42 protein-coding genes (1 of these 42 only partly in view) are annotated in these 42,010 nt (G+C 65.2%); 23 read left to right on the top strand and 19 right to left on the bottom strand.

The window, feature by feature from the left end; genetic code table 11:
• Positions 1-273: 273 nt before the first annotated feature.
• From CK219_RS26740 to CK219_RS26715, 6 genes are all read right to left on the bottom strand, one after another.
• On the bottom strand, positions 274-2,328 hold the full coding sequence (locus CK219_RS26740) for a M3 family metallopeptidase (RefSeq protein WP_095769621.1): 2,055 nt from the start codon (positions 2,326-2,328) through the stop codon (positions 274-276).
• Between the two features lie 424 nt (positions 2,329-2,752).
• Complete coding sequence (locus CK219_RS26735) at positions 2,753-3,124, bottom strand: nuclear transport factor 2 family protein (protein ID WP_245340628.1); 372 nt, start codon at positions 3,122-3,124, stop codon at positions 2,753-2,755.
• 55 nt (positions 3,125-3,179) lie between these two features.
• Positions 3,180-3,821: a carbonic anhydrase gene (locus CK219_RS26730; RefSeq protein ID WP_095769607.1), complete on the bottom strand. Its 642-nt coding sequence runs from the start codon at positions 3,819-3,821 to the stop codon at positions 3,180-3,182.
• Between the two features lie 164 nt (positions 3,822-3,985).
• Positions 3,986-4,738, bottom strand: coding sequence for a DUF429 domain-containing protein (locus CK219_RS26725; protein WP_095769606.1), 753 nt, complete (start codon positions 4,736-4,738; stop codon positions 3,986-3,988).
• Entirely contained in the window at positions 4,735-5,619 is an 885-nt protein-coding gene (gene pdxY / locus CK219_RS26720; RefSeq protein WP_095769605.1) for a pyridoxal kinase PdxY, read from the bottom strand. Before pdxY ends, CK219_RS26725 begins: the two co-directional genes overlap by 4 nt.
• 12 nt (positions 5,620-5,631) lie before the next feature.
• Positions 5,632-5,883 carry a hypothetical protein gene (locus CK219_RS26715; RefSeq protein WP_095769604.1) on the bottom strand — a complete coding sequence of 84 codons (252 nt, stop codon included), beginning with the start codon at positions 5,881-5,883 and terminating at the stop codon, positions 5,632-5,634.
• Between the two features lie 242 nt (positions 5,884-6,125).
• Between CK219_RS26715 and CK219_RS26710 the strand changes: the two genes are divergently transcribed.
• The 5 genes from CK219_RS26710 (at position 6,126) to ppa (ending at position 10,032) form a co-directional block, all read left to right on the top strand.
• The gene (locus CK219_RS26710) at positions 6,126-6,770 is read left to right on the top strand and encodes a LemA family protein (protein WP_095769603.1); all 645 of its coding nucleotides are present in this window, start codon (positions 6,126-6,128) and stop codon (positions 6,768-6,770) included.
• A gap of 162 nt (positions 6,771-6,932) precedes the next feature.
• On the top strand, positions 6,933-7,796 hold the full coding sequence (locus CK219_RS26700) for a YgcG family protein (RefSeq protein ID WP_095769602.1): 864 nt from the start codon (positions 6,933-6,935) through the stop codon (positions 7,794-7,796).
• Positions 7,797-7,802: 6 nt separating this feature from the next.
• Positions 7,803-8,441, top strand: coding sequence for a TPM domain-containing protein (locus tag CK219_RS26695; RefSeq protein ID WP_095769601.1), 639 nt, complete (start codon positions 7,803-7,805; stop codon positions 8,439-8,441).
• 425 nt (positions 8,442-8,866) lie between these two features.
• A complete protein-coding gene (locus tag CK219_RS26690; RefSeq protein WP_040991512.1) occupies positions 8,867-9,376 on the top strand; it encodes a GNAT family N-acetyltransferase in 510 nt (169 codons plus the stop codon).
• A gap of 122 nt (positions 9,377-9,498) precedes the next feature.
• Complete coding sequence (gene ppa, locus CK219_RS26685) at positions 9,499-10,032, top strand: inorganic diphosphatase (protein WP_095769600.1); 534 nt, start codon at positions 9,499-9,501, stop codon at positions 10,030-10,032.
• 2 nt (positions 10,033-10,034) lie between these two features.
• Here ppa and CK219_RS26680 read toward each other — a convergent pair whose 3' ends face one another.
• From CK219_RS26680 to CK219_RS26665, 4 genes are read right to left on the bottom strand one after another with little or no spacing between them, the layout of a single operon-like run.
• On the bottom strand, positions 10,035-10,982 hold the full coding sequence (locus tag CK219_RS26680; protein WP_095769599.1) for an ABC transporter permease: 948 nt from the start codon (positions 10,980-10,982) through the stop codon (positions 10,035-10,037).
• A gap of 3 nt (positions 10,983-10,985) precedes the next feature.
• Positions 10,986-11,963, bottom strand: a complete 978-nt coding sequence (locus CK219_RS26675; RefSeq protein ID WP_176477162.1) for an ABC transporter permease — start codon at positions 11,961-11,963, stop codon at positions 10,986-10,988.
• 1 nt (position 11,964) lies between these two features.
• The gene (locus tag CK219_RS26670) at positions 11,965-13,428 is read right to left on the bottom strand and encodes a sugar ABC transporter ATP-binding protein (RefSeq protein WP_095769597.1); all 1,464 of its coding nucleotides are present in this window, start codon (positions 13,426-13,428) and stop codon (positions 11,965-11,967) included.
• Positions 13,429-13,474: 46 nt separating this feature from the next.
• Positions 13,475-14,491: an ABC transporter substrate-binding protein gene (locus CK219_RS26665; protein WP_095769596.1), complete on the bottom strand. Its 1,017-nt coding sequence runs from the start codon at positions 14,489-14,491 to the stop codon at positions 13,475-13,477.
• A 182-nt stretch (positions 14,492-14,673) separates the two neighbouring features.
• Between CK219_RS26665 and CK219_RS26660 the strand changes: the two genes are divergently transcribed.
• From CK219_RS26660 to CK219_RS26630, 7 genes are all read left to right on the top strand, one after another.
• The gene (locus CK219_RS26660) at positions 14,674-17,085 is read left to right on the top strand and encodes a glucan 1,4-alpha-glucosidase (RefSeq protein WP_095769595.1); all 2,412 of its coding nucleotides are present in this window, start codon (positions 14,674-14,676) and stop codon (positions 17,083-17,085) included.
• A gap of 50 nt (positions 17,086-17,135) precedes the next feature.
• Positions 17,136-18,149 (top strand): phosphogluconate dehydrogenase (NAD(+)-dependent, decarboxylating), encoded by a 1,014-nt coding sequence (gnd, locus tag CK219_RS26655; protein WP_095769594.1) that lies wholly within the window; start codon positions 17,136-17,138, stop codon positions 18,147-18,149.
• A gap of 13 nt (positions 18,150-18,162) precedes the next feature.
• Positions 18,163-19,539, top strand: coding sequence for a glucose-6-phosphate dehydrogenase (zwf, locus tag CK219_RS26650; protein WP_095769593.1), 1,377 nt, complete (start codon positions 18,163-18,165; stop codon positions 19,537-19,539).
• Positions 19,540-19,556: 17 nt separating this feature from the next.
• The gene (locus CK219_RS26645) at positions 19,557-20,261 is read left to right on the top strand and encodes an ROK family protein (protein WP_095769592.1); all 705 of its coding nucleotides are present in this window, start codon (positions 19,557-19,559) and stop codon (positions 20,259-20,261) included.
• 205 nt (positions 20,262-20,466) lie between these two features.
• Positions 20,467-20,928, top strand: a complete 462-nt coding sequence (locus tag CK219_RS26640; RefSeq protein WP_095769591.1) for a MucR family transcriptional regulator — start codon at positions 20,467-20,469, stop codon at positions 20,926-20,928.
• A 178-nt stretch (positions 20,929-21,106) separates the two neighbouring features.
• Positions 21,107-22,207: a pyridoxal phosphate-dependent aminotransferase gene (locus CK219_RS26635; protein ID WP_095769620.1), complete on the top strand. Its 1,101-nt coding sequence runs from the start codon at positions 21,107-21,109 to the stop codon at positions 22,205-22,207.
• 152 nt (positions 22,208-22,359) lie between these two features.
• Positions 22,360-23,601, top strand: a complete 1,242-nt coding sequence (locus CK219_RS26630; RefSeq protein WP_176477165.1) for an MFS transporter — start codon at positions 22,360-22,362, stop codon at positions 23,599-23,601.
• An 85-nt stretch (positions 23,602-23,686) separates the two neighbouring features.
• Here the strand turns inward: CK219_RS26630 and CK219_RS26625 are convergent, their stop codons facing one another.
• Positions 23,687-23,917 (bottom strand): hypothetical protein, encoded by a 231-nt coding sequence (locus CK219_RS26625; protein WP_095769619.1) that lies wholly within the window; start codon positions 23,915-23,917, stop codon positions 23,687-23,689.
• Between the two features lie 141 nt (positions 23,918-24,058).
• Between CK219_RS26625 and CK219_RS31440 the strand changes: the two genes are divergently transcribed.
• The 3 genes from CK219_RS31440 (at position 24,059) to CK219_RS26610 (ending at position 28,913) form a co-directional block, all read left to right on the top strand.
• A complete protein-coding gene (locus tag CK219_RS31440; protein WP_141245407.1) occupies positions 24,059-24,298 on the top strand; it encodes a hypothetical protein in 240 nt (79 codons plus the stop codon).
• A gap of 308 nt (positions 24,299-24,606) precedes the next feature.
• Positions 24,607-25,713 carry an efflux RND transporter periplasmic adaptor subunit gene (locus CK219_RS26615; protein ID WP_176477164.1) on the top strand — a complete coding sequence of 369 codons (1,107 nt, stop codon included), beginning with the start codon at positions 24,607-24,609 and terminating at the stop codon, positions 25,711-25,713.
• A complete protein-coding gene (locus CK219_RS26610; protein WP_095769588.1) occupies positions 25,710-28,913 on the top strand; it encodes a multidrug efflux RND transporter permease subunit in 3,204 nt (1,067 codons plus the stop codon). The genes CK219_RS26615 and CK219_RS26610 overlap by 4 nt, the downstream gene beginning before the upstream one ends.
• A 125-nt stretch (positions 28,914-29,038) precedes the next feature.
• On the opposite strand, the gene CK219_RS26605 is transcribed toward CK219_RS26610, so the two are convergent.
• The 6 genes from CK219_RS26605 to hemC all read right to left on the bottom strand — a co-directional run bounded on the left by CK219_RS26605 (position 29,039) and on the right by hemC (position 35,088).
• Positions 29,039-29,755, bottom strand: coding sequence for a glutamine amidotransferase (locus tag CK219_RS26605; RefSeq protein ID WP_095769587.1), 717 nt, complete (start codon positions 29,753-29,755; stop codon positions 29,039-29,041).
• Between the two features lie 18 nt (positions 29,756-29,773).
• Complete coding sequence (locus tag CK219_RS26600) at positions 29,774-30,253, bottom strand: TerB family tellurite resistance protein (protein WP_095769586.1); 480 nt, start codon at positions 30,251-30,253, stop codon at positions 29,774-29,776.
• A 45-nt stretch (positions 30,254-30,298) separates the two neighbouring features.
• Complete coding sequence (locus tag CK219_RS26595; protein ID WP_095769585.1) at positions 30,299-31,876, bottom strand: heme biosynthesis protein HemY; 1,578 nt, start codon at positions 31,874-31,876, stop codon at positions 30,299-30,301.
• A gap of 9 nt (positions 31,877-31,885) precedes the next feature.
• A complete protein-coding gene (locus CK219_RS26590; RefSeq protein ID WP_095769584.1) occupies positions 31,886-33,349 on the bottom strand; it encodes a mitofilin family membrane protein in 1,464 nt (487 codons plus the stop codon).
• 100 nt (positions 33,350-33,449) lie between these two features.
• Positions 33,450-34,163: a uroporphyrinogen-III synthase gene (locus tag CK219_RS26585; protein WP_095769583.1), complete on the bottom strand. Its 714-nt coding sequence runs from the start codon at positions 34,161-34,163 to the stop codon at positions 33,450-33,452.
• A 1-nt stretch (position 34,164) separates the two neighbouring features.
• Positions 34,165-35,088 carry a hydroxymethylbilane synthase gene (gene hemC, locus CK219_RS26580; RefSeq protein WP_095769582.1) on the bottom strand — a complete coding sequence of 308 codons (924 nt, stop codon included), beginning with the start codon at positions 35,086-35,088 and terminating at the stop codon, positions 34,165-34,167.
• A gap of 103 nt (positions 35,089-35,191) precedes the next feature.
• On the opposite strand from hemC, the gene tsaD reads away from it, so the two are divergent.
• From tsaD to CK219_RS26550, 6 genes are all read left to right on the top strand, one after another.
• Positions 35,192-36,277, top strand: a complete 1,086-nt coding sequence (gene tsaD / locus CK219_RS26575; protein ID WP_176477163.1) for a tRNA (adenosine(37)-N6)-threonylcarbamoyltransferase complex transferase subunit TsaD — start codon at positions 35,192-35,194, stop codon at positions 36,275-36,277.
• Positions 36,274-37,275: an NAD(P)H-dependent glycerol-3-phosphate dehydrogenase gene (locus tag CK219_RS26570; RefSeq protein ID WP_095769581.1), complete on the top strand. Its 1,002-nt coding sequence runs from the start codon at positions 36,274-36,276 to the stop codon at positions 37,273-37,275. Before tsaD ends, CK219_RS26570 begins: the two co-directional genes overlap by 4 nt.
• Positions 37,276-37,290: 15 nt before the next feature.
• Positions 37,291-37,587: a YciI-like protein gene (locus CK219_RS26565; RefSeq protein WP_095769580.1), complete on the top strand. Its 297-nt coding sequence runs from the start codon at positions 37,291-37,293 to the stop codon at positions 37,585-37,587.
• An 88-nt stretch (positions 37,588-37,675) separates the two neighbouring features.
• Entirely contained in the window at positions 37,676-38,101 is a 426-nt protein-coding gene (locus CK219_RS26560) for an EVE domain-containing protein (RefSeq protein WP_095769579.1), read from the top strand.
• On the top strand, positions 38,056-38,754 hold the full coding sequence (locus CK219_RS26555; protein ID WP_176477161.1) for a methyltransferase: 699 nt from the start codon (positions 38,056-38,058) through the stop codon (positions 38,752-38,754). The genes CK219_RS26560 and CK219_RS26555 overlap by 46 nt, the downstream gene beginning before the upstream one ends.
• 51 nt (positions 38,755-38,805) lie before the next feature.
• Complete coding sequence (locus CK219_RS26550; protein ID WP_095769577.1) at positions 38,806-39,231, top strand: DUF1761 domain-containing protein; 426 nt, start codon at positions 38,806-38,808, stop codon at positions 39,229-39,231.
• A 90-nt stretch (positions 39,232-39,321) separates the two neighbouring features.
• Here CK219_RS26550 and gcvA read toward each other — a convergent pair whose 3' ends face one another.
• Positions 39,322-40,242, bottom strand: coding sequence for a transcriptional regulator GcvA (gene gcvA, locus CK219_RS26545; RefSeq protein WP_095769576.1), 921 nt, complete (start codon positions 40,240-40,242; stop codon positions 39,322-39,324).
• A 130-nt stretch (positions 40,243-40,372) separates the two neighbouring features.
• Between gcvA and CK219_RS26540 the strand changes: the two genes are divergently transcribed.
• Positions 40,373-40,633 (top strand): hypothetical protein, encoded by a 261-nt coding sequence (locus CK219_RS26540; protein WP_095769575.1) that lies wholly within the window; start codon positions 40,373-40,375, stop codon positions 40,631-40,633.
• Positions 40,634-40,744: 111 nt separating this feature from the next.
• Here CK219_RS26540 and CK219_RS26535 read toward each other — a convergent pair whose 3' ends face one another.
• Positions 40,745-41,302 (bottom strand): L,D-transpeptidase, encoded by a 558-nt coding sequence (locus CK219_RS26535; protein ID WP_245340627.1) that lies wholly within the window; start codon positions 41,300-41,302, stop codon positions 40,745-40,747.
• Positions 41,303-41,425: 123 nt separating this feature from the next.
• Here CK219_RS26535 and CK219_RS26530 point away from each other — a divergent pair, with 123 nt between their 5' ends.
• Positions 41,426-42,010 carry the 5' portion of a response regulator transcription factor gene (locus CK219_RS26530; RefSeq protein ID WP_095769573.1) on the top strand. It continues 99 nt past the right edge of the window, so only the first 585 of its 684 coding nucleotides appear in the window; it begins with the start codon at positions 41,426-41,428; its stop codon lies off the right edge, out of view.

Raw genomic sequence — 42,010 nt, 5'->3', positions numbered from 1 at the left:
CGCCCGCAAGCTTGTCGCCTAGAAACGCCTCCGCCAGGCTCAACTGTCCCGTCTGCTTCACAGCCATCGCGATTCCCTCCGAGCTTCCTCTCAGAGAATCACAACCAGCCAATTACGCAACAGGCCCCTTGTGGGAGAAGGTGGCCGCGAAGCGGCCGGATGAGGGGTGTTCCAGCGGAGTGAGGCGCTGGCGTTCCCTGGAACACCCCTCATCCGTCTTGGCGCTTGCGCGCCGATCCACCTTCTCCCACAGGGGGAGAAGGAAAAAAGGCGCTACACCAGCCCTCGCTTCGCCATCATCGCCTCAGGCGACGGCATTTTCCCCCGGAATGCCGTGTAAAGCTCCTCCGGATCCTTCGACCCGCCCGCGGCATAGATGTTCTTCCGCAGCCGCTCGGCGAGTTCCGGATTGAAGGCATCGCCCGTCTCCTCGAAAGCCGAGAAGGCGTCGGCGTCGAGCACTTCCGACCACATGTAGGAATAATAGCCGGCTGAATATCCGTCGCCGGCGAAGACATGGCCGAAATGCGGGGTGCGGTGGCGCATCGCGATCGTGTCGGGCATATGCAGCTTTTCCAGCGTTTCAGCCTCGTATCGAAGCGGCTCCGCCGGCGCGTCGGGTCGCGCATGATAGGCCATGTCGATCAGCGCCGAAGCGGTGAACTCGACCGTGGCGAAACCGGCGCCGAAGGTGCGAGCGGCGAGCATCTTGTCGAGCAACGCCTTCGGCATCGGCTTGCCGGTCTTGACGTGCAGCGCATGCTTTTCCAGCACCGCCGGCACGGTCAGCCAGTGCTCATAGAGCTGCGAGGGCAGTTCGACGAAGTCGCGGCTGACCGAAGTGCCGGAGACCGACGGCCAGGTGACGTCGGTCAGCATCCCGTGCAGCGCATGGCCGAACTCGTGGAACAGCGTCTTGGCCTCGTCGACCGACAGCAGCGCCGCCTCGCCGGCCGGCGGCTTGGCGAAATTCATGATGTTGTAGATCACCGGCTTGGCGCCGTCGCCGAGCTTGTAGCCGGACCGAAGCGCGCTCATCCAGGCGCCGGAGCGTTTTGACGGCCGCGCGAAATAATCGGCGAGGAACAGGCCGCGTTCGCTGCCGTCGGCATTCTTCACCACGAAAACACGCGTATCGGGATGCCAGGCTGTTATGCCCTTCTTCTCTTCGAAGGTAATGCCGAACAGGCGTGTCGCGACATCGAAGCAGGCTTCGATGACACGTTCGAGCTGCAGGTAAGGCTTCAGCTCCGCCTCATCAAAGGCGAATTTCTCGGCACGCAGCTTCTCCTGGTAGAAGCGCCAGTCCCAGGCCGCGAATTTCTCGTTGCTGCCGGCTTCCGCCGCCAGCCGCTCCAGCTCCTTCTGGTCGGCGGCCGCTTTTTCCAGGGCTTTCTCCCACACCGGATCGAGCAGCTCGTGCACGGCCCTCGGCGTCTTCGCCATCGTGTCGTCGAGCTTCAGCGCCGCGAAAGAATCGTAGCCCAGCAGCTTCGCCTTCTCGGCGCGCAGCTTCAGCATGTCGCGCACCACATCGGCGTTGTCGGAGGCGCCGCCATTCTGGCCGCGCATGATGAAGGCTTTGAACGCGATCTCGCGCAGGTCGCGGCGCTCCGAGAAGGTCGAGAACGGCTCGTAGATCGATCGCGACAGCGTCACCGCATAGCGGCCCTTCTGGCCGCGCATCTCGGCCGCTTCCGCCATCGCGCTCTTCAAAAAGTCCGGCAGGCCGGCAAGGTCGGCCTCGTCGAGGAACAGCGCCCAGTCGCGCTCGTCGGCGAGCACGTTCTGGCCGAATTTGGTGCCGAGCGAGGAGAGTTCCTCATTGATCGCCGCGAGCCGCTTCTTGCCGTCGCCATCGAGCTTCGCGCCCGAGCGGACAAAGCCCTTCCAGGTCTTCTCGAGGACACGCAGTGTTTCGGCATCAAGCTTGAGGCTGTCGCGCCGCTGGTAGAGATCGTCGATGCGGGCAAACAGTTTTTCGTTCATCGAGATCGCCGAGAAATGCCGCGACATCTTTGGCGAAACTTCGCGCTCCATCGCCTGGATCGTGTCGTTAGTGTGAGCGCCGGCGCGGCACCAGAAGATCGACGAGACATGGTCGAGCGCCTCGCCGGCGAGTTCCAACGCGGCCAGCGTGTTCTCGATCGTCGGCGTCTCGCTGTTGCCGGCGATCGCGTCGATCTCGGCCTGATGCGCCGCCAGCGCCGCATCGAAGACCGGCCCGAAATCATTGTCGCCGATTCGCGAGAAATCCGGCAGGCCTAGCGGCCCTTGCCAGACGGTCAGCGGATGGGCGGCGAGATCGACGGTTTTTGACATGGGCAAATCCAACTGGGGAGTTCGGTGAATTGGGAGCGGCAGGCTGCCCCGGATGTAGGACGATGCTACGCAGCGCGCAACAAGGGTCGCTCCAGGCTTCGCCTTAGACCATTCAAGGGATAAGGCGGCTCGCCGTTTTCCGTGGAACAGTGAAATGCGCTGGTCCATCGCAAACGCTGGAGATTGGCTGAAGGCTCTCAACCTCGTCATCCACGGGCGGAGCGACGCGAAGCGGAGCGCAGACCCGAGGATTCCGTGATCTTGGCCGAGGAACGCAGCGGAGCAGAATTCTGCACCGTGGCAACGCTCGGAAATCACGGAATGGATTCTAGGGTCTGCGCACGTCGCTTCGCTCCTTGCTCCGCCCTAGAATGACGACCTGACAAGCGCGTCAGCCAATCTTCAAGAATGCCCCCTACAAACGCAAACACTAATAGCCGCTGCAATCCTGCGCCACCGCCGTCTGCGTGCTGACGACGATGCGCCCGTCAGCGATGGTAAAAGTCTCGCGCATCAGCATGTCGTTGCTGGGGAAGTCGTAGCAGGCGAGCACCGTGGTCTCGCCATTCTCGCTCTTTTCAATGCGATGACGGATCGCGGCGCCCGTCACCGCGCCCTGCCATTCGTCGATCGAGGCGATGAAATCCTGCTTGGTCTGCACGACGCCGATGTCGTCCAGCTTCATGCGCACGTCGTCGGCAAGCAATTCGGACAATTCGGTCCTGTCGGCGGCCAGCAGCGCCGAATACCAGCGATCGATGATGGCGCCGTCATCGGCGCTGGCGCGGGCGACCGTGGACATGAACAGCGCCGCCGCGAGAAAGAACCTCCACCGGCTCCGGTGCATTATCCCTCCGTCACAACTCAGGCCGCTCGAAATCGCCGGTTTCCTTGTTCATCACCCACAGCTCCCCGGTCGAGATGTCGAACCATGCGCCGTAGAGCGAGAGCTTGCCCTTGCCTTCGAGGATCGAGACGCAGGGAAAGGTCCTGAGATTGGCGATCGAATAGCGGACTGAAATACGCTCCAGCGCCGTCTGACGCTCGGTCGCCGTCATCATGGTACTGGAGGCCACGGTCTCGGCGGCCGGCGCGATCAGGCTCATCCATTTGCCGATGAAGTCGCCGGGCGACAGGGGCGAGGAATTGGTGTCGAGCGCGGCACGGATGCCGCCGCAGCGGCCGTGGCCCATCACCACGATGTTCCTCACCTTCAGGCTCTGCACGGCGAATTCGAGCGCGGCCGATGTCGAGTGATATTCGCCGTCCGGCTCATAGGGCGGCACCAGATTGGCGACATTGCGCAGCACGAAGAGCTCGCCCGGCCCGGCGTCGAAGATCGCCTCCGGGGCTGAGCGGGAATCGCAGCAGGCGACGATCATCGTTTCCGGCGCCTGGCCTTCGCGCGCCAGAGAGCGATAGCGGTCGCTTTCCGAGGGATAGCGGCCGGCCATGAAGTTGCGATAGCCGGCGAGGAGGTGCTCAGGGAGGTGAGGCATGGGCGGCGTCTGGGCCCTTTCCGGGTTGGATGCGGCACGAATGTCGGTGTTCGAGCGATGTCTGCCTGAAGTCTGGGAAAGCCTCTAGCGGCAAAAGTCGGTCGCGAGCAATGCCGAATTGCGGATGAGCCCGTCGCAATCGCGATGCGGCATTCATGGCTTCGTCACACCCAGATGGCAACGGGAATGCCGAAACGATCGATCAATGGCGGATCTGGGGAAGGTTTTGCCTCGCCGCTGGCGATGCGCCCGGCAATCAGCATCACGGCCGCGGCATCGAGCAAGTCGTCGCTCGCCGCGCCGCGTGGCGGTGCCTGGTCGAGAAAGGCTTTCCTGTAGCCGTGCCGGCAAAGCAGCGCCTTGCGCTCCTCCATGCCTGCCGGGTTGACCGCTCCCTTGATCTTCTTCGGCAAGGCCATCGCCGTGCCGCCGTTCAGCCGGCAGAACGCCACTTCCGGATGCGATTCGAAGATGCGGCCACGCAAATCGGGCCGCGAGATCAACAGCTGATCGATCTCGCGGATCTTGGCAAAGATGCCGAAGGCCTGGATGGAAACGCCGCGCGGCGGATCCGACGTTGCCAATGCCGTCGCGCTTGCCAGCCGATGCGCCGCATACCAGGCCTCGATCGTGGTGAAGCCGCTGGTATCGGCATAGAGCGCCGCCCGCGAGGGGATGGCGAACACGCTGGATTGCCGCGCCCCGAGCAGAGGCCGCACCAGCGCTTCCGGCCCGCGACCTCCCTTGCGCGAAAAATCCGGCAGGCCGATCGGCATGTCGACGGCGATCGTTGCATCCGGCAGCGCGTCGAGCAGCGCCTGGAAGCTCGGGAAGACCGAGACCGACGGCGCGGCGTCCGCTTCGCGGTGGACGGCGATCCAGCCGGCCTTGCAGCCGTCGACGCCTGCGAGCTTCACGCCCGCTTGTCCCGCCCCGGATGCAGGAGATGGCGCAACTGCACCATGGCCATGGGGTGCGACAGGCTCTGCACGTCGGTTTCGAGCTGCAGCTCGTCGCCGCCTCGCTTCGCCGTGCGAGCCAGAATCTCGTAGACGGCGGCGGTGGTCGATTGCAGCGCCTTGACCGGCGGCTGACCGGAGAGAACGCGCGCCAGATAGACGGCCGCAGTCAGGTCGCCCAGCCCGTTTGGCGGCTTCTCGATCACGCGGTGCTCGGCAAGCAGCGCCTGGCTGCCGTCGAGCAGAAAATTGCCGGTGCCGCCCGCCATCATCGCGGGCGCCGAGGTCACCAGCATGGTCGAAGGGCCGGCGTGAAGCGCCGCCGCCGTCACCGCCTTGATGTCGGGCAGCGGCGCGCCCGCCATCCATTCCAGCTCATAGCGGTTGGGCGTGGCGATATCCGCGATCGGCATCAATTTGTCGCGCATGGCGGCCGCCGTCGGCTCGGGCACATAGAGCCCGCCCGAATCGCCCATCACCGGATCGCAGACGTAAAGCGCGTTCGGCGTCTTTTCCTTGACGGCGGCGACCAGCGAGGCGACTGCGTCGGCCTGGCCGGCCTCGCCGAGATAGCCCGACAGCACGGCCCGCACCTCGCCCAACCAAGGCGCGCGCTCGAGATCGGCCATCAGCGCCTTGAACTGATCGAGCGGCGGAACGATGCGCGTGGCCCGGCTGTGGCCCGGATGCCAGGGCAGGATGACGGTCGGCACCGCCCAGACCGGGAAGCCCAGCGTCTCCAGCGCGAAGACGGCGGCGCGGTTGCCGACCGAGCCGCGGGCGACATGGCTGGAGATGACGATGACCGCGCGCGGCGCGTCGATTTTTTCTGCACTCATGGAAATCTGTTCCTAGCCGCCACGCGTTGCGGCATACACCAGCCAGGCCAATAGCCCAATGGCAATGAGGAAGCCGAGCGTTCGGCCAATGCGGGTACCCCAATATTCGATGGGATCGGTGCGGTCGGTGTCGCCGGCGGTCACGCGGTCGCGCGCATCCTTCGCCGTGCGGACGATGAACGACGCGCCGCCCGGCGCCGTCTCGCGCGCCACGCGTTCGAGGATGCGGCGCGATTCGGTCTCGTCGTCCCGGCGCTCGGCCATGGCAATTGCCCTTTCCTGCCCGGACCTTAGAGCAATTCCAGGAAAAGTGCGAAGCGTTTAGGATCGGCGCCTTCGCCGTAGCCTTCCGGCCGGAATGGCGTCAAACAAGACGATGAAATCCTGTTCGCTCGACTATTCACAGGGGCTCGCGCCCGAGCCGGAGCAGGCGTCATCGGCCGGACATTTTCTTACGCGTGGATTGTGGTAATGCTTCGCGCGCAACTTCTGTCGAGGGACCAATCATGATTGCCGAGCGCCTCTCACCACCTTCCCCCTTCCGCAGCCTTGCCGCCTTCCTGATGATGGCTTTCGTGCTGCCGCTGCTTGCCGGCTGCGGCTACAACACCATCCCGACCGCGGAAGAGAACGCGCATGCGGCCTGGAGCGAGGTGCTCAACCAATATCAGCGCCGTTCCGACCTGATCCCGAACCTGGTCGAGACGGTGAAGGGCTATGCCTCGCATGAAAAAGATACGCTCGACGCGGTCGTCCAGGCGCGCGCCAAGGCAACGCAGATCACGGTGACGCCGGATACGCTGAAGGATCCCGAGGCGCTGAAGAAGTTCCAGGATGCCCAGGCCGGCCTGACCAGCGCGCTGTCGCGGCTGATCGCGGTGTCGGAAGCCTATCCCGACCTCAAGGCGAACCAGAATTTTCTCGCGCTGCAAGCGCAGCTCGAAGGCACGGAGAACCGCATCGCGGTGGCGCGGCGTGACTACATCCAGGCGGTCAGGGACTATAATCTGACGCTGAGGACCTTCCCTTCGGTCCTGTGGGCGACCTTCTGGTTCCGCGGCAACGAGCCGTTCGCCAACTTCACCGTCGAGGAAGACAAGATGCAGGTGCCGAAGGTCGATTTCGGCACGAGCACGAAGCAGGGCGGGTGAGCGGCGATTTAATCGAGCTTGCAGGCCTTGAGTTCCTTCACACCCCCCTCTGTCCTGCCGGACATCTCCCCCGCAAGGGGGGAGATCAGCCGTCATCCGCGCTTTCGCCAACTTTCAGCCTCTGAAAGAGAAAACCGGCGACGAAGCTGCCAATCTCCCCCCTTGCGGGGGAGATGTCCGGCAGGACAGAGGGGGGCGCGACAGAACGCATACCCCGCGGTTCTTGGCCTGCTTCTCTCGTTTTTCCTCCTCCCCCTCGCCGCCCTCGCCGCCGACCTGCCCGCTCTCACCGGCCGCGTCGTCGACAATGCCGGCATCATCGATGCCGGCACGCGCGCGGCGCTGACGCAGAAGCTCGCCGACTTCGAGACAAAAGGCTCCGACCAGATCGTCGTCGCCACCATACCCAGCCTCGGCGGCGAGGAGATCGAGCCTTACGCCAACCGGCTGTTCCGTTTCTGGAAACTCGGCCAAGCCAAGGAAAACAACGGCGTGCTGCTCTTGGTCGCGCCCAACGACCGCAAGATGCGCATCGAGGTCGGCTACGGGCTGGAAGGCACGCTCACCGACCTGCACACCAAGCTGATCATCGAAAACGACATGGTGCCGGCCTTCCGCGCCGGCGACTTCTCCGGCGGGATCACCAAGGCCGTCGACGACATGATCATGGTGCTGCAGGGCAATCCCGAGGAGCTGGAAGCGCGCGGCCAGCGCAACGAACAGGCGCCGTTCAATTCAGACGACCTGTTCTTCGCCATCTTCATCACCATCTGGGCGCTGATCTTCTTCGGCGGCATTGCGATGACGGTGCTGCCGCCGATCTTCGGCCAGAAGATCGGACCGGGCCGCTATCGCTGGCTGGGCATGACTTTCGATCAGAACCGGCGCTCTTCCTCCGGCGGCTGGTCGTCCGGGGGCGGAGGCTGGTCGTCGGGCGGGGGTGGCTGGTCCTCGGGCAGCGGCGGTGGCGGGTTTTCCGGCGGCGGCGGCTCGTCCGGCGGCGGCGGCTCTTCGGGAAGCTGGTGAGGTACCATGGCAACGCGACCGATCAGCGCCGAGGACCATGACCGCATCGCCGAGGCGATCCGCGCCGCCGAGTTGAAGACCGACGGCGAGATCTACTGCGTCGTCGCTCGGGCCAGCGACGGCTACTTCTTTCCGGCCGCGTTCACGACGACGATCGGCGTGTTCGTCGCCAGCCTCGCCGTCGCCTATGGGTTGGAGGCATGGTGGCTGTCCATACGGCTGCCGCATTTCGTGCTGGCGCAAGCGCTGGCGCTGGCCTCGGTGCTCGTTTTGCTCTGGTTCCTGCCCACTTTGCGCATTCATTTCGTGCCGAGAAGGCTGCGCTATCAGGCGGCGCACGCCAATGCGATGAAGCAGTTCCTGGCCCGCAACGTCCACCGCACCAGCGCGCGCACCGGCGTGCTCATCTTCGTCTCCGTTGCCGAGCGCTATGCCGAGGTCGTCGCCGATTCCGGTATCGACGCCAAGGTCGGCCAGCATGTCTGGGACGGCGTGGTGGGCGATCTGACCAGACATGCCGGTGACGACCGGCTGGCCGACGGCTTCGTCAAGGCTATCGGCACGGTCGGCGCGGTGCTCGCCGAGCATTTCCCGGTCACCGAAGGCGACACCAACGAGCTCGATGATCATCTCGTCGAAATCTGACTAGTTCCCGTATTGGGATCTTGACCGGTCGGCTCTGTTGCATCGGCAGGCGACACGCCTTGGAGATTGGCCGAAACGCCCATCGCGATCGTCATTCTAGGGCGGAGCAGGAGCGGAGCTCCGTCGCGAAGACCCTAGAATCCATGCCGTTACCTTCGCCACAGCGTGCAACGGAGCAGAATTCTGCGCCGTGGCAACGCCTTAAGGTCACGGCATGGATTCTAGGGTCTGCGCCGCGTCGCTTCGCTCCTTGCTCCGCCATAGAATGACGAGGTTGGGCGGCTTCAGCCAATCTCCGGCGTTTGCGCTGATTTTACGGAAATGAACGCCTCGTCGGCGCACCCACCTTTCGCCTGTGCGAAAGCGAGGAGGCATGTTGGCGGACTCTTTGCAATTGCCCGAGGCGGGTTTATGGTTAACCAACCATGAACACGCTGACGATCGACATCCGGAAGGCAGAACCGCGCGACGCGAGCGCCATCGCCGAGGTGCACCAGCAGGCCTGGCGCGGCGCCTATTCGGGCATCATCCCGCATCGCACGCTGACCTCGATGATCAACCGTCGCGGCGTCGATTGGTGGGCCAACGCGATTCGCCGCGCCGCCACCGTGCTGGTCGTCGAGATCGGCGGAACCGTCGCCGGCTATGCCACGATCGGCAAGAACCGCGCCCGCGAACTCCGCCAGCAGGGCGAGATCTACGAGCTCTATCTTCGTCCGGAATATCAGGGCATCGGGCTCGGCAGCCGGCTGTTCAAGGCGGCCAAGGCCCGGCTCGCCGACCACGGCCTGCGCGGCCTGGTGGTCTGGGCGCTGGAGGACAATCACAACGCCTTGGCCTTCTACGCCGGCAATGGCGGCCGCGATATCGCCGAAGGCGTCGAGGTCTTCGAGCAGAAGGCGCTCAAGAAAGTGGCTTTCGTCTGGAATGACTGACGTCGCCTAGGTTACAATCCATCACAAACTGTGCGCTTCCATCAGCGTCCAGTGCCATTCGCCGCATTGCACCATGACGTTTCGCCCGCTATCGGTCTTCCAACCGAGAGAGGGATTTAGCCATGCGTATCGAAGCCGTGCCGACAGGAAAGAACCCGCCTGAGGACGTCAACGTCATCATCGAGGTGCCGATCGGCGGCGAGCCGATCAAATACGAAATGGACAAGGAGGCCGGCACCCTGTTCGTCGACCGCTTCCTGCACACCTCGATGCGCTATCCCGGCAATTACGGCTTCGTGCCGCACACGCTGTCGGGCGACGGCGACCCGATCGACGTTCTGGTCTGCAACACCCGGGCGCTGGTGCCGGGCTGCGTAATCAATGTACGGCCGATCGGCGTCTTGATCATGGAAGACAATGCCGGCCAGGACGAGAAGGTGATCGCCGTTCCCTCGCCCAAGCTGACGCTGCGCTACGAGAACGTCACCGAATACACGCATCTGCCCGAGATCACGCGCCAGCAGGTGCAGCACTTCTTCGAGCACTACAAGGATCTCGAGCCCGGCAAATGGGTCAAGATCGAAGGCTGGCACGATTCCAAATATGCCAAGAAGATGATCGTCGACGCGATCGCGCGCGCCAAGACAGCCAAATAAGACTACCGAACGGCCTTCTCGCCGCCGGCCGCCGTGATCACCCCGACGATGATCAGCCCGGTCAGCACCAGCCGCACGCCGGCGCTGACGCCGAACGTGTTGAGCATGGTGAGCAGGAGCACCAGGAACAGGCCGGCGCCCCAGACGCCCGGCACATTGGCCTTGCCGCCGGCGACCGAGGTGCCGCCGATGACCACGACCGCGATCGAGGCGAGCAGGTATTCGTTGCCGATATCGACATTGGCGCCGCGGAAATAGCCGGCAAGCAGCGCCCCGTCGATGCCGCCCAGCGCGCCGCACAGCGTGTAGGTGAGGAAGCGGATGCGGCCGACATGGACGCCGGCAAGCCATGCGGCGCGGATGTTCTGGCCGATCGCCAGCACCGAGCGGCCGTAGATCATGCGCTGCAGCGCCAGCGCGGCGCCGATGGTGAAGACGACCGCCAGCATCGCCAGCGCCGGAATACCCAGCACCTGCCAGTTGGTGAAATCGGCGAAGCCCGGCGGCGGCTTGATCTGCAGGCCGCGGCCGTAGCTGATGTCGACCGACTGGATGATGAAGCTCGCCGACAGCGTCGCGATGATCGGCGGGATGCGCAGCGCCCAGATCAGCAGATAGTTGATCGCGCCGATCGCGGCGCCGCAGGCGAGTGCCGCAAGCAGCCCGACCACGATCATGGCATCGCTGCCGCCCATCACCTTCATGGCGACCGCGCTGGCCAGCCCGATATTGGCCGGCAGCGACAGGTCGACATTGCCGGGTCCCAGCGTGATGACGAACATCTGGCCAACGCCGACGATGACGGTGAAGACGGCGAGCGACAGCGCCGCCGTGACCATGCCGCCGGCGCCGTAGCCGCCGGTAAAGGCAATCGTGGCCAGCCAGACGACCAGAGCGCCGACGAAGGACCAGATCCAGGGCTTTTCAAGCAGCGTCCGCACCGAGGTCATCGCTTACCGCTCCCTGCGACTGATCAGCACCCGCGCCGCCAGCACGATGATCAGGATCGCGCCATTGGCGGCCACCTGCCAGTCGGGCGGGATGTGCATGAAGGTCAAGAGCGGCGAGGCGGCCAGCGCCAATGTCAGCGCGCCGAGGACGGCGCCGATCGGCGACACCCGGCCGCCGACGAACTCGCCGCCGCCGAGGATGACGCCGGCGATCGAGAGCAGCGTATAGCCATTGCCGATATTGGCGTCGGCCGAGGTGGTGATGCCGATCAACGCCATGCCGGACAGAACGCCGAAAAGGCCGGTCAACGCGAACAGCACGACCTTGGTCTTGAGCAGCGACCAGCCGGCGCGCCTCAGCGCCGCGGCATTGCCGCCTGAGCCGCGCAGGATGACGCCGTAGGACGTGCGCATCAGGCCGAAATGCACGACCGCGGCGATCAGCAGCGCGGCAAGGATCGGGAACGGAATGTAGGGCGGCTTGAACGACAGGATCGACAGCAGCCAGTCCGGCGCCCTGCCGCCGGGCTTGGGCAGGATCAGGATCGCAAGCCCCTGCCAGACGAAGCTCATGCCGAGCGTCACCACGATCGAAGGCAAATTGCGCAGGTGGATCAGCGCGCCGAGCAATGCATAGACGCCGATCGAACCCATGAGCACGAGAATGCCGAGGAGCGGCGCGTCCCGCAGCCATGTCGCGGTGACGCAGCCGACGAAGCCGACGAACGTCCCTATCGACAGGTCGAGCTCGTTGCCGGCGATGACGAACATCTGTGCGATCGTCGCCAGCGCGATCGGGATCGCCAGGTTGAGCATCAGGTTGAAGCCGAAATAGCTGATGGCGCGCGGGTTGAGCCAGGCAATCGCAATCAGCACCAGCGCCAGCGACAAAGCCGGCAAAAGGCCGCGCAGCATGCGCGCCCGGGCGGCGCTGCCGCGCGGCGAGGCTTTCGGGACAGTGCCGGGAGCGATCGCCGTCATCTCAGGCCGCATCGCCGAACGAGGACTGGATGATCTTTTCCTCCGTCAGCTCGTCGCGCCCAAGATTGGCGACGATCCGGCCGTTCTTGAAGACGTAGACATGGTCGCAATTGTCGAGCTCCTCGGTCTCGGTCGTGTACCAGAGGAAGGTCCGGCCCTTTACGGCCTCCTCGCGCACGAGGTCGTAGACTTCGAGCTTGGTGCCGATATCGACGCCGCGCATCGGGTCGTCCATCAGCACGATCTCTGCGTCGGAGCCGAGCGCGCGGGCAAACAGCGCCTTCTGCTGGTTGCCCCCCGACAGCGAATAGATGTTGTTGTTCATGTCCGGCGTGCGAATGCCGATCTTCTTCTTCCAGAATTCGGCAAGCTCGGCCTCGCGCTGCGGCGAGATCAGCAGGCCGCTGCGCAGCCGCGCCAGCGAACGGATGCCGATATTCTGCGCGATCGACCATTGCGAAAAGATGCCGTCCGATTGGCGGTCGCCTGCGACCAATGCCACTGGCGCCGTCACCTCGATGCCGGTCCTGGCGCGGGAGGCGGCCGAGAAGATCGACAGCAAAAGGTCTGTCTGGCCATGGCCGGCAAGCCCCGCAAGACCGATGATCTCGCCCGCGCGCGCGACAAGCTCCTTGCCGTCCTGCTGCCTGGCCGGGCGTGCCCGCACCCTGAGCGCTCCTGGCTCGGTCTTGCGGGCCTCGGCGGCGGCTTTGTGATGTCCCTCGGCGCCACCCATGGCCGCGACCAGCCTGTCGCGGTCGAACGCGCTCGCGGCATCGGCCGCGACCACCTTGCCGTCGCGCATCACCACGATGCGGTCGGCGTTCTGCAGCACCTCGCCCAGCACATGCGAGATCAGGATGCAGCTGCCTCCGGCCGCCACGAAGCGGCGCACGAATGAAAGCAATTGGCCCGCCGTATGCGCGTCGAGCGAGGAGGTCGGCTCGTCGAGGATGACCAGATGCAGCGGCTCGCGGGTCAGCGTGAAGGCGCGCGCCACCTCGACCATCTGGCGCCGCCCGATCGAAAGGTCGCCGGCAATGTCGTCCGCCGAAATGCCGTGGTCCGGGAAGATCTCGTCCAGCTTGGCGCGGATGAGGTCGGCGGCCCGGCGCCGCCAGCCGAAACCGGTAAGCGCGGGGTGATTGATGCGAGTATTCTCGGCGACGCTGAGATTGGGGCAGAGCGACAGCTCCTGGAAGACGCAGCGTATGCCAAGCTCGAGCGCGCGCGCCACCGAATAGCTCGCTTCCTGATTGCCGCGCACGGCGATCTGCCCGCCATCCGGCCGCAGCGTGCCGGCCACCATGTGCATGAGCGTCGACTTGCCGGCACCGTTATGCCCGACCAGCCCGACGCATTCGCCGGCGCCGACATGGAAGTCGACGCCGTTAAGCGCCCGAACGGCGCCGAAATGCTTTTCGGCGCCGTTGAGCCTGACGATATCCGCAATAGCCTGAAGCATCCTCAACTTTATCCGGTTGGCGATGCGGACCGCAATGTGCCCACCGCTATTGCTTGATGTTGGCCTTGATCGCCGCGATAGCTTCTTCCTGCGTGTATTCGTGCGTGGCGACGCCGCCTTCCTTGATCTTCGGCAGCGCGGCCTCGAAATCGTCCTGGGTGAAGGCGAGATAGGGCACCAGGAGGTCATGCGGGATGTCCTTGCGGCCGTCGAGCACCTGCTGCGCCACCCAGAAGGCCAGCGTCGACACGCCGGGCGCGATCGAGGCCGACCAGGTCTTGTAGCCGTCCTTCTCCTTCTGCTCCTTCCACCACTTCAGCTCGTCCTGCCGGTTGCCCATGATGATGGTCGGGCGTGGCTTGCCGGCCGCGGCGAAGGCCTGCGCGGCGCCATAGCCGTCGCCGCCCTGGTCGACGATGCCGACGACATCCGGCAACGACGGCAGGATGGTCGCCACCGCCTTCTGCGCCGTCGTCTGGTCCCAGTCGCCCGTCACCGAACCGACGATCTTGAACTCGGGATGGGCGGCGACGCCTTCGAGGATGCCGGCATGGATGGCATCGTCGATCGAGGTGCCGGCGAGACCGCGGATTTCCAGCAGATTGCCGCCCTTGGGCTGGAATTTGGCCATCTGCTCGACTTCCTGCTTGCCCATGTCCTTGAAGTCGACGACGACGCGGTAGGCGCAAGGCTCGGTCACGATGCCGTCGAAGGAGACGACGACGATACCGGCATCGCAGGCCTGCTTGATGGCGCCGTTCAGCGCATCGGGCGACGCGGCGTTGATGACGATGGCGTCATAGCCCTGCAGGATCAGGTTCTGCACCTGGGCGGCCTGAGTCGGCACTTCCTTGTCGGCGGTGGTGAAGACATCCGCTGCCGCGACCACCTTGTCCTCGACCGCCTTCTTGGTGACGATCGCATAGCTGTCGAGCATCGCCTGGCGCCACGAATTGCCGGCATAATTGTTGGAGAAGGCGATCTTCTTGCCGCTGGTGTCGGCAAGCGCGGTGCCCGAGGCGAGCATCGCCGCAAATGCACTCAATACGAGCAGTTTCTTCATGTCGGTTCCTCCCGAGGTTGCTGCTGTTAACACGAAATCTCTGTTTTTTATCTATTGTCAGACAAATTCAGAGGAACCGCAAGCTGTCAACTCCAAAGCATTGGCACTGCTCGATCAACTTGCGGTGCGACGATTGAAAAGACGGCGACTCCTGGTCTAGGAACGCGGCAGGAGGCCAGTGCATGGCAGTGACGCCGACCGTTGCTAAAGGCGCGCCCGGAATTCCGGCGCGCTGGACGTCAAGTGCCAAGAGTAGCGTCGGAACCGCGCTTTCGGCAAAAAGCCCGCTCTGGTTCACCACCAGCCACGGCATCCTGAATGAAATCTATTATCCGCACCTCGACAGCGCCTGCACGCGCGACCTGGGGCTGATCGTCACCGGCCCCGACGGTTATTTTTCCGAAGAGAAACGCGATGCGGCCCACACCGTCGACCCTTTCGAGGACGGGGTGCCCGGCTACAGGTTCAGCAACACCGCTTCCGATGGCGCCTACCGCATCGAAAAACGCATCGTTACGGATTCGAAACGACCTGTGCTGCTGCAGGAAGTGCGTTTCAGCGCAATCAAGGGCTCGGCGGCCGACTATCGCGTCTATGCGCTGCTTGCGCCGCATCTCGTCAATGCCGGCATGGGCAACACGGCCTGGATCGGCGAGCACAAGGGACAGCGTCTTCTCTTCGCCATAGGGCGCGGCGTGTCGCTGGCGCTCGCCTCCTCTTTGCCCTGGGGCGCCTGCTCGGCCGGTTATGTCGGCTTCTCCGACGGCTGGCAGCAGCTGCGCGACAGCGGCGCGCTCGATCCATCCTGCTTGGCGGCGGAAAACGGCAATGTCGCGCTGACCGGCGAGATCGGCTTTTCGGCCGGGAGGACGGTTGCCTTGCTGGCGCTCGGCTTCGGCGCTTCGCCGGAGGAAGCCGCCGACCTTGCGCTTGCAAGTCTGCAACAGGGTTTCGAGCCGGCCGCGAAGACTTATGTCGAGAACTGGCGGACATTTCAGGCAGGGTTGGAAAAACTCGACCGCCGCGGCGCCTCCGGCCTGAACACCTACCGCGCCAGCACCGCGGTGCTGGCAACGCATCTGTCGATCGCGAGACCGGGCGCCGCCGTCGCCAGCCTGTCGATCCCCTGGGGTTTCAACAAGGGCGACAACGACCTCGGCGGCTATCACCTCATCTGGCCGCGCGACTTGGTCGAGACGGCGGGTGGCTTCCTGGCGGCCGGCGACGGCAGGCAGGCGCTGCAGATCCTCGCCTATCTGCGCTCGATCCAGCAGCCGGACGGCCATTGGCCGCAAAATTGCTGGTCCGACGGCACCGCCTACTGGCCCGGCATCCAGATGGATGAATGCGCCTTTCCGCTGCTGCTTGCCGATGCCTTGCGCCGTGCCGGCCATCTGCCGAAGTCGAAGCTCGCCGACTTCCTGGCGATGATCGAGAACGCCGCCGCCTATGTCGTCCGTAACGGCCCGGTCACCGGCCAGGACCGCTGGGAAGAGGATGCCGGCTACAGCCCGTTCACGCTGGCCGTGGAAATAGCGGGCCTGCTCGCCGCGGCCGACATGCTGGAAGCCTGCGGAAAAAATGAGCCGGCAAACTATCTGCGCGAGACCGCCGATTGCTGGAACGACCAGGTCGAGCGCTGGACCTATGTGACCGGTACGCAGGCAAGCACCAGGGCGGGAACCGACGGATATTATGTCCGCATCGCGCCGCCCGACAATGGCAGCGCCGCGTCTCCGAAGGACGGCTTCGTGCCGATCAAGAACCGGCCACCGGGCGACACCGACAAGCCCGCCGAGGCGATCATCAGCCCGGATGCGCTGGCGCTGGTCCGCTTCGGCCTGAGGGCCGCGGACGACCCGCGCATCGTCAACACCGTCAAGGCCATCGACGCCGAGCTGCGCTGCGAGTTGCCGCAGGGGCCGCTCTGGTACCGCTATACCGGCGACGGCTATGGCGAGCACGAGGACGGCTCGCCTTTCGACGGCACCGGCCAGGGGCGGCCGTGGCCGCTGCTCGCCGGCGAGCGCGCCCATTACGAGCTGGCCGCCGGCCGCGGGGATAGGGCGGCGCAACTGCTTGAGACTTTCGAACGTTCGGCCGGCGTGGGCGGCCTCCTGCCGGAGCAGGTCTGGGATCGCCCCGACATGCCGGACCGCGAATTGCGGCTGGGCAAACCGTCCGGCAGCGCCATGCCGCTGGTCTGGGCGCATGCCCAGCACATCAAGCTGTTGCGCTCGCTGCGCGACGGCGTTGTCTTCGACCTGCCGCCGCAGGGCGTCGAACGTTATATCAAGGGCCAGACGATCTCGCCGCTGCGGATCTGGCGCTTCAACCACAAGATCCGCTCCATTCCGGCTGGCAAGGCGCTGCGCGTCGAATTGTCGGCGCCCGGGGTCGTCCATTGGAGCAGCGACAAATGGCTGACCGTGCAGGACAGTAAGACAACCGAGAATGCGTTCGGCATTCACCTGGTGGATTTGCCCGTTAACCGCGTGCAGCCGGGAACCACCATCGTCTTCACTTTTTTCTGGCCCGGGGCGATGCGTTGGGAGAATGTCGACTTCAGCGTCGGCATTGGCGCCCAATCATGATCCGGCAGGGCCATTGTACTTCTCCTTCCTCAAGCAATCGGGATGAAACCATGCAGATCGGTATGATGGGACTGGGCAGGATGGGCGCCAACATGGTGCGGCGCCTGATGCGCGACGGCCATGAATGCGTCGTCTATGACATCAATTCGGCAAGCGTCGCCGGCATGGTCAAGGACGGCGCGGTCGGCGCCGCCTCGCTGGAGGAGTTCGTCGCCAAGCTCGCCAAGCCGCGCTGCGCCTGGCTGATGCTGCCGGCCGCGATCACCGGCAGGATCGTCGACCAGGTGGCGGCGCTGATGGAGCCGGGCGACATCATCATCGACGGCGGCAATTCCTATTATCACGATGCCGTCGACCAGGCGGCGAAGCTTGCGGTTAGGGGCATCAACTTCGTCGATGTCGGCACCAGCGGCGGCGTGTGGGGGCTGGAGCGCGGCTACTGCCTGATGATCGGCGGCCCCGATGATGCGGTGAAGCATCTCGATTCGGTCTTCGCCACACTGGCGCCTGGCGCCGATGCGGGCGCCAACCCGTCCAAGGATGCCGGCACGGCGCCCTTCGGTTATCTTCACTGCGGGCCGAGCGGCGCCGGCCACTTCGTCAAGATGGTGCATAACGGCATCGAATATGGCGTGATGGCCGCCTATGCCGAGGGCATGAACATCCTGAAGTCGGCAAATGCCGGCAAAAGGCAGCGCACAGCCGACGCCGAGACCAGCCCGCTCGAAAATCCGCAATATTATCAGTTCGACATCGACCTGCCGCAGGTCGCCGAGGTCTGGCGGCACGGCAGCGTCATCGGCTCCTGGCTGCTCGATCTCACCGCCGGCGCGCTGAAGAACGATCCGGCGCTCGCCCAGTTCGGCGGCCGCGTCTCCGATTCCGGCGAAGGCCGCTGGACGCTCAAAGCGGCGATCGACACCGGCGTCCCGGCGCCGGTGCTGTCCTCTGCGCTGTTCGACCGCTTCTCTTCCCAGGGCGAATCGCAATTCGCCGACAAGCTTCTGTCCGCCATGCGCTATGCCTTCGGCGGCCATGTCGAGAAGCCGAAGACCGGCGCGTGAGGGGAGAGACTGCATGAGCCAGGAGAGGTCCGACACGCTGGTGCTTTTCGGAGCCACCGGCGATCTTGCGCACAAAAAGATTTTCCCGGCGCTCTACCAGATGGTCGCCAAGGGCACGCTGAGCGAGCCGGTGATCGGCGTCGCCTTCGAGCCTTGGGAGCTCCCCAAATTGGTGGACCGTGCGCGCGACGGCATCGTCACCGCGCTTGGCCGTGTCGACGACAAGGTCTTTTCCAAGCTCGCCTCGCTGCTGCGCTATGTCAGCGGCGACTACCGCGACGGCGCGACCTTCGAGAAGCTGAAGACGGCGCTGGGTTCCGCGCAGCGGCCGCTGCATTACATGGCCGTTCCCCCGGCAATGTTCGAGACGGTCGTGCAAGGGCTGGAGCAGTCCGGCACCGCGCGCGGCGCGCGGCTGATGGTGGAAAAGCCGTTCGGCCACGACCTGCAGTCGGCGCGCTGGCTGAACCGGGTGCTGCATCTGGTGTTCGACGAGCAGTCGATCTTCCGCATTGACCATTATCTCGGCAAGGAAGCGATCCAGAACCTGCTCTATTTCCGCTTCGCCAACTCCTTCCTCGAGCCGATCTGGAACCGCAATTTCGTCGAGAGCGTGCAGATCACCATGGCCGAGGATTTCGGCGTCGAGGGCCGCGGCAAATTCTATGACGATGTCGGCTGCATCCGCGACGTGATCGAAAACCACCTGCTCAACATCCTGTTGCTTTTGGCCATGGAGCCGCCTGTCGGCCGCTCGGCCGACGACCTGATCGACGAGAAGGTGCAGGTGCTGCGCGCGATCCGCACGCTGACCAAGGACGATGTCGTGCGCGGCCAATTCGACGGCTATCTGGCCGAGCCGGGCGTCAGGCCCAACTCGCCGGTCGAGACCTTCGCCGCGGTGCGCTTCTTCGTCGACACCTGGCGCTGGCGGGACGTGCCTTTCTTCATTCGCGCCGGCAAGAACATGCCGGTCCACGCCACCGAGGTGATCGTGCGTATGAAGCGGCCGCCGCTCGACGTCTTCGACCCCATCAAGCCGGGCGACGCCAATTATGTGCGCTTCCGCATCGACCCGCAGGTGGCGATCTCGATCGGCGCCCAGCGCAAGGTCGCCGGCGACGACATGATCGGCGAGCAGGTGGAACTGACCGCGCTCGACGACACCAAGGGCGACATGCCGCCCTATGAGCGGCTGATCGGCGACGCCATGAACGGCAATGGCCAGCTCTTCACGCGCCAGGACGCGGCCGAGCTTGCCTGGCGCATCGTCGGCCCGGTGCTCGGCGACACCGCGGCGCCGGCAATCTATGCGCCCAAGACCTGGGGGCCGGTCGATGCCATGAACGGCTTCGGCCCGCCCGACGGCTGGATCAATCCGAGCAAATAACTTTCGGGGAGGACGGGATGGCGAAGGCAGCAAAGAAAGCCGCGGCAACCGGTGATCCGATCGTGCTCGCCGTCGATGTCGGCGGCTCGCATGTGAAGATCCTCACCAGCGCAGGCGGCGAGATGCGCCGCGCCGCGTCCGGACCGAGCCTGACCCCGGACCAGGTCGTCTCGTCGGTCAAGAAACTGGCCGAGGGTCTGGACTACGACGTCATCTCGATGGGTTATCCCGGCCCCGTGCGCGACAACAAGCCCTCGCTCGATCCCTTCAATCTCGGCAAGGGCTGGAACGGCTATGATTTCACCGCCGCTTTCGGCAAGCCGGTGAAGCTCGTCAACGACGCGCTGATGCAGGCGATCGGCAGCTATGACGGCGGCCGCATGCTGTTCCTCGGCCTCGGAACCGGCCTGGGCGCCGCCATGATCATCAAGAATGTCGGCCAACCCATGGAGCTCGCCCATCTGCCCTACAAAAAGGGAGCGACTTTCGAGGATTATGTCGGCGAACGCGGCCTGGTGAAGCACGGGAAGAAGAAGTGGCGCAAATACGTTTTCGACGTCGTCGACAGGCTTCGCGCCGCCTTGCAGCCGGACTATGTCGTGATCGGCGGCGGCAATGTCGACAAGCTCGATCAATTGCCGGAAAAATCCCGGCGCGGCGACAACACTCGCGCATTCGAGGGTGGATTTCGTCTGTGGCGCGACAAGGCGCTGGTCGTCTGATATAGTTACATTTCAGTATAATTGTTCAAAACAGCGTGTATTGACGCGACAAAATGTTGCGCCGCGCAGATTTGCCGACTAGGAATTCGCCGGCCTGCGGCCCCTGCGGCTTCCCGAATTCGCAAACAACGCTCGCAGCGCTTCGACATTACACCGCGAAAACCGGATCGGTTTCGCGACCTTGCGGCAGAAATGGAGGGACTACGTGGACGAGGACACCAGCACAGCCAGGGAAATCGACCTTCTCGAGCTCACCGCTCATATCGTATCGGCCTATGTCGCCAAAAACCGCCTGCCTGCTTCCGACCTGGGCGGACTGATCGCCAGCGTCGCCTCTTCGATCGGCGGGATCAGCCAGCCGGCGGAGCCCGCGGCGCCCCCGCCGGTTCCCGCCGTCAATCCCAGGCGCTCGGTGACGCCGGACTACATCATCTGCCTCGAGGACGGGAAGAAGTTCAAATCGCTGAAGCGGCATATCGGCGTGCATTTCGGACTGACACCGGAAGCCTACCGCACCAAATGGGGCCTGCCGGTGGATTACCCGATGGTCGCACCCAACTACGCGGCCTCGCGCTCGCAGCTCGCCAAGTCGATCGGCCTCGGCCGCAAGGCGGAACCGGAGCCGGCGAAGCCTGCAAGGGCCAGGAAGGCCAAAGCCCCGGCCTGAAATAACGCGCCTGCACCAATGGTTTAGGGAAGCCTGCCGAGGAATCAGCCTTGGCAGGCTTCCTGCTTTTATGGCTTGGATACCGTTCCACCAGGCAATTCCAGGAAAGCCGTACGGAATTGCGTCAAAACAGGACGCGCGGTCTGTTTAAAAGGATGAACCGCTTGGGGACATGGCCATGAACTACACCAGGATGGTGATCGAGAAAGAAGCGCCGGAGGAATACGGCTACGAGCGCATCCGCTACAACCTTTCCGAAAGCTCGATCGCAGACCAGAAACTCTCCGACATCGGTCTCGCGCTGCCGGACCTCACGCTGTTTTATGGCGAGCACCGCGGCGACAGGGAACTGCGGGCGCTTATCGCCGGGCAGGACAGCGGTCTTTCCCCCGATGATGTGCTGGTGACCGCTGGCGCGGCCGGCGCGCTGTTCATCATCGCCACGTCGCTTCTGTCGGCCGGCGACCATCTCGTGGTCGTGCGGCCGAACTACGCCACCAACATCGAGACACCGAAGGCGATCGGCTGCGCCATCTCCTACATCGATCTCGATTTCGACGAGGGCTTTGCCATCGACATCGACCGTGTGAAGGCAGAGCTGCGGCCGAACACCAGGCTGATCAGCGTCACCTGCCCGCACAACCCGACCGGCACGATGATGACACGCGCCGATCTCGACGCGCTGATTACGCTTGCCGAAAGCCGCAAATGCCGCCTGCTGGTCGACGAGACCTATCGCGACCTCTCCTATGGCGCCCGGCTGCCGTCGGCGGCCTCGCTCAGCTCCGCCGCCATCAGCGTCTGCTCGTTGTCGAAGGCCTTCGGCATTCCGGGCATCCGCATCGGCTGGCTGATGACCCGCGATCCGCAATTGCAGGAGACCTTCCTCGCCGCCAAGGAGCAGATCGGCATCTGCGGCAGCGTCATCGACGAGGCGATCGCCCGCGCCACGCTCGAACGCCGTGATACCTTCCTCGCCTCGCTGCTCCCCGAAATGGCCAGGCGCCGCGACGTCGTGCAGGACTGGATCGACGGCGAGCCACTGGTCGACTGGGTGCGGCCGCAAGGCGGCGTCGTCGGTTTCCCACGGCTCAACGTCGATGCGGGCTTCGACCTTGACCGCTTCTACACCAGGCTGCTGGCGGAATACGGCACCTATGTCGGCCCCGGCCATTGGTTCGAGATGCCGAAGCGTTTCTTCCGCCTCGGTTTCGGCTGGCCGAAAGAGGCGGAGTTGCGCGGCGGGCTGGAAGCCATCTCGGCTGCTTTGAGAGGCTGAACGCCCCATCACCAGAGCAGGGAATTTCGATTTTCTTAGATCCAGCGGATTTTTTACGCGCATGGCAAGACGAACTGGGCTAAAGGGTTGCGGCCGGACCAGCGCCCACCGTGGAAGTGCCCCGCCGGCCATTGTCGCAAAGGGGCCCTCGAATCATGACCGTCGAAGCAACGTCACCAGACCAGCGCTACGCCGCGTTCCGGCACCGCCCGTTCCTCAGCTACTGGACGGCGCGCTTCCTCACCACCTTCGCCACCATGATCGTCTCGGTCGCCGTCGGCTGGCAGGTCTATGACCTGACCCGCAATCCGTTCGACCTCGGCATTGTCGGCATCGTCCAGTTCCTGCCTTCGCTGCTCCTGGTCCTGGTTACCGGCGTCGTCGCCGACCGCTTCGGCCGCCGCCTGATCATGACGCTGGCGACCTTGGTCGAGGCCGGCTGCGCCTTGGCCCTGCTGCTTCTGACGCTGCGCGGCCTGACCGGCCCGCTGCCGATCTTCCTCGTGCTGGTCATGTTCGGCATAGCCCGCGCCTTCTACGGCCCGGCCTCGTCCTCGCTGTTCGCCAATCTGGTGCCGCAGGAGGATTTCGCCAACGCGATCGCCTGGAATTCGTCGGCCTGGCAGACGGCGACCATCGTCGGCCCGGTCGCCGGCGGCCTGCTCTACGGCGTGTCCGCGGAAGTCGCCTACGCCACCGCCGCAGTCCTGATGCTCGCTGCCGGGCTGCTGATCTTCACCATCCCGAAGCCCGCCCAGCAGACGGCCACCGACAAGCCGACGATGCAGACGCTGTTTGCCGGCTTCGGCTATATCTGGGGCGAGAAGATCGTGCTCGGCGCGATCTCGCTCGACCTGTTCGCCGTGCTCCTGTCGGGCGCCTCGGCGCTGCTGCCGGTCTATGCGCGCGATATCCTCGAGCTCGGCCCTTGGGGTCTCGGCCTGCTGCGCTCGGCACCCGGCATCGGCGCCATCTGCGTCGCCGTCTGGCTTGCTGGCCACCCGATCCGCAACCACGCCGGCAAGATCATGCTGGGCTTCGTTGCTTTGTTCGGCGCATTCACCGTGCTGTTCGGCATCTCGACCATCACCTGGCTGTCGATCGCGGCGCTCGCTTTGCTCGGCGCCGCCGACATGTTTAGCGTCTATATCCGCGAGACGCTGATCCAGCTCTGGACGCCGGACGAGGTGCGCGGCCGCGTCAACGCCGTCAACCAGGTCTTCGTCGGCGCCTCCAACGAGGTCGGTGAATTCCGTGCCGGCACCATGGCGGCGCTGATCGGCACGGTTCCCGCAGTGGTGATCGGCGGCATCGGCGCCATCGCCGTCGCCGGCCTGTGGGCCTATTTGTTCCCGGCGCTGCGGCAGGTGCGGCATCTCAACAGCCGGAACTGATTGCGTTCTTGATCCAAGCCGCTGGATCCGAGTTCAGGCCAATCTCACCGCGCCGTCGCCCAGCGAGGCAGGGGCGCGAGCAAATCTACTCCGAAAAGCTCACGCTGACGCCCCGCTGCCGAAAATAGGCCTGCATCAACTTGCGGCCGGCGCGGTTGTTCTGCACCAGCCTGGCCGGATCGAACACCGCCTGTTTCTTCCCCTCCCGCGCCAGCGCTGCCTTGAGTGCCGCGATATGCGCATCGAGGTCGGCATTGTCCGCTCGGAGTGAGGCATAGATATTTTCGGTCGCCTCGGCCAAGGTCAGTTCGCTCACAGTGTCGTCCTCTTGATTGGTCGGGCGGCGCCTTAGCACAGATTCGCGGCTCCGCCGATAGCGGCCAGACCGGCGATGCACAGCGCCGGCGGGGAAAGCCGATGCATTCGCCAGCGCCTCGGAGCTAGCAACGACACGTATTTGGACGGCTGCGCCGCGCCGCGCTACTCAAGCGCGGTCGTGCGGATGATTTCAGCGATCTCCGGGCTGCTGCTGCACAGCATGTGGAAATCCGACGAAAGCAGCGACAGGAGTGAAACCGCTGTTGCAGCGCTGACGGTCGCCATACGCTCTCGCTGCGATGCGCATCATCACCAAACGGTGAACTCCGATGTCCGGGATTGCTTGGTGACCGGACGCCAGGGCGAGCACGAACTTTGACTCGTGGCGTGAAGTGGCCGTCGCGTCTGTATGATCGATGTCGGCCTTGCCGGATGGCGATGGGCAGCCACGGGGTGGACATTTCAGCCCGCATGGAAAATGATCATGTTGCTGTGCACAACGCTGCAGTCTGATCTCCACTAGAAGCCTGAGCGTGAAGCGGATCAATCGACCTCCGGGTCCAGCGAGCGGGGACGCAAATGGACACCACAGGGAATGGGCAATTGCATCGCGACGCGGGCGGGCGACCCCGTCGATCGGCCAACTGGCTTGCCCGCGCCGCCGTGTCGGCGGCATTCCTGCTCGGCATGGCTTTCGGCAGCGCTGCGTTGGCGCAGGACCAGCAGCTACCAGCGGTGACGGCGGCCAAGCCGGTGGTGCGTGATATCGTCGAAGACGACGAGTTCGTCGGGCGCTTCGAAGCCGTCGACCAGGTCGCCATCCGTTCGCGCGTCAGCGGCTATCTGGACAAGGTCAGCTTCCAGGACGGCTCGCTGGTCAACAAGGGCGACCTGCTCTTCACCATCGACCAGCGTCCGTACCAGGCCGCTTATGATGCCGCCAAATCGCAAGTGGACGTCGCCAAGTCACTGCTCGAATTCACCAAGATGCAGCTGGATCGCGCCAACGAGCTTGCCAAGACCGGCAACATCTCGCCCGCCACGGTCGACGACCGCCGGCGGGAATACCTTGCGGCGCAGGCGCAGATGCAGGGCGCGACGGCTGCGCTGACGACGGCCAGCCTGAACATGGAATTCACCGAGATCAAGGCGCCTTTATCCGGCCGCATCGACCGCCGGCTGGTGTCGGTCGGCAACCTCGTGCAGCCGGATTCCACCTTGCTGACGACCATCGTCACGCGCGACCCGATCGACTTCTATTTCGACGTCGATGAGCGCCTGTATTTCAGCTACGCCCGCGACGCGAAGGCGCGCGGCGGCAGCATGCAGGAAGGCGCCAGCGGGCTCGATGTGGAGGTTCATGTCGCCGACCGCGCGGAGGCGGCGTTCAAAGGCAAGCTCGATTTTGCCGAGAACCGGATCGACAACGCGACCGGCACCATGCGGGTGCGTGCGAAGTTTGCCAACCCCGACGGCATTCTCCAGCCAGGCATGTTCGGGCGCATCAACGTGCCGGGGTCGCTGCCGCATAGCGGCGTGCTGGTGCCCGACGACGCGATCGGCGCCGATCAGGATCGACGCATCGTCTTCCTGGTGGATGAGGCCGGGATGGTGTCGGCGAAGCCCGTGCGCACCGGCCCGCTTCTCGACGGCTACCGGGTGATCCGCTCGGGCCTGACCGGCGGCGAGACGATCATCGTCAAAGGGCTGATGCACGCCAGGCCTGGCACCAAAGTGAAGGCCGAGATGGTGACGTTGCCGCCCAAGGCCGACACCGCCGGGTTGCAGCAATGAGGTTCGCACATTTCTTCGTCGACCGCCCCATCTTCGCATCGGTCGTTTCGATCGTCCTGCTGATCCTCGGCGGGATTGCTTATACCCAGCTGCCGGTCGCGCAATATCCCGAGATCGCGCCGCCGACCATCGTCGTTCGCGCGCAGTATCCGGGCGCCGACGCCCAGACGGTCGCAGCGACGGTGGCAACACCGATCGAGCAGGAGATCAACGGCGTCGAGGGCATGCTCTACATGTCGTCCTATTCGTCGGGCGACGGGTCGATGGCGCTGACCATCACCTTCAAGCTGGGCACCGATCTCGACAAGGCGCAGGTGCTTGTGCAGAACCGCGTGTCGGTCGCCGAGCCGCGCCTGCCCGAAGAAGTCCGCCGCCTCGGCATCACCACCACCAAGAGCTCGCCCGACCTGATGATGGTCGTGCACATGCTGTCGCCCGACAATACCTACGACCAGCTCTACGTCTCGAACTACGCCCGCTCGCGGGTGCGCGACATACTGCTCAGGTTAGACGGCGTCGGCGACCTCATCATCTTCGGCGAACGCGAATATTCGCTGCGCATCTGGCTTGATCCGGAAAAACTGTCCGCCCTGGGGATGACCTCAGGCGATGTGGTGCAGGCGCTGCGCGACCAGAACGTCCAAGTGTCGGGCGGCTCGATCGGCGCGCCGCCGACCGGCACCGGCACGGCGTTCCAGTACACGGTCACCACGCAAGGCCGCTTCAACGACGCCCGCGACTTCCGATACGTGATCGTCAAATCGACCGACGACGGCCGCCTGATCTCGCTGCAGGACGTTGCGCGCATCGAGCTCGGAGCCAAGGATTACGTGACCAACTCCTATCTCAACGGCAAACCGGCGGTGGCGCTCGCCATCTTCCAGCGGCCGGGCACCAATGCGCTCGCCGCGGCCGCGGAGATCCAGGACAAGATGAAGGAGCTTTCCCGCGACTTCCCGAACGGGTTGAGCTACGAAATCGTCTACAATCCGACAGAATTCGTCGCCGAGTCGATCCACGAGGTCTACAAGACGATCCTCGAGGCGATGTTGCTGGTCATCATCGTCATCATCGTCTTCCTGCAGTCGTGGCGCATGGCGATCGTGCCGATCGTGGCGATCCCCGTGTCGCTGATCGGCACGCTGGCTGTGCTTTACGCCGCCGGCTTCTCGCTCAACATGCTGACGCTGTTCGGGCTCGTTCTGGCGATCGGCATCGTCGTCGACGATGCGATCGTCGTGGTCGAGAACGTCGAGCGCAATATCGCCAGTGGGCTCGCGCCCAATCCGGCGTCGCACCTGACCATGAACGAAGTCGGAACGGCCATTATCGCGATCTCGCTGGTGCTGATAGCCGTCTTCGTGCCGACAGCCTTCATCCCCGGCATTTCCGGGCAATTCTACCTGCAGTTTGCGATCACCATCGCGGTGTCGACGGCGATCTCGGCATTCAATTCGCTGACGCTTTCGCCGGCGCTGGCCGCACTGCTGTTCAAGTCGCACCGCGCCGCGGCGGCGCCGCCTCGCTTTTTCCTGGCGCGGTTCGGACGGGCGCTCGCCGACGGGTTCAATCGCGGCTTCGACAGGGTCGCCCATTGGTATTCGAGCATCATCCGCGTGCTGGTCGGCTCGTGGATAACGATCGCCGCCATGCTGGCCGTTTTCGCGGGCCTGATCTCCGCCACGGTCTACATGGCGCAGGCCGTGCCGCGCGGTTTCATCCCATCGCTCGACCAGGGCTATGCGATCGTCGTGGTCCAGTTGCCCGACGGCGCCTCGCTGTCGAGGACCGATGCGGTCATCCAGCAGGCGTCGCAGATCATCCAGAAAACGCCAGGCGTCGACTACGCGGTCGCCTTCGCCGGCTTCTCCGGCGCGACCTTCACCAACGCCAGCAACCAGGGCGTGATCTTCGCCAGGTTCAAGCCGTTTGACGAGCGGCTGAAAGCCGGCCAGTCGGCGACCAAGGTCATCGGCAATCTGTTCGGCAGCCTGCAAAGCATCAAGGAAGCCTTCATTATCGCACTGCCGCCGCCGCCGATCCGCGGCGTCGGCAATGCCGGCGGCTTCAAGCTGCAGATCCAGGAGCGCAACAGCGCCGACATGCGGCAGATCCTGGCGCTTGCCTACGAAATCGCCGGCAAGGCCAATAAGACGCCGGGGCTGACAGGCGTGTTCACCACGTTCTCCGCGTCGAGCCCGCAATTCTTCCTGGCGATCGATCGCGACAAGGCGCGCATCCTGAACGTGCCGATCCCCAACATCTTCGAGACACTGTCGATCAATCTGGGCACCGCCTACGTCAACGACTTCAACGCTTTCGGGCGCGTCTACCAGGTGCGGGCGCAGGCCGACCAGGCGTTCCGCCTCGATCGCTCCGACATCTTGAAATTGAAGGTTCGCTCGGCGACCGGCGCGCTGGTTCCGCTCGGCACGTTGATCGAGATCCGCGACGTCACCGGCCCGGCGCTGGTCCAGCGCTACAACATGTACGTCTCGGTGCCGCTGCAGGGCAACGCCGCGCCTGGCGTCTCCACGGGCGACGCGCTGGCATTGATGGAAGGGATCACGGCAAAGACATTGCCGGCCGGTACCTCCTATGAATGGACCGAGCTTGCCTATCAGGAGCGCAACACCGGCAATGCCGCCGTCTATATCTTCGGACTGTCGGTGCTGTTCGTGTTCCTGGCGCTGGCGGCGCAATATGAAAGCTGGGTGTTGCCATTCGCCATTGTGCTGGTGGTGCCGCTCGGCGTGCTCGCGGCGTTGCTTGGCGTGACTTTCCGAGGGCTGGACAACAACATTCTCGTGCAGATCGGCCTCATCGTGCTGATCGGGCTTGCCGCCAAGAACGCGATCCTGATCGTCGAATTCGCGCGGCAGGCGCAGGAACGCGGCCTGTCGGCCGCCGAGGCCGCCGTCGAAGCCTGCCGGCTCAGGCTGCGGCCGATCCTGATGACCGCCTTCGCGTTCATCCTCGGCGTCGTGCCGCTGATGATCGCAACGGGCCCGGGCGCAGAAATGCGCCAGTCGCTCGGCACCGCGGTGTTCTCCGGCATGCTCGGGGTCACCTTCGTCGGCCTATTCCTGACGCCGGTGTTCTACGTCACGCTCAGGTCGCTGTTTTCACGGCGCAAGCCCCGTGCCGAAGCCGAGCCTTCGGGGCCGGCAGAGGCGCCGTCGGAGACGGCCGCCGAGTAGGGTTACGGATTCGCCGCGTCGGGCGCAGAAAATTGGCGCGGCGAGGCAACGATCTGCGCGACCTCGGCAGGTGCGGCGCAGATGCTGGTCGGTCTGATCCAGTCCAACAGCCGCATCAGTTTGCCCTACCCCACAGCCGGCCGCCCAAAAATCAGCCCCAAAAACTCGCCCAGCCAGCGCTTGAGGTGCATGTCCCAGATCAGCCGGCCGCCGAGATGGTCGCGGCCGGGCTGGGCGCCGGGCAGTTCGAAGCGATGCGCGCCGCGCACCACCCAGCGCTGCATCATCATCCTTGTCAGCTCGCCATGGAACTGGATGCCCCAGGCATTCTCGCCATAACGAAACGCCTGGTTGGGATAGGTTTCCGCGGTCGCCAGCAGCGTCGCTTCCTTCGGCAGCGAAAAGCCTTCACGGTGGAACTGATAGACCATTTCCGGCCAGTGCAGCAGTTTCTTGCCGGCCTCGGTCGCCTTCAGCGGATACCAGCCGATCTCGACCAGGCCTTCGCCGTGGCCCTCGACCTTGCCGCCGAGATGGTTGGCGAGCATCTGGGCGCCAAGGCAGATGCCGAGGAACGGCCGGTTCTCCTTCAGCGGGATTTCCAGCCAATCGGTCTCGCGGCGGACGAACTCGTCCTCGTCATTGGCACTCATCGGGCCGCCGAAGATAACCGCGCCGGCATGACCGTCCAGCGTGCACGGCAATTCGTCGCCCAATGGCGGCCGGCGGATGTCGAGGTCGAAGCCTTCTTCCAGGAGCATGTGGCCGACGCGGCCGGGGCTCGAAGTCTCCTGATGCAGCACGATCAGGATTTTTGGTCTCGGCCTCGATCTGGGTGGCATGGAAGGCGAAGGATCCTGCTATTCGTCGCTCGATTCGCCCCGCGCGCCGGGCACCTCGGCTGCCGCCTTGCGGCGCGCCTCGATGCGGTCGAGACGCTCGACGCCGATCAGCTCGGCGACCCGCCAGACTGTGTTGTCCTCGAGTTCGTCAAGCTCGCCATCGGCATAGACGATTTCCCACATCAGGCCGATGAAGGCCTTGCGCGCCTCGGGGTCGAGGTGGCGCTTCAAGACGCTGGTGAAGGCGTAGAGGTCGATCGCCTCGTTGTCGGCGCGCTCGCCGGCCGCCGCCAGCGCATCGAGTTCCTTGCCGCTCACCGAATAGGTCTCGGCCAGGATCTGCTTGAACCGTTCCCACTCGACGTCCTGGCGCACGCCGTCGGCGTTCATCACATGATAGAGCAGCGCCGAAGCCGCGACGCGCGGATCGTCGGCGCTCGGCTTGGCCTCGCCAGCAGCCGGCAGATCCCTCAGGAAGGACAATACGCGCTCGAACATCGATGTTTTTTCCCTGCCCAACAAACCCGGTCCCAGAACACAGCCTCAGAACAAACGAAAGCGGCGCGGCGATTTTTCCGCTTCTTCTTCCGGCGTGACGCCAGGGTCATCCGGCAGAGGCGGCAGCTCCGGACCGGGCTCGCCGATTTCAGCCTCGCTGACGGCTTCCGCAACGGACGCTTGCTTCTCGCCGCCGTTTGAAGGCACCGGCGCCGGCTTCTCGGCCGGAGCATCGGCGACGATGTCGATCGCCTTTTCGGCGACAGGCTGGACAGGCGGCGCAGCGGTGATCGCCGGTACGGCGACATCCGCGTCGCTGTCGATCAGCTGGCCAAGCCGCTCCATCGGCGCCCGCCAGGTGAAGGCATCGAGCTTGCCGGTGACCGGCGACACCGGCGCCCAGCGCTCGGAGATGACGCCGTCCGCCACCCAGGCCGGATCGCGCGGCGCGCGCACGGCCTTCGACAGCAGCTGCCGCACCTTGCCCTGGTCGCCGGTCTCGGCCTCCTCGATATCGGCGAGCAGAAGATATGCGCCCTCGCGACGATCCATGCGGATCGCGGCCTCCGCCTCGCGCCGCGCCGTGGCGAAATCCTGAGCATTGAGCGCTGCGCGCGCCACGGCCATCGACGACTCGGGATGATTCCTCTTCAATTCCTGCAGCTTCTTCGCGCGGTTCAGACGATCGAGCACGGCGTCGCCCGGCCTGGCATGGGTGTAGAGCTCGGCGATGTCGGGATGCGGCTCGGCCTTCCAGGCGGCCTCCAGGATCTTGGAGCCCTTGCGCACGTCGTTTTGCCGGATGACCAGATCGGCGGCGATCACCGCCGCCGGCGCGAAATCCGGCGCCAGCTTGTTGGCTTCGAGCGCCGCGGTGCGGGCCGCGTTGGGATCGCTGTCGACCAGCGCCTGCGCCTTGGCGGTGAGCAGCACGGCGCGGCGGCGATTGGCGGCGTCGCGCTCGATCTGCCTGGTCGATTTCTGCGCCTCGACCAGCTTCAGCGCGCCGTCCCAGTCGCCGCGTTCGGTAAGTTCCTCCAGCGTCGATTCCGCCGCCCAGGCAAGCTGCGGCGCCACCGCCGCCGCGCGGCCGGCATAGTGGCGCGCGGCATTGCGGTCGCCGAGGCGCTCGGCCTCGAGATAGAGCCCGCGCAGCCCGAGCAGCCGCATCTCGGGATCGTCGAGCATCCGCTCGAATTTCTCCCGCGCGCCTTTATGGTCGCCTTCGAGCAGCGAGGCCTGGGCGTCGAGCAGGTTGATCAGCGGCTCCTGGTCGGAGCTGATCAGCTTGGCCGCCTCCTTGGTTTTCTTGCGCGCCAGCGCGCCGTCGCCGGCGCCGGCGGCGATCATGCCCGTCGACAGCGCCTGATAGCCGCGGTCGCGGCGGCGCACACGGAAATAGCGCGAGATCGTGTAGGGGCTGTTCCACAGCGACTTGATCAGCCACCAGACGATCATCACCGCCGCCACAACAGCGACGATCGCCACCGCCGCCACCATCAGCGTGACCTGGTACTGGTAGCCGTTGAAGGTGACGAGCATCTCGCCCGGGCGGTCTGCCAGCCAGGCAAAACCCAGCCCGAGCGCGAAGACGACGGCGAGGAAGACGAGGATGCGGATCATCTTGTCTCCTTAAGCCTTCGTCGCGCCGGCAATCAGCGCTTCGAGCTGCTTTTCGACCTCCAGCCGTGCCTTCAGTTTGCCGGCAAAATCGGCGCCGGCCGCCTTTGCCGCGTCCGGCAGCGCGTCATATTCGCTGAGCGCCTTGGCGTAATCGCCCTGGTTGACCGCCACTTCCATGCGCGCGACGGTTTCCGGCACGCCCTTGCCCTCGACCGCGCCGACCGGCCGCACCTTGACCAGCGATTCAGCGCTCGACACCAGGCTCTGGAAGAAGCCGGCATTCTGGTCGACCGGCTTTGCCGCCTCGACCATGGCGTTGGCGGCGGCATCGGCCTCCGCAGCGATGGTGGCGCGGGTCGGCACGCCCTTTTCGGCATAGGAGCGCAGCGCCGCGAGCTCGGGCGCGTCCGGCGCGATCGCGGCGAACGTGTCGAGTTCGGTCGCGAACGGCGCGCCGCGATCGAGCGCCGACTTCAGCGCCGAGGCGGCGATCGCCAGCGCAATCTTGGGTTGCGAGGCTTGCGCCTCCACCTTGCCGGAGAGCTGCGATACGGACTGCTCCAGCGCCGCCACCCTGCCGTCCTCGGCCTTGGCCGCGTCGCCGGCCGATTTCACCAGCGCGTCGAGCCCGGCGATCTTCTCGTTGAGCGGACCGAGATCGGCGGGTGCCGCATTGCCGTTCTTCTGCAGCTCGGCGATGGTTGTCTCGATCTGGCCAACCTTGTCGCCGAGCGCCTTGAGCGCAGCGCCGTCGCCGCCTTGTCCGGCCGACGATTTCAGCGCCGCGACATCGGCCTTGACCTGATCGAGCGCCGAGGACAGGCCGTCGACCTTGGCCGAGGTGCCGCCGCTTTCCTTCAGCGCCGCAATCTCGCTTTTCAGCGAAGCGATCTCGCCGTTGACGCTATCGAGCGACTCCCCGCCCGGTCCCGACGAGCCGAGCAGGCCGACCGCTTGCAGCAGGCCGGCGCCGGCAAGCGCGATCACGCCGCCGACGACGCCCGCAGCGATGGCGTTGACGCCGGTTCTGCGCGGCGGCTGCGGCACGCGACCCTCGCCCCATGTCTCACTTCGTGTCTCGCTTGCCTTCGATGCCGAGGCGCCAAGCGCGGATGCGTCCTCGAAATTGTAATCGAAGCCCTTGGGCTGGCTCTTCGGCGCATCAGACGCGCCGGGATACGGCGCCTCCGGCTCGTCCTTGCCGGCCTCTGATTTATCGGCTGCAGCCTGCGCGGCGTCGCTATGCTCCCACGGCTCGATATCGGCCTGCTCGGCATGGATCGGCTCTTCCGGCGGCTCCGGCTGCGAAGCAGCGGCGGCCTCTTCTGCCTTCGCCTCGTCGGTCTGCGCGGCACTGGCCTCGGCCTTGGCGGCATCCTCGTCAGTGATTCGCGAGACGGCGCCGGGCTCGAGTTCGATGGTCACCGGCTCGCGCCGGGTCTTCGAATGTCGCATCTTCGGCGTCTTGACCATGCTTTGGGCTCCGCGAACTGGCTTGAGGATGGTTCAAAGGGTCCAGGGGATGCTCTAGCACATCACCAAGCGGTGAAAAGGGGCGGTGTGATGACGCGGCTCAGCCGGGCAGCGACAAAAGCGCCAGCAGCTGCTCTTCCTCGGGCTTGGACGCGATGCGGACCCTGTCACCGGCAACCCCGTCCAGCGGCTCGGCGACACGCGCCGAGAGCGCCAGGAATTCCGTTCTTTCAAAGAGATGCCGCAAGGCCGGCCGCGCAATCAGGCTGGCCAGCGCGGCGCCGGCCTTGGCCGAATAAAGCAGCGCCGCGTCGACCGGCCGGCCCGACAGGTGGGCGACCACATCGGCATCGCCATAGTCGACAGCTGTCGTGTCGTAGGTCTCGATCGCCTGGACGTGCACGCCAGCCGCCGCCAACCGCTGCTCGAACGCAGGCAAGCGGACGCGGCCGCACAGATAGACGATTGCCCTGCCGGCAAGGCCGCCGGCGATGGCATCGGTCAGCGCCTCGGCGTCGCCCGGACCTTCCGTGACGGAGAGGAATCCCGCCGCGCGGCAGGCTTCCGCCGTCCGTTTGCCAACTGCGTGGCAAGGTAGGCGCGCAAGTGCCGCGATCAGCGCCTTCGGCGCATGCCGCACCGCATTGGCGCTGGTGACGACGACCGCGACGCCATCGGTGCCGATGCTCGCCTCGACCGGCAATGCGCTCGTCTCGGTCAGCGGCAGCAGGACAGGCTGAAATCCCAAGGCTTCGAGGCGCCGTGCCGTGCGCGACGCGCCAGGCTCCGGCCTCGTCACCAGGACGCGGACCATGTCAGGCCCAGCCGTCGAAGAATGTCACACCAGCCCTGGCGCGAACCGTGCGCGCCGCGTCCAGGCCGATCTCCGCCGCGTCGGCAGCTTCGCCTTCCAGCCGGACCTCATGCGATTCCGTGCCGTCGGGCGAGATGATCAGCCCGGCGAAGGACAGTTTTTCGCCCGACACCGTCGCATGGCCGGCTATCGGCGTGCGGCAGGAGCCGTCGAGCGCGGCGAGAAAGGCGCGCTCGCAGGTAAGCGCCTGGCCGGTCGGCACATGATGGATCGCCGCCAGCATTCTCTCGACATCGCGATCGCCGATGCGCGTTTCGATGCCGATCGCGCCTTGTCCCGGCGCCGGCGGAAAGGCTTCCAGCGGCATCAGGTCGGTGACGACATGCTCAAGTCCGAGGCGCTTCAATCCGGCATAGGCGAGGATGGTGCCCTCGGCGACGCCTTGGTCGAGCTTGCGGAGCCTGGTCTGCACATTGCCGCGGAAGATCACCACGTCGAGATCCGGCCGCATGCGGCGGATCAGCGCTTGACGGCGCAGGGATGACGATCCGACCGCGGCGCCATGCGGCAGGTCGGCGATCCGCTTCACGTTCTTGCCGATGAAGGCGTCGCGCGCGTCCTCGCGCGGCAGGAAGGTGACGAGCTCCAGCCCATCGGGCAGCACCGTCGGCATGTCCTTCGACGAATGCACGGCGATGTCGATGCGGCGCTCGAGCAGCGCTTCCTCGATTTCCTTGGTGAACAGGCCCTTGCCGCCGGCTTCCGACAGCGGCCGGTCCTGGATGCGGTCGCCGCTGGTCGAGATCGGCACCACCTCGAACGCCTCTTCGGGCAGGCCATGCGCCTGCATCAGCCGCGCCCGCGTCTCATGCGCCTGGGCCAATGCCAGCGGGCTGCCGCGTGTTCCGATTTTCAAAGTTTGCATGGCGCGCGGTCCGTGATAACCCCCGGGGCAGCTTGAGGTCTGCCGGGCCTTTTCCTAATTGGGAATGGCCGGTGATACAATCATAGAGGCCAGCGACCAATTGATCCGCGTTCTGGGCATTGAGACGAGCTGCGACGAGACGGCGGCCAGCGTTGTGGCGCTGGATGGCGTCGCCGCGCCCGAAATCCTGTCCAACGTGGTGCTCAGCCAGATCGAGGAGCATGCGGCCTTCGGCGGCGTCGTGCCGGAGATCGCCGCGCGCGCCCATGTCGAGGCGCTGGACGGCATCGTCGAGGCGGCGCTCGCCGATTCGGCGGTGTCGCTCGATGAGATCGACGCGATCGCCGCGACAGCAGGGCCGGGCCTGGTCGGCGGATTGATCGTCGGCCTGATGACGGCCAAGGCAATCGCCGCCGCCGCCAACAAGCCGCTGATCGCCATCAACCACCTCGAAGGCCACGCGCTGACGGCGCGGCTGACCGATGGCCTCGATTTTCCTTACCTTCTCCTGCTCGTTTCCGGCGGCCACACCCAGATCGTCGCGGTGCGCGGCGTGGGCGATTACCAGCGCTGGGCGACCACCATAGACGATGCGCTGGGCGAGGCCTTCGACAAGACCGCCAAGATGCTCGGCCTGCCCTATCCCGGCGGCCCGAATGTCGAGAAGGCGGCCGTCAGCGGCGATGCAAGCCGCTTTGCCTTCCCACGCCCGATGAAGGGCTCGGCGCAGCCCGATTTCTCCTTCTCCGGCCTGAAGACGGCGGTGCGCCAGGCGGCGAGCGCGATCGCGCCGCTAAGCGACCAGGACGTCGCCGACATCTGCGCCTCTTTCCAGGCCGCGGTGGCGGACGCGCTGGGCGATCGCGTCGGCCGCAGCCTTGCCCGGTTCCGCCAGGAATTCCCGGACCATGCAAAGCCGGCGCTGGTCGTTGCCGGCGGCGTCGCCGCCAACCGCACGATCAAGGCGACGCTCGAAGCGCTGTGTTTCGAGGCCGGCTTCGCATTCATCGCGCCGCCGCAGAAGCTTTGCACCGACAATGCGGCGATGATCGCCTGGGCCGGCATCGAGCGGCTGCGCGCCGGCGTCGCCGACGAAAACGCCGCCGATTTCGTGCCGCGCTCGCGCTGGCCGCTCGACAGTGTTTCCGCGCCCCTGGTCGGCTCGGGCCGGCGTGGTGCCAAGGCATGACCAAGAAAGGCACCAGCGGCTGGCGCGTTGCGGTGCTGGGAGGCGGCGCCTGGGGCACGGCGCTGGCGCTGGCCATGCTGCGCGCCGGCCATGATGTCCGGCTCTATGCGCGCGACACTGAGACCGTCGCCGCGATCGCCCGCGGCGAGAACCCGCGCTACCTGCCCAGCATCAGGATTGAGCCCGGCATCACGGCCACCAGCGACATTGCCGCGGCGCTTGACGGCGCCGACTGCGTGCTCGCCGTGACGCCGGCGCAGTCGCTGCGCGCCGTCCTTGCCAATGCCCGCAACCATGTGCCCCAGGGAGCGCCGGTGGTGCTCTGCGCCAAGGGCATCGAGCGCGATACCGGCGCGCTGCTCTCGGCGATCGTCGAGGAAAGCCTGCCGGGCAATCCGGTCGCGGCGCTTTCCGGCCCGAGCTTCGCCAGCGACGTCGCGCGCGGCCTGCCGACCGCCGTGGTGGTTGCCGCCCGCGATGCGGAATTGGCGGCCGAGCTTGCCGCGCGCTTCTCAGCGGAGAACCTGCGCTGCTATTCGAGCGACGACCTGATTGGCGTCGAGATCGGCGGCGCGCTGAAGAACGTCTTTGCCATTGCCGCCGGCGCCGTCACCGGCGCAGGTCTCGGCGCCAGCGCCCAGGCCGCCATGGTGACGCGCGGCTTCGTCGAATTGCGCCGCATCGGCGCCGCTTTCGGCGCCAGGCCGGAGACGCTGATGGGGCTTTCAGGCCTCGGCGACCTCTTGCTCACCTGCTCTTCCGCCCAGTCGCGCAACTTCGCCTATGGCTTGGCGCTCGGCCAGGGCAAGCCGCTTGCCGGCCTGCCGCTGGCCGAAGGCGTGCCGACGGCGGGGATTGCCGCCCGCATCGCTGCCGAGCGCGGCATCGAGGCGCCTATCATCTCGGCCGTCGCCGCCATCCTCGACGGCAAGGTGACGATCGGCCAGGCCGTGACCGCGCTGATGACGAGGCCGCTCAAAACCGAAACCGACATCTGACCATCGGAGCTGAAAATGCTGTTTGCGTTGATTTGCAAGGACAAGCCCGGCAGCCTGCAGCTGCGCGTCGACACGCGGCCGGCGCATGCTGCGTTCCTGGAAGGCCTGATCGCCGAAGGCAAGCTTGCCTTTGCAGGTCCCTTCCTCGACGCCGACGGCAAGCCGGACGGCAGCCTGGTGATGATCGAAGCGCCGGACATGGCTGGTGCCCAAGCCTTGGCCGCGGCCGATCCCTACGCCAAGGCCGGCCTGTTCGAAAGCGTGCAGATCCGTCCGTGGAACTGGGTTTTCCAGAAGCCTGCCGACGCCTGATCGTTCGCGGCTCTCGCCGCAACGGCGGCGAGAGAGTAAGCATAGACGGCAACGCCATGCGTGGCGGCAAAGCGATGGGACAAACGATATGAACTATTGGCTGTTCAAGTCCGAACCCTCGGTCTTTTCCTTCGAGGCGCTGAAGGCCAAAGGCAAGGCCGGCACGCAATGGGACGGCGTGCGCAACTACGCCGCCCGCAACAACATGAAGGCGATGCAGATCGGCGATCTCGGCTTCTTCTACCATTCCAATGAGGGCCTCGACATCGTCGGCATCGCCGAGGTCTGCGCGCTGGCCCATCCCGACACCACCACCGACGATCCGCGCTGGGAATGCGTCGACATCCGCGCCTATAAGGACGTGCCGAAGCCGGTGACGCTTGAAGAGGTCAAGGCCAACCCGAAGCTCGCCGAGATGGCGCTGGTCCGGCTCGGCCGGCTTTCCGTGCAGCCGGTGACGCCGGCCGAATGGAAAGAGGTCTGCCGCATGGCCGAGCTCAACCCGGCGCCGTGACCAGGCTTACGCCAAAGAGCGCGAAAAAGTTCATCCTCGACAATACGGCGCTGATGGCGCCGCCGCATGTGCCGGAAGTGCTTCTGCACCTCGCCGACGAGGCGCATGATCTATGGCTGCGCACCGAGGAGGAGCTGGCCGAGATCGGCCTGCCGCCGCCCTTCTGGGCCTTCGCCTGGGCCGGCGGCCAGGGCCTCGCCCGCTATGTGCTCGATAATCCGGGCACCGTACGCGGCAAACGGGTGCTCGATTTCGCCTCCGGTTCCGGCCTCGTCGCGATCGCAGCGATGAAAGCCGGCGCCAGCCAAGTAATCGCCGCCGACATCGACCCGTTCTGCGAGACGGCGATCGCGCTCAACCTCGAAGCCAACGGCGTTGAAGCGCAATTCCGCGGCACGGATTGCGTCGGCACCGACGATGGCTGGGACGTCGTGCTCGCCGGTGACGTCTTCTACGACAAGGCCTTCGCCGAACGGCTGCTGCCCTGGTTCGGATCTCTGAAGGCGCGCGGCGCCGAGATCCTCGTCGGCGATCCGGGCCGCGCCTACCTCCCCGGGGCCGGGCTGGAATCGCTTGCCGTCTACCAGGTTCCGGTGACGCGCGTGCTGGAGGATGCCGAGGTCAAGCGCACGACCGTCTGGCGCCTTGCTTGACGGAACGACCGAACAAGCGTTCCATCGCCCTTCAACTTGGAGGGGAAAAGCATGGATTTTTCGGTTGTGAACTGGCTGGCGGTGATCGCCGCCGCAATCGTCGCGTGGCTGTTCGGCGCCGCCTGGTACATGGGCTTGAGCAAGCCTTGGCTGAAGGCCGCCAAGCTCGACCCGGCCACCATGCAGCGCTCGGTCGCTCCCTTCGTCGTTAGCTTCATCGCCGAGCTGATCATGGCGCTCGTGCTGACGCTGGTGGTGGGCGCCATAACCGGCGGCGAGCCGAACCCGATCGCCGGGTTACTGTTCGGCTTCGTGCTCTGGCTCGGCTTCATCGCCACCACGCTCACCGTCAACCACCGCTATGAAGGCTTCGGCTGGGCCTTGACGCTGATCGATGCCGGCCACTGGCTGGGCGTGATGCTGATCATCGGCGCCATCATCGGCTGGTTCGGCGCGCCGGCCGCCGCGGCTGGCTAAAGCAATTCCAGGAAAAGTGTAAGCGTTTAGGCTCGGCGACTTCGCCGTAGCCTTCCGTCCGGAATTGCGCGGAAACAAGTATTTAGGCCGTCACGTCGGCGTCTTCGCCGCCTCCTCGGTAAGCCATTCGCGAAAGGCGACGACGCGCGCGTCGTCCTTCGCCGCCTCCGGATAGACCAGGAAATAGGCGAATTCCGGCGCGACCTTGATGCCGAGCTCGAAAGGCCGCACCAGACGTCCCTGCGAAAGATCGTTGGCGACCATGGCGAAGTCGGCGAGCGCCACCGCGTTGCCGTCGAGCGCCGCCTGGGTGGCATCGGTCGACGACCCGAAGACCAGCGTGCGGCTGTCGTCGAAATCGTCGACGCCGGCCGCGTGCATCCACATGCTCCAGTTCGGCCAGGTCACGCCCTGCCGTGACCATTCGATATGCGCGAGCGTGTGGTTGAACAGGTCGCGCGGCTCCTTCAGCGGCGGACCTGACGCCAGCAGCGCCGGGCTGCACACCGGGATGATGATGTTCTCGAACAGCCGATGCGCGCAGAGCCCCGGATATTTGCCGGCGCCGAAGCGGATGCCGACATCGACGTCGTCGAGGTCGAAATCCCGGACATCGTAGGTGATGTCGAAGCGCAGCTCGATGCCCGGCTTTTGCTTGCGGAAGTCGTCGACGCGGCGCATCAGCCATTTCGTCGCGAACTGCGCGTCGAGCGTTACCTTCAGCAGCGCCGTGCCGCGAGTCATCTTGCGGGCGCGGCTGACGGCGCGGTTCAGCAGGTCAAGCGCATCGACCGAGGCCTCCAGCAGCACATTGCCTTCCTCCGTCAGCCGGATGGTGCGGCTGGTGCGCGTGAACAGCACTAGCCCGAGCTGATCCTCGATTTCCTTGATCTGGTGGCTGACCGCCGCTGGCGTCAGGCCGAGCTCGTCGGCCGCGCGGGTGAAGTTGAGATGCCTGGCTGCCGCCTCGAACGTCCGCAGCGCACGCGTTCCCGGCAGCAGCTTGGACATGCGATCTCCAAATAAAACTTGACGATCGGAAAAGAACTACTCGTTTCCCGTTTGTTTTTCAATCCGGCATCATGGCTTCATCGCAACACCATAAAACCGGATTTGATATCCGGAGAACACGGATAGAGCCATGTCTGAGATCGCCCTGAAGCCCTGCACCACCCTGGAATCCCCTTCCGGCTTCGCCCTTTGGCTGCGTTCGGCACGCGATTGGCTGCGCCAGGCTCGCGTCGCCGCCCGGATGTCCCATGATCCGATCGAAGACCTCTCCGATAGCCAGTTGCGCGACATCGGCGCCGGACGCCGCGACATCGCGAAGACGATGGACAGGGAGCTTCGTGAGATCGGGCTGCTCGGCACGGGCTGGCAGAAACCGGGAAAGAGGCAGTAAAGATTAGGCAAATAGGCAATAGGGAAGGAGACACCTACTGCCTACTGCCTACTGCCTACTGCCTACTGCCTACTGCCTACTGCCTACTGCCTACTGCCTACTGCCTACTGCCTACCTCACCACCTTCACCACCGTCCTGTCCGACAGCAACGGAAGCAGCCTCGCCATGGTCCGCGCCGTCACCGCCACGCAGCCTTGCGTCGGCGTGAAGCCCGGCCGGGCCAGATGGAAGAAGATCGCGCTGCCGCGCCCGCGCCGGCGCGGCGCGATGTTCCAGTCGAGCACCAGGCAGACATCGTAGAGCCGGTCGTCGCGCTTCATCCGCTCATGGCTGGCGCCATAGGGGATCTTCACCGGACGGTTGTAATTGCGGTCGTCCGGAACCTCGCACCAGCCGAGATCCGGGCCGATCGGCGCCATCGGCAGCCTCGTCCTGCACCCGCCCGCAAAATGATCGCCCCGGAAATAACCTGACAGGATGCGCATCGACGCCAACGGCGTCGCGCCGTCCCCTTCATGCTTGTTGGCGGAGATGCCGCCGCGCCCCAAAGCGCAGGGAAACACCGTTTTGCCGGCTTGCAGGAAGCCTTGCGCGGGGTTGCCGGGGCGCGCGCGCACTACCAAAACGCTCAAGCCCTTCGGCAAAAATGCGCCCGACGCATTGCGCACACGTTTTTTCTTGTATGATTGGGTCACGGAACAAATCACTGTGATCGGCTGTTGCGCCGGTGAGCTTCCGCATAAATGGGGGGAGGTCAACTGAATATTCTTTTTAAAACAACGGATTGATCCATGACATCACGTACCATTCTGATCGTTGATGACGACGACGACTTGCGAGCCACCCTGGTTGAGCAGCTGGCGCTCTACGAAGAATTCGACGTCCAGCAAGAAGCGACCGCCGCAAAAGGCGTTGCCGCGGCGCGCAGCGGCGTCGTCGACCTGCTCATCATGGATGTCGGCCTGCCCGACATGGATGGCCGCGAGGCGGTGAAGATCCTGCGCAAGGGCGGCTACAAGGCGCCGATCATCATGCTGACCGGCCACGACACCGATTCCGACACGATCCTGGGTCTCGAGGCCGGCGCCAACGACTATGTGACCAAGCCCTTCCGCTTTGCCGTGCTGCTCGCGCGCATCCGCGCCCAGCTTCGCCAGCATGAGCAGAGCGAGGATGCCACCTTCTCCGTCGGCCCTTATACGTTCAAGCCCAGCCAGAAGCTGCTGATCGATCCGCGCGGCGCCAAGGTGCGGCTGACCGAGAAGGAAGCCTCGATCATCAAATACCTCTACCGCGCCGACCAGAAGGTGGTGACGCGCGACGTTCTTTTGGAAGAGGTCTGGGGCTACAATTCCGGCGTCACCACGCACACGCTG

The organism is Mesorhizobium sp. WSM4313, from assembly GCF_002294725.1.
Classification (GTDB): domain Bacteria; phylum Pseudomonadota; class Alphaproteobacteria; order Rhizobiales; family Rhizobiaceae; genus Mesorhizobium.
This window is presented reverse-complemented; position numbering and strand designations above follow the sequence as displayed.

Coding starts and splice junctions, on each gene's coding strand:
- CK219_RS26735 (WP_245340628.1), bottom strand. CDS start 3,124: ATGTCCACGGTCGCCCGCGCCAGCGCCGATGACGGCGCCATCATCGAT.
- CK219_RS26730 (WP_095769607.1), bottom strand. CDS start 3,821: ATGCCTCACCTCCCTGAGCACCTCCTCGCCGGCTATCGCAACTTCATG.
- pdxY (WP_095769605.1), bottom strand. CDS start 5,619: ATGAGTGCAGAAAAAATCGACGCGCCGCGCGCGGTCATCGTCATCTCC.
- CK219_RS26715 (WP_095769604.1), bottom strand. CDS start 5,883: ATGGCCGAGCGCCGGGACGACGAGACCGAATCGCGCCGCATCCTCGAA.
- CK219_RS26710 (WP_095769603.1), top strand. CDS start 6,126: ATGATTGCCGAGCGCCTCTCACCACCTTCCCCCTTCCGCAGCCTTGCC.
- CK219_RS26695 (WP_095769601.1), top strand. CDS start 7,803: ATGGCAACGCGACCGATCAGCGCCGAGGACCATGACCGCATCGCCGAG.
- CK219_RS26690 (WP_040991512.1), top strand. CDS start 8,867: ATGAACACGCTGACGATCGACATCCGGAAGGCAGAACCGCGCGACGCG.
- ppa (WP_095769600.1), top strand. CDS start 9,499: ATGCGTATCGAAGCCGTGCCGACAGGAAAGAACCCGCCTGAGGACGTC.
- CK219_RS26680 (WP_095769599.1), bottom strand. CDS start 10,982: ATGACCTCGGTGCGGACGCTGCTTGAAAAGCCCTGGATCTGGTCCTTC.
- CK219_RS26675 (WP_176477162.1), bottom strand. CDS start 11,963: ATGACGGCGATCGCTCCCGGCACTGTCCCGAAAGCCTCGCCGCGCGGC.
- CK219_RS26670 (WP_095769597.1), bottom strand. CDS start 13,428: ATGCTTCAGGCTATTGCGGATATCGTCAGGCTCAACGGCGCCGAAAAG.
- CK219_RS26665 (WP_095769596.1), bottom strand. CDS start 14,491: ATGAAGAAACTGCTCGTATTGAGTGCATTTGCGGCGATGCTCGCCTCG.
- CK219_RS26660 (WP_095769595.1), top strand. CDS start 14,674: ATGGCAGTGACGCCGACCGTTGCTAAAGGCGCGCCCGGAATTCCGGCG.
- gnd (WP_095769594.1), top strand. CDS start 17,136: ATGCAGATCGGTATGATGGGACTGGGCAGGATGGGCGCCAACATGGTG.
- zwf (WP_095769593.1), top strand. CDS start 18,163: ATGAGCCAGGAGAGGTCCGACACGCTGGTGCTTTTCGGAGCCACCGGC.
- CK219_RS26645 (WP_095769592.1), top strand. CDS start 19,557: ATGGCGAAGGCAGCAAAGAAAGCCGCGGCAACCGGTGATCCGATCGTG.
- CK219_RS26635 (WP_095769620.1), top strand. CDS start 21,107: ATGAACTACACCAGGATGGTGATCGAGAAAGAAGCGCCGGAGGAATAC.
- CK219_RS26615 (WP_176477164.1), top strand. CDS start 24,607: ATGGCTTTCGGCAGCGCTGCGTTGGCGCAGGACCAGCAGCTACCAGCG.
- CK219_RS26610 (WP_095769588.1), top strand. CDS start 25,710: ATGAGGTTCGCACATTTCTTCGTCGACCGCCCCATCTTCGCATCGGTC.
- CK219_RS26605 (WP_095769587.1), bottom strand. CDS start 29,755: ATGCCACCCAGATCGAGGCCGAGACCAAAAATCCTGATCGTGCTGCAT.
- CK219_RS26600 (WP_095769586.1), bottom strand. CDS start 30,253: ATGTTCGAGCGCGTATTGTCCTTCCTGAGGGATCTGCCGGCTGCTGGC.
- CK219_RS26595 (WP_095769585.1), bottom strand. CDS start 31,876: ATGATCCGCATCCTCGTCTTCCTCGCCGTCGTCTTCGCGCTCGGGCTG.
- CK219_RS26590 (WP_095769584.1), bottom strand. CDS start 33,349: ATGGTCAAGACGCCGAAGATGCGACATTCGAAGACCCGGCGCGAGCCG.
- CK219_RS26585 (WP_095769583.1), bottom strand. CDS start 34,163: ATGGTCCGCGTCCTGGTGACGAGGCCGGAGCCTGGCGCGTCGCGCACG.
- hemC (WP_095769582.1), bottom strand. CDS start 35,088: ATGCAAACTTTGAAAATCGGAACACGCGGCAGCCCGCTGGCATTGGCC.
- CK219_RS26570 (WP_095769581.1), top strand. CDS start 36,274: ATGACCAAGAAAGGCACCAGCGGCTGGCGCGTTGCGGTGCTGGGAGGC.
- CK219_RS26565 (WP_095769580.1), top strand. CDS start 37,291: ATGCTGTTTGCGTTGATTTGCAAGGACAAGCCCGGCAGCCTGCAGCTG.
- CK219_RS26560 (WP_095769579.1), top strand. CDS start 37,676: ATGAACTATTGGCTGTTCAAGTCCGAACCCTCGGTCTTTTCCTTCGAG.
- CK219_RS26555 (WP_176477161.1), top strand. CDS start 38,056: ATGGAAAGAGGTCTGCCGCATGGCCGAGCTCAACCCGGCGCCGTGACC.
- CK219_RS26550 (WP_095769577.1), top strand. CDS start 38,806: ATGGATTTTTCGGTTGTGAACTGGCTGGCGGTGATCGCCGCCGCAATC.
- gcvA (WP_095769576.1), bottom strand. CDS start 40,242: ATGTCCAAGCTGCTGCCGGGAACGCGTGCGCTGCGGACGTTCGAGGCG.
- CK219_RS26540 (WP_095769575.1), top strand. CDS start 40,373: ATGTCTGAGATCGCCCTGAAGCCCTGCACCACCCTGGAATCCCCTTCC.